At 45.2% G+C, this 57671-nt stretch carries 59 protein-coding genes, 2 tRNA genes and 1 other RNA gene (1 of these 62 running past the window's edge); 29 read left to right on the forward strand and 33 right to left on the reverse strand.

All coding sequences use genetic code 11. The annotated features are described in order from the left end of the window. From R7E38_RS04045 to mutY, 5 genes are all read right to left on the reverse strand, one after another. Positions 1–76 (reverse strand) — tRNA-Thr (locus R7E38_RS04045). A gap of 66 nt (positions 77–142) precedes the next feature. Beyond that, a tRNA-Phe gene (locus R7E38_RS04050) sits at positions 143–218 on the reverse strand. Between the two features lie 100 nt (positions 219–318). Further along, a complete protein-coding gene (gene mltC, locus R7E38_RS04055) occupies positions 319–1458 on the reverse strand; it encodes a membrane-bound lytic murein transglycosylase MltC (RefSeq protein ID WP_226083697.1) in 1140 nt (379 codons plus the stop codon). A gap of 77 nt (positions 1459–1535) precedes the next feature. Then, on the reverse strand, positions 1536–1808 hold the full coding sequence (locus tag R7E38_RS04060) for an oxidative damage protection protein (protein WP_005381002.1): 273 nt from the start codon (positions 1806–1808) through the stop codon (positions 1536–1538). Positions 1809–1827: 19 nt separating this feature from the next. Continuing rightward, positions 1828–2904 (reverse strand): A/G-specific adenine glycosylase, encoded by a 1077-nt coding sequence (gene mutY, locus R7E38_RS04065; RefSeq protein WP_017635575.1) that lies wholly within the window; start codon positions 2902–2904, stop codon positions 1828–1830. A gap of 203 nt (positions 2905–3107) precedes the next feature. Between mutY and trmB the strand changes: the two genes are divergently transcribed. The 3 genes from trmB to glsB all read left to right on the forward strand — a co-directional run bounded on the left by trmB (position 3108) and on the right by glsB (position 5892). Beyond that, positions 3108–3827, forward strand: coding sequence for a tRNA (guanosine(46)-N7)-methyltransferase TrmB (gene trmB, locus R7E38_RS04070; RefSeq protein ID WP_005384506.1), 720 nt, complete (start codon positions 3108–3110; stop codon positions 3825–3827). A gap of 17 nt (positions 3828–3844) precedes the next feature. Then, positions 3845–4873 carry a TRM11 family SAM-dependent methyltransferase gene (locus R7E38_RS04075; RefSeq protein ID WP_226083695.1) on the forward strand — a complete coding sequence of 343 codons (1029 nt, stop codon included), beginning with the start codon at positions 3845–3847 and terminating at the stop codon, positions 4871–4873. Positions 4874–4971: 98 nt separating this feature from the next. Beyond that, positions 4972–5892 carry a glutaminase B gene (glsB, locus tag R7E38_RS04080; protein ID WP_005381007.1) on the forward strand — a complete coding sequence of 307 codons (921 nt, stop codon included), beginning with the start codon at positions 4972–4974 and terminating at the stop codon, positions 5890–5892. Between the two features lie 90 nt (positions 5893–5982). Here the strand turns inward: glsB and hemW are convergent, their stop codons facing one another. The 7 genes from hemW to R7E38_RS04115 form a co-directional block, all read right to left on the reverse strand. Next, on the reverse strand, positions 5983–7161 hold the full coding sequence (hemW, locus tag R7E38_RS04085) for a radical SAM family heme chaperone HemW (protein ID WP_226083691.1): 1179 nt from the start codon (positions 7159–7161) through the stop codon (positions 5983–5985). 18 nt (positions 7162–7179) lie between these two features. Next, complete coding sequence (locus tag R7E38_RS04090; protein WP_226083689.1) at positions 7180–7782, reverse strand: XTP/dITP diphosphatase; 603 nt, start codon at positions 7780–7782, stop codon at positions 7180–7182. A gap of 118 nt (positions 7783–7900) precedes the next feature. After that, the gene (locus R7E38_RS04095; protein WP_005381010.1) at positions 7901–8332 is read right to left on the reverse strand and encodes a DUF4426 domain-containing protein; all 432 of its coding nucleotides are present in this window, start codon (positions 8330–8332) and stop codon (positions 7901–7903) included. Between the two features lie 128 nt (positions 8333–8460). Then, entirely contained in the window at positions 8461–8751 is a 291-nt protein-coding gene (gene yggU, locus R7E38_RS04100; protein ID WP_226083686.1) for a DUF167 family protein YggU, read from the reverse strand. Continuing rightward, positions 8751–9308 carry a YggT family protein gene (locus tag R7E38_RS04105; protein ID WP_005381012.1) on the reverse strand — a complete coding sequence of 186 codons (558 nt, stop codon included), beginning with the start codon at positions 9306–9308 and terminating at the stop codon, positions 8751–8753. The genes yggU and R7E38_RS04105 overlap by 1 nt, the downstream gene beginning before the upstream one ends. Positions 9309–9360: 52 nt before the next feature. Continuing rightward, complete coding sequence (proC, locus tag R7E38_RS04110) at positions 9361–10179, reverse strand: pyrroline-5-carboxylate reductase (protein ID WP_042521294.1); 819 nt, start codon at positions 10177–10179, stop codon at positions 9361–9363. Between the two features lie 159 nt (positions 10180–10338). Then, on the reverse strand, positions 10339–11040 hold the full coding sequence (locus R7E38_RS04115; protein WP_064354309.1) for a YggS family pyridoxal phosphate-dependent enzyme: 702 nt from the start codon (positions 11038–11040) through the stop codon (positions 10339–10341). Between the two features lie 28 nt (positions 11041–11068). On the opposite strand from R7E38_RS04115, the gene R7E38_RS04120 reads away from it, so the two are divergent. After that, positions 11069–12109 (forward strand): type IV pilus twitching motility protein PilT, encoded by a 1041-nt coding sequence (locus tag R7E38_RS04120; RefSeq protein ID WP_171346188.1) that lies wholly within the window; start codon positions 11069–11071, stop codon positions 12107–12109. Positions 12110–12139: 30 nt separating this feature from the next. Next, a complete protein-coding gene (locus R7E38_RS04125; protein WP_149191715.1) occupies positions 12140–13246 on the forward strand; it encodes a PilT/PilU family type 4a pilus ATPase in 1107 nt (368 codons plus the stop codon). A 61-nt stretch (positions 13247–13307) separates the two neighbouring features. Here R7E38_RS04125 and ruvX read toward each other — a convergent pair whose 3' ends face one another. The 8 genes from ruvX to metK all read right to left on the reverse strand — a co-directional run bounded on the left by ruvX (position 13308) and on the right by metK (position 20033). After that, positions 13308–13733 (reverse strand): Holliday junction resolvase RuvX, encoded by a 426-nt coding sequence (gene ruvX, locus R7E38_RS04130; RefSeq protein ID WP_053304143.1) that lies wholly within the window; start codon positions 13731–13733, stop codon positions 13308–13310. A 35-nt stretch (positions 13734–13768) separates the two neighbouring features. Beyond that, a complete protein-coding gene (locus tag R7E38_RS04135) occupies positions 13769–14332 on the reverse strand; it encodes a YqgE/AlgH family protein (RefSeq protein ID WP_005381020.1) in 564 nt (187 codons plus the stop codon). A 128-nt stretch (positions 14333–14460) separates the two neighbouring features. Beyond that, positions 14461–15411 (reverse strand): glutathione synthase, encoded by a 951-nt coding sequence (gshB, locus tag R7E38_RS04140; protein ID WP_005381021.1) that lies wholly within the window; start codon positions 15409–15411, stop codon positions 14461–14463. A gap of 13 nt (positions 15412–15424) precedes the next feature. Continuing rightward, positions 15425–16156, reverse strand: coding sequence for a 16S rRNA (uracil(1498)-N(3))-methyltransferase (gene rsmE, locus R7E38_RS04145; RefSeq protein WP_005381022.1), 732 nt, complete (start codon positions 16154–16156; stop codon positions 15425–15427). Between the two features lie 113 nt (positions 16157–16269). Then, on the reverse strand, positions 16270–16965 hold the full coding sequence (endA, locus tag R7E38_RS04150) for a deoxyribonuclease I (RefSeq protein WP_054577165.1): 696 nt from the start codon (positions 16963–16965) through the stop codon (positions 16270–16272). Positions 16966–17115: 150 nt separating this feature from the next. Continuing rightward, the gene (locus R7E38_RS04155; RefSeq protein WP_226083684.1) at positions 17116–17613 is read right to left on the reverse strand and encodes a SprT family zinc-dependent metalloprotease; all 498 of its coding nucleotides are present in this window, start codon (positions 17611–17613) and stop codon (positions 17116–17118) included. 67 nt (positions 17614–17680) lie between these two features. Further along, the gene (locus R7E38_RS04160; RefSeq protein WP_005381026.1) at positions 17681–18478 is read right to left on the reverse strand and encodes a DUF2189 domain-containing protein; all 798 of its coding nucleotides are present in this window, start codon (positions 18476–18478) and stop codon (positions 17681–17683) included. A gap of 400 nt (positions 18479–18878) precedes the next feature. After that, entirely contained in the window at positions 18879–20033 is a 1155-nt protein-coding gene (metK, locus tag R7E38_RS04165; protein ID WP_005381027.1) for a methionine adenosyltransferase, read from the reverse strand. A gap of 315 nt (positions 20034–20348) precedes the next feature. On the opposite strand from metK, the gene tkt reads away from it, so the two are divergent. Continuing rightward, on the forward strand, positions 20349–22343 hold the full coding sequence (gene tkt, locus R7E38_RS04170) for a transketolase (protein ID WP_226083681.1): 1995 nt from the start codon (positions 20349–20351) through the stop codon (positions 22341–22343). A 91-nt stretch (positions 22344–22434) separates the two neighbouring features. On the opposite strand, the gene R7E38_RS04175 is transcribed toward tkt, so the two are convergent. Beyond that, entirely contained in the window at positions 22435–23328 is an 894-nt protein-coding gene (locus tag R7E38_RS04175) for a LysR family transcriptional regulator (RefSeq protein WP_054866487.1), read from the reverse strand. A 140-nt stretch (positions 23329–23468) separates the two neighbouring features. Here R7E38_RS04175 and R7E38_RS04180 point away from each other — a divergent pair, with 140 nt between their 5' ends. From R7E38_RS04180 to mscS, 5 genes are all read left to right on the forward strand, one after another. Further along, positions 23469–25427 (forward strand): ligand-gated channel protein, encoded by a 1959-nt coding sequence (locus R7E38_RS04180; protein WP_104975596.1) that lies wholly within the window; start codon positions 23469–23471, stop codon positions 25425–25427. A 136-nt stretch (positions 25428–25563) separates the two neighbouring features. Further along, the gene (gene epd / locus R7E38_RS04185; protein ID WP_005384545.1) at positions 25564–26601 is read left to right on the forward strand and encodes an erythrose-4-phosphate dehydrogenase; all 1038 of its coding nucleotides are present in this window, start codon (positions 25564–25566) and stop codon (positions 26599–26601) included. Between the two features lie 151 nt (positions 26602–26752). After that, on the forward strand, positions 26753–27913 hold the full coding sequence (locus tag R7E38_RS04190) for a phosphoglycerate kinase (RefSeq protein WP_005384547.1): 1161 nt from the start codon (positions 26753–26755) through the stop codon (positions 27911–27913). A gap of 154 nt (positions 27914–28067) precedes the next feature. Beyond that, positions 28068–29144: a class II fructose-bisphosphate aldolase gene (gene fbaA, locus R7E38_RS04195; RefSeq protein ID WP_005380996.1), complete on the forward strand. Its 1077-nt coding sequence runs from the start codon at positions 28068–28070 to the stop codon at positions 29142–29144. A gap of 425 nt (positions 29145–29569) precedes the next feature. Beyond that, positions 29570–30436, forward strand: a complete 867-nt coding sequence (gene mscS, locus R7E38_RS04200; protein ID WP_005384548.1) for a small-conductance mechanosensitive channel MscS — start codon at positions 29570–29572, stop codon at positions 30434–30436. A gap of 47 nt (positions 30437–30483) precedes the next feature. Here the strand turns inward: mscS and R7E38_RS04205 are convergent, their stop codons facing one another. Beyond that, positions 30484–30966 carry a YbaK/EbsC family protein gene (locus R7E38_RS04205; protein ID WP_042521288.1) on the reverse strand — a complete coding sequence of 161 codons (483 nt, stop codon included), beginning with the start codon at positions 30964–30966 and terminating at the stop codon, positions 30484–30486. A 26-nt stretch (positions 30967–30992) separates the two neighbouring features. Further along, positions 30993–31622 carry a LysE/ArgO family amino acid transporter gene (locus tag R7E38_RS04210; protein WP_213899242.1) on the reverse strand — a complete coding sequence of 210 codons (630 nt, stop codon included), beginning with the start codon at positions 31620–31622 and terminating at the stop codon, positions 30993–30995. A 147-nt stretch (positions 31623–31769) separates the two neighbouring features. Between R7E38_RS04210 and R7E38_RS04215 the strand changes: the two genes are divergently transcribed. Next, positions 31770–32666 (forward strand): LysR family transcriptional regulator ArgP, encoded by an 897-nt coding sequence (locus R7E38_RS04215; RefSeq protein WP_005380990.1) that lies wholly within the window; start codon positions 31770–31772, stop codon positions 32664–32666. Positions 32667–32873: 207 nt separating this feature from the next. Beyond that, the gene (locus R7E38_RS04220; protein ID WP_042521284.1) at positions 32874–33566 is read left to right on the forward strand and encodes an oxidative stress defense protein; all 693 of its coding nucleotides are present in this window, start codon (positions 32874–32876) and stop codon (positions 33564–33566) included. Between the two features lie 71 nt (positions 33567–33637). Here the strand turns inward: R7E38_RS04220 and serA are convergent, their stop codons facing one another. The 5 genes from serA to R7E38_RS04245 form a co-directional block, all read right to left on the reverse strand. Further along, positions 33638–34870, reverse strand: a complete 1233-nt coding sequence (serA, locus tag R7E38_RS04225; RefSeq protein ID WP_017821632.1) for a phosphoglycerate dehydrogenase — start codon at positions 34868–34870, stop codon at positions 33638–33640. Positions 34871–35144: 274 nt separating this feature from the next. Beyond that, positions 35145–35801, reverse strand: coding sequence for a ribose-5-phosphate isomerase RpiA (gene rpiA, locus R7E38_RS04230; RefSeq protein WP_005380982.1), 657 nt, complete (start codon positions 35799–35801; stop codon positions 35145–35147). 53 nt (positions 35802–35854) lie between these two features. After that, positions 35855–36454, reverse strand: coding sequence for a 5-formyltetrahydrofolate cyclo-ligase (locus R7E38_RS04235; RefSeq protein ID WP_025768838.1), 600 nt, complete (start codon positions 36452–36454; stop codon positions 35855–35857). A 5-nt stretch (positions 36455–36459) separates the two neighbouring features. After that, a non-coding RNA gene (gene ssrS / locus R7E38_RS04240) (6S RNA) lies at positions 36460–36644 on the reverse strand. Between the two features lie 8 nt (positions 36645–36652). After that, positions 36653–36961: a cell division protein ZapA gene (locus tag R7E38_RS04245; protein ID WP_005384553.1), complete on the reverse strand. Its 309-nt coding sequence runs from the start codon at positions 36959–36961 to the stop codon at positions 36653–36655. A gap of 249 nt (positions 36962–37210) precedes the next feature. On the opposite strand from R7E38_RS04245, the gene R7E38_RS04250 reads away from it, so the two are divergent. The 3 genes from R7E38_RS04250 to R7E38_RS04260 are packed head-to-tail and all read left to right on the forward strand — an operon-like array spanning position 37211 to position 40231. Beyond that, positions 37211–37789, forward strand: coding sequence for a YecA family protein (locus R7E38_RS04250; RefSeq protein WP_025768839.1), 579 nt, complete (start codon positions 37211–37213; stop codon positions 37787–37789). A 23-nt stretch (positions 37790–37812) separates the two neighbouring features. Further along, on the forward strand, positions 37813–38991 hold the full coding sequence (ubiH, locus tag R7E38_RS04255; RefSeq protein WP_025768840.1) for a 2-octaprenyl-6-methoxyphenyl hydroxylase: 1179 nt from the start codon (positions 37813–37815) through the stop codon (positions 38989–38991). Between the two features lie 31 nt (positions 38992–39022). Continuing rightward, entirely contained in the window at positions 39023–40231 is a 1209-nt protein-coding gene (locus R7E38_RS04260; RefSeq protein ID WP_025768841.1) for an FAD-dependent 2-octaprenylphenol hydroxylase, read from the forward strand. Positions 40232–40296: 65 nt separating this feature from the next. Here R7E38_RS04260 and R7E38_RS04265 read toward each other — a convergent pair whose 3' ends face one another. The 3 genes from R7E38_RS04265 to ygfZ form a co-directional block, all read right to left on the reverse strand. Then, positions 40297–40503 carry a DUF1107 domain-containing protein gene (locus tag R7E38_RS04265; protein ID WP_005380970.1) on the reverse strand — a complete coding sequence of 69 codons (207 nt, stop codon included), beginning with the start codon at positions 40501–40503 and terminating at the stop codon, positions 40297–40299. A 638-nt stretch (positions 40504–41141) separates the two neighbouring features. Beyond that, the gene (locus R7E38_RS04270) at positions 41142–41615 is read right to left on the reverse strand and encodes an aminoacyl-tRNA deacylase (RefSeq protein WP_005384562.1); all 474 of its coding nucleotides are present in this window, start codon (positions 41613–41615) and stop codon (positions 41142–41144) included. Then, positions 41608–42576, reverse strand: coding sequence for a tRNA-modifying protein YgfZ (gene ygfZ, locus R7E38_RS04275; protein ID WP_318081681.1), 969 nt, complete (start codon positions 42574–42576; stop codon positions 41608–41610). The genes R7E38_RS04270 and ygfZ overlap by 8 nt, the downstream gene beginning before the upstream one ends. A 189-nt stretch (positions 42577–42765) precedes the next feature. Between ygfZ and R7E38_RS04280 the strand changes: the two genes are divergently transcribed. Both R7E38_RS04280 and R7E38_RS04285 read left to right on the forward strand, forming a co-directional pair. Beyond that, positions 42766–43026, forward strand: coding sequence for a succinate dehydrogenase assembly factor 2 (locus R7E38_RS04280; RefSeq protein ID WP_005380951.1), 261 nt, complete (start codon positions 42766–42768; stop codon positions 43024–43026). Continuing rightward, a complete protein-coding gene (locus tag R7E38_RS04285) occupies positions 42995–43456 on the forward strand; it encodes a protein YgfX (protein WP_230623489.1) in 462 nt (153 codons plus the stop codon). The genes R7E38_RS04280 and R7E38_RS04285 overlap by 32 nt, the downstream gene beginning before the upstream one ends. Before the next feature lie 22 nt (positions 43457–43478). Here R7E38_RS04285 and nadB read toward each other — a convergent pair whose 3' ends face one another. Next, entirely contained in the window at positions 43479–45092 is a 1614-nt protein-coding gene (gene nadB / locus R7E38_RS04290; RefSeq protein WP_005380947.1) for an L-aspartate oxidase, read from the reverse strand. A 554-nt stretch (positions 45093–45646) separates the two neighbouring features. On the opposite strand from nadB, the gene rpoE reads away from it, so the two are divergent. From rpoE to acpS, 11 genes are all read left to right on the forward strand, one after another. Then, complete coding sequence (gene rpoE, locus R7E38_RS04295) at positions 45647–46225, forward strand: RNA polymerase sigma factor RpoE (protein ID WP_005380946.1); 579 nt, start codon at positions 45647–45649, stop codon at positions 46223–46225. Positions 46226–46251: 26 nt separating this feature from the next. Beyond that, positions 46252–46878, forward strand: a complete 627-nt coding sequence (locus R7E38_RS04300) for a sigma-E factor negative regulatory protein (protein WP_213899244.1) — start codon at positions 46252–46254, stop codon at positions 46876–46878. After that, the gene (gene rseB, locus R7E38_RS04305) at positions 46875–47834 is read left to right on the forward strand and encodes a sigma-E factor regulatory protein RseB (RefSeq protein ID WP_005380941.1); all 960 of its coding nucleotides are present in this window, start codon (positions 46875–46877) and stop codon (positions 47832–47834) included. The genes R7E38_RS04300 and rseB overlap by 4 nt, the downstream gene beginning before the upstream one ends. A gap of 2 nt (positions 47835–47836) precedes the next feature. Then, positions 47837–48307, forward strand: a complete 471-nt coding sequence (locus tag R7E38_RS04310; protein WP_149191724.1) for a SoxR reducing system RseC family protein — start codon at positions 47837–47839, stop codon at positions 48305–48307. Between the two features lie 158 nt (positions 48308–48465). Further along, entirely contained in the window at positions 48466–50259 is a 1794-nt protein-coding gene (gene lepA, locus R7E38_RS04315) for a translation elongation factor 4 (RefSeq protein ID WP_005380934.1), read from the forward strand. Between the two features lie 104 nt (positions 50260–50363). Further along, positions 50364–51263, forward strand: coding sequence for a signal peptidase I (gene lepB, locus R7E38_RS04320; RefSeq protein ID WP_005380933.1), 900 nt, complete (start codon positions 50364–50366; stop codon positions 51261–51263). Between the two features lie 21 nt (positions 51264–51284). Further along, positions 51285–51962 (forward strand): ribonuclease III, encoded by a 678-nt coding sequence (rnc, locus tag R7E38_RS04325; RefSeq protein ID WP_005380932.1) that lies wholly within the window; start codon positions 51285–51287, stop codon positions 51960–51962. Continuing rightward, positions 51955–52917, forward strand: a complete 963-nt coding sequence (era, locus tag R7E38_RS04330) for a GTPase Era (RefSeq protein WP_005380931.1) — start codon at positions 51955–51957, stop codon at positions 52915–52917. The genes rnc and era overlap by 8 nt, the downstream gene beginning before the upstream one ends. Positions 52918–53032: 115 nt before the next feature. Next, on the forward strand, positions 53033–53764 hold the full coding sequence (recO, locus tag R7E38_RS04335; protein ID WP_005384578.1) for a DNA repair protein RecO: 732 nt from the start codon (positions 53033–53035) through the stop codon (positions 53762–53764). Continuing rightward, positions 53761–54495 (forward strand): pyridoxine 5'-phosphate synthase, encoded by a 735-nt coding sequence (pdxJ, locus tag R7E38_RS04340; protein WP_005384579.1) that lies wholly within the window; start codon positions 53761–53763, stop codon positions 54493–54495. Before recO ends, pdxJ begins: the two co-directional genes overlap by 4 nt. 10 nt (positions 54496–54505) lie before the next feature. After that, positions 54506–54886 carry a holo-ACP synthase gene (gene acpS / locus R7E38_RS04345; protein WP_005380927.1) on the forward strand — a complete coding sequence of 127 codons (381 nt, stop codon included), beginning with the start codon at positions 54506–54508 and terminating at the stop codon, positions 54884–54886. Positions 54887–54955: 69 nt separating this feature from the next. Here the strand turns inward: acpS and barA are convergent, their stop codons facing one another. Then, positions 54956–57671, reverse strand: the 3' portion of a protein-coding gene (barA, locus tag R7E38_RS04350; protein WP_033907441.1) for a two-component sensor histidine kinase BarA. The gene runs 83 nt beyond the window's last position; 2716 of the gene's 2799 nt are visible here — the last part of the coding sequence; its start codon lies off the right edge, out of view — the gene reads right to left on this strand; it ends in the stop codon at positions 54956–54958.

Raw genomic sequence — 57671 nt, forward strand, 5'->3', positions numbered from 1 at the left:
TGGTGCCGACTACCGGAATCGAACTGGTGACCTACTGATTACAAGTCAGTTGCTCTACCTACTGAGCTAAGTCGGCACACTTTATTCTTCGTACTTTTGTCCGTGTTATAACATTTCGTTAAGACACCGACAAATCAAATTGTGGTGCCCGGAGGCGGAATCGAACCACCGACACGAGGATTTTCAATCCTCTGCTCTACCGACTGAGCTATCCGGGCAACGGAGCGCTATTAAACGGATTTTCCCGCGTTGCGTCAACCACTTTTTTTAAATAATTTCAAAAAAGTGGTTGTTCGAACGCTTTTTATTCAACTGTCACTACAAAGTTTGCTTCGAGTTAAATTCCTTTTTGAAATTTGTAACTTTTTCTAGGTAGCGACGCGCTTCTGCGTTCGGGTGTTTCTTGGTTAACGCCCAATAAACTTGGTTGGGTTGCAATGAATTAAGATCTTGCATTGCGCGTTTGCGATCACTGCGATGAAATGTGTTTAAAACTCCTCCAGTACCGCCATTGTAAGCTGAAATCATGCTGTACTCGAGAGAGGTAGGGTGGCGGACTTCTCTTAAATAACGATTTTTTAAGATATAGAAATACGCAGTACCGGTATCTATGTTGTTTTCTGGATTAAACAAATATTCAGGGCTTGGTTGGCCCGAGCGCTTTTTCACGAGTTTGAACACATCTCGTCCCGCTGTTTTAGGTACAACTTGCATTAGGCCATACGCATTTGCCCAACTTACCGCGTATGGGTTGAAACTGCTCTCGGTTTTAATAATGGCGTATATCAAGTCTTCTGGAATGTCGTATTTCTTGGAAGCTCGACGCACGATATCGGCGTATTGGTAGCTGCGAGTTGAAAAGTGGTCTTCAACCATGGGAATTTCGACGTAATACGCTTTCTTGAAATCTACATTTTTGGTTTTTATTTTATTTGCGATGAGGTATTCCGCAAATCGGTTTGCCCGCCAAGACCATTGAATTGGCTTATTGTCTTGGTCGACAACTTGTTTATACAGGAATGGTTGCCCCTCTAACGTGATACCTTTAGAGGAGAATAAGTCGACGTGCGCGGGATCGTCTGGTGTTAATAAGGTGGTGACAATCGCGTCTTTTAGGTGTTTTTGGGGATCGGTCGGTGATACGGTCTCTATCGTGATCACGCCTTTGCGAAAGTCGACCTCGGCGCGGCTAAGGTAGTTATCGATGTACTTAACGTAATTACTCTTGCCAGCGTACTTGATCTCTTTTTTACCCCAGCGCTTTTGAATATTGCCTGAAAAGCTATTGATTAAGGCATCTAGCGCCGCAGTATCTTTTTCAAATTGTCCTGGTAGCTCAGCTAAGTTATTGGCAAAACGGTTTGTTGGCTCGTAGTTGACGTCATAAATCTTTTCGACGAATTCACGGCTACAGCCTGCCATTAAAAGTGCGGCAGCAATAAAGACAATTTTTTTCATAAGTATCAGAGTTATTGAAGGTAATAGAAAAATGACACCACAAATGGTTGTGATGTCATTGTTTAACTCAAGCGACTTTATTCGCTCGGAGGTGTGTAACCTTCGATATGAACGTCTTTTCCTTCAAAGAGGAAATTTACCATTTCTGTTTCGATCAGTTTGCGGTGTTCTGGATCCATCATGTTGAGTTTCTTCTCGTTGATCAACATGGTTTGTTTGTGTTGCCACTGAGCCCACGCTTCTTTCGAGATGTTGTCGAAAATGCGTTTACCTAGTTCACCAGGGTAAAGTTGAAAGTCTAGACCTTCGCCTTCTTTCTTTAGTCGAGCACAAAATACAGTGCGGCTCATAATGACTCCTTGTATTCAATTAACGAAGTTCGTGGGGTAGCGTTTCCAGCAATAGTTTTACTGGCGCGGCTAAACCGACTTCTTCAGGTTTAGATAAGTTATACCAAAGACCTTTGTTGCCTTCCATTATCACGTCCGGTTGCTTTGATAAATCAATCAAAATTGGCGTGATATCTAGGTGGTAATGGCTGAATGTATGACGAAAGGTAATCAGTGTTTGCTTCTGTTTGATATTGCTGGCTTGAATGCCGCGTTGATCCAGTAGCAATTCAATGTCGCTTTCTGCATCCACATGTTCGGTTTGTGGGAAGCAGAATAAGCCACCCCAAATGCCTGTTTGTGGTCTTTGCTCCAACCACACCTCATGACCATTTTCGGTGTTGTGGTGAAGCATCACGAAACGAGTTTGCTTGATTGGCTTATCTTTCTTCGGTTTTTTGCCCGGGTAGTCGAGCACATTACCTTGTTGTTTTGCCACACACAGGTCAGCAACAGGGCAGAGGCTACATTTGGGTTTGCTGCGAGTGCAAACCATTGCGCCCATGTCCATCATTGCCTGGTTATACTTATCTACATCCGTTTGTGGGGTATGCGTTTCGGCAATTTCCCACAGCTGGTTTTCAACCTTTTTTTGTCCTGGCCATCCTGCAACTGCGAAACAGCGGGATAGGGTGCGCTTCACGTTACCATCAAGAATCGCGTGTGGTTGTTTATACACAGACGATAAAATGGCGGCAGCAGTAGAGCGACCAATCCCCGGTAGGGCGTTCATTTTCTCTATATCAAGAGGAAACTCACCATTGTATGTAGAGGCGACCTCTTGTGCTGCTTTGTGAAGGTTACGGGCTCGGGCGTAATACCCTAAGCCAGTCCAAAGGTGTAGGACTTCATCTTGCTCAGCATTGGCAAGATCGATCACGGTTGGAAAGCGCTCCAAGAAACGTTGGTAATACGGAATAACCGTAGTGACCTGAGTTTGCTGAAGCATAATTTCAGACAACCAGACACTGTATGCGGTCTTATTTTGTTGCCACGGAAGATCTTTTCTTCCATATGCGTCATACCATTCTAGGATGGCACTGGCGAAAGGTGTCACGACTTGCTCTGTATTCTATTATTGGTTAGGTGCAAAATTGCACCACATAATGGGCAAGAAGTACAACGGATAAACAGTAGGGATATAAAGAGGTGTTTCGTTGCTTTTGGGTTGCCATAGACCAAGAGCTCAACAAATACTTGCACCTAAGTAAATTCTTTGGATAATCCCCGCTTTGATTAATCAATGTGCAGGCAAAATCAATGAGTGAAGTAACCACTAACGAATACAACGAAGACGGAAAGCTGATCCGCAAAATCCGCAGCTTTGTACGCCGTGAAGGGCGTTTGACTAAAGGTCAAGAGAGCGCGATGAATGAATGCTGGCCTACGATGGGTATTGACTTCAAAGCTGAACTTCTCGATTGGAAAGAGGTGTTTGGCAACGATAACCCAGTAGTGCTTGAGATCGGTTTTGGTATGGGTGCTTCATTGGTTGAAATGGCAAAGAACGCGCCAGAGAAAAACTTCATCGGTATCGAAGTTCATAGCCCAGGCGTTGGTGCTTGTCTTGCCGATGCTCGCGAAGCGGGAATTACTAACCTGCGTGTAATGTGTCACGATGCGGTAGAAGTATTCGAACACATGATCCCAAATGGCAGCTTATCGACACTGCAATTGTTCTTCCCAGACCCTTGGCATAAGAAGCGTCACCACAAGCGTCGTATTGTTCAATTAGGTTTTGCGGAAATGGTGCGTGAGAAGCTTATCCCTAATGAAGGTATTTTCCACATGGCGACCGACTGGGAAAACTACGCAGAGCACATGATTGAAGTGATGAACCAAGCGCCAGGTTTCGAAAACATTGCTAAAGATGGTGATTTCGTTCCTCGTCCAGACGATCGCCCGCTAACGAAGTTTGAAGCTCGTGGTCACCGTCTTGGTCACGGTGTTTGGGATATCAAATATAAGCGTATTGCGTAACCAGAGGAGTTCATGGGATGTACCATTACGCGATATTAGCGAATCCGGGTCATAACCGAATTTACTTTGATAGCGCAATAACCATTGCCTGTTCTGAGCTAAAAGCAATTTTAGCTTCACAAGGCGTGGATGTGACAGAAATTGGTAGTAAAGACGTTGGCTTACCTGCTGCGTTGGTGTTTTCTTGTCAGGAAGCGCTAACCGATGAGCAGGCGCGAAGAATCGCAGCCTCTTCGATTTACTATGCGCTATTTGAAGTGCGCGAAGATGGTTTACTTCGACCAGTTCAATCGCCCGTATTTAACACTTTCCCGGAAAGTATGAGCCAGATTTTGCGCTACACCGGGAAAACAAACGAGCAGTTTACCCGTTTGATGGTGAATATCGGCATTAGTGCGTCCAATACGGGAAGTGAACAGCTGACCTTAATGGATCCAATGTGTGGTAAAGGTACAACCTTATTTGAAGGCTTGATCCACGGTTTGAACGTGGTAGGGGTTGAGATCAACGCCAAGTGGGTGCAAGAGATCCAGACCTTTATTGTTAAGTTCATGAAGAATGGCCGCTTTAAGCACAAAGTGAGCAAAGAAAAGCGCACTGCGGGTGGCAAGAAAGTGGCGGATGGTTTCGTGGTTGAAGCTGCAGCAAATAAAGAAGATTACAACCAAGGCAATCTTCAGTTTATGAAGCTGTATTCGGCTGATACTCGTATCGCTGATCAAGTCGTGAAAAAGAACTCAGTTGATGTGATGGTGTCTGATCTGCCTTATGGCGTGCAGCACGGCAGCAAAAATGCCAAGGACAGCAAACTGAACCGTAGTCCACTAGAGCTTTTAAAAGAGGCTCTGCCTGCATGGAAAGTGGTATTGAAAAAGCAAGGTTCAGTGGTGTTGTCTTTCAATGAATTCACATTGAAATGGAAAGATGTCGCGGCATTATTTGAAGAGCAAGGTTGGAAGGTACTTTCAGAAGAGCCTTACATCGGTTATCTTCACCGTGTTGATCAATCTATCAACCGCAATATTATTGTGGCAGTAAAACCATAATCGACTTGAGTCGAACGAACCCTATGGAAAAGCCAACGACACGTTGGCTTTTTTTACCTCTGAGCTCAACGAGTTCTCTTGTAAATAGAAGGTAGAGAATGAAACCGACAGTGGAAATTTTGACAGATATTTTGGCGGAAGTACGCCCTTTAATCGGCCAAGGTAAAGTGGCTGATTACATTCCTGCTCTGGCAAAAGTACCCAGCAACAAGTTAGGTATTGCGGTATACACCAACGAAGGTGAGGTTATTAAGGCGGGTGATGCCGATGAACCTTTCTCTATCCAATCTATTTCAAAAGCATTGAGCTTGACGTTAGCGATGTGCTTGTACAAGCAAGAAGAAATTTGGTCTCGAGTGGGAAAAGAGCCTTCGGGACAGGCATTTAATTCGCTAATCCAGCTAGAAATGGAGCAAGGTATTCCTCGTAATCCATTTATAAATGCTGGAGCGATAGTAGTGGCAGATTTGTTACAAACTCGCTTATCTGCACCTCGTCAGCGCCTGTTGGAATTTGTGCGTCAGCTTTCTGGTGATACCCATATTGTGTATGACAAAGTCGTTGCGGCATCCGAAATGATGCATGGTGATCGTAATGCGGCGATTGCATATCTCATGCGTTCGTTTGGCAACTTCGAAAATGAAGTGATTCCAGTACTACAAAACTACTTCCACGCTTGTGCGCTGAAGATGAGTTGCGTCGATTTGGCTAAAACGTTTAGCTATTTAGCAAACAAGGGCACATCGGTACAAACGGGTAAGCCTGTAGTTTCTCCTGTGCAAACCAAACAACTTAATGCACTGTTAGCAACGTGTGGCTTGTATGATGGCGCGGGCGAGTTTGCTTATCGCGTTGGTATGCCTGGTAAGTCTGGTGTTGGTGGTGGCATTATTGCGGTAGTACCTGGTGAAATGACCATTTCAGTATGGTCTCCAGAGCTTGATCCTTCAGGTAACTCGCTTGCTGGTACTAAGGCGCTTGAGCTGCTCTCAGAGCGAATTGGCCGTTCAATTTTCTAATGTTGGAAATGTGTCAACCTTATTTAGGGTGGTACTGTTTCTAAATAAAAAGCCTCTCAATTGAGAGGCTTTTTTTGTTTTGGGGTTGCGTTACTCTTCGCTTTCTTCGGCCATAAAGGCTTCGAGCAAATCATTAAGGAAGAGCTTCCCTTTTTCAGTAATTTGCCAGTGGGTAGGCGTTTCACTCAGGTAGCCCATTTCTATCGCCCTGTCGATGGTTTCTTGAATCGTACTGAGCGGTAAGCCCGTGGTGTCCACATAATCTTGCTTCGGACAGGCTTCGATTAAGCGGAATCGGTTCATAAAGAACTCGAATGGACGATCTTCATCCGCGACGACATGTTCTGTATGCAGATAAGGTTTGACCATATTTTGATAAGCCGCTAAATAGCCTCGCGGGTGTTTTACCTTTGTCGTTCGAATAATACGTCCGTCGGTAAAACTGATTTTGCCATGAGAGCCACAACCGATACCAAGGTAATCACCAAAGCGCCAGTAGTTGAGGTTGTGCTGACACTGATAGCCCGGCTTGCTGTAACCGGAGATTTCATATTGCACATAACCCGCGGCTGCAAGTTTTTGGTGTCCGAGCTCGAAAATATCCCACAAGTCATCATCGTCAGGTAGCGTTGGTGGCTTGTAGTAGAACATGGTGTTTGGTTCGATGGTCAGCTGATACCAAGACAAGTGCGGCGGTGCCAACTCAATCGCTTTGTCCAAATCTGCCAAGGCTTGTTCGATGCTTTGATCAGGTAGGCCGTGCATGAGATCGAGGTTAAAACTGTTCAAACCGATTTGGTGCGCCAGCTTAGCAGCATTGACGGCTTCGTCTTGGCCGTGAATACGCCCCAAACGCTCAAGCTTTTGTTGCTCAAAGCTTTGCACGCCGATAGAGATACGCGTTACCCCAGCTTTACGGTAGCCAACAAAACGCTCTGCTTCGATGGTGCCTGGGTTCGCTTCCATGGTTATTTCGATTTCAGGCTTGAACGGAATACGAGCTTCAATGCCCTTAAGTAGACGCTCGATGCCTTCTGCCGAAATCAAACTCGGCGTACCACCACCAATGAAGATTGAATGCAGTGGGCGTGGCGCTTCGTTAAGGCGGTATTTCTCAATGTCGGTATCCAAATCTTCTAAAAGGGCACTGATGTACTCTTCTTCTGGAATCTCGGTTTTGAGCGCGTGAGAGTTAAAGTCGCAATACGGGCACTTTTGCACACACCACGGGATGTGTACATACAAGCTGAGTGCTGGGGGCGTTAACATGGTCTAATTCGCTCGTGATTACTGAGACACTTGCTCAGACAGTTGAGCAAACAACGACTTGAGCGCTTTACCGCGGTGAGACAGTTGTTTTTTACGTGCAGGTTCAAGTTCGGCTGACGCACAGTTGTCTTCAGGAACAAAGAAGATTGGGTCGTAGCCAAAACCATTTCCACCGTGAGCTTCAGTTAGAATGCGACCTTCCCATTTACCGTGGCAGACGATAGGCGTTGGGTCGTTCTCGTGACGCATGAGGACTAATACACAGTGGAAACGTGCTGTACGCTCTGCTTCTGGTACGCCTTCCATTGCCGCTAGCAATTTTTCTAGATTCTCTTGATCAGATGCGCTCTCGCCTGCGTAACGTGCAGAGTAAATGCCCGGAGCGCCTTTTAAGAAATCGACTTCTAATCCAGAGTCGTCTGCAATGGCAGGAAGCCCTGTTTCTTGTGCGGCATGGCGAGCTTTAATGATTGCGTTTTCAATGAAAGTTGTACCCGTTTCAGCTACTTCCGATACATTGAATTCACTTTGCGCTAATACTTCAAAGCCGAAGTCAGACAATAAATCTGCCATTTCACGAACTTTGCCTTGGTTACCAGTTGCTAGCACAATTTTTTTCATGGGAATCTCTTTTAATAGTGATAGAGGAGAACAAATCGTTCTCCTCTAGATATTCTTTAACTAATAAGTGGTTTTTAGCCTGCTTAGATCCAAAAGCTTTTGGAACATCACAACCCAATTACTCTTCAACATAAAACTTCTGGGTGAATTTAAGCTTACCTGAGCCTTTGTTTCCAGCTTTTACGTCAATATCGAAAGTAAAAGTTTCTTCGTGGGTAATTGGTAGTTCGGCTAAATAGTATATCGCATTGCCTTCTTTGACTTCACGAAAGGTCAAGGTCTGAGTTTGGCCGATAAGGTTCTTCGCGCGTCCAGCAATTTTTGCTTCTAATGCTGGTTTACCCAATGAAGCTCTATCTAACACGCTAATATTAACCACAGCGAGGTATCCATTACGTTTGATATCGTAGCTACGTGCGACTTTGGGTGTTAGGAATGTTGAGTTAAACGCGACATAGTGTACTTCGATATCTTTCATATTTTTAAACTGATCGGCGAAGCTTGGTAACGACAACAGGCTAATCAGTAATGCGGTAATCCATTTGCTCATTGTTACTTCCTCAAAGCACTTGTTATAAAACAACCATAGCTGCAATTTTACCTTGGTCAGGGGGTAAAAAATGCGTACTCAGTCGTTGGTATTAGTAAGTGTGGTACAAAATCGTAAATAAAAAGCCATCATATGATGGCTTTAATTTCTGTCGGTATCTGGGTAGGCGATTCTATCCGAATTTGTTTGTGCCGTCCTAATTCACCTTTTTCTATGTGAACCAAACCCTTAGCGATTTTAAACTGCTTGGCTAAGAACTTAGTTAGGTGTGCATTAGCTTTGCCATCGACAGGTGGAGCAGTAATGGCGATTTTTAGCTCTTCACCATGCAAGCCAACGATTTTATCGCGGCTAGCTTTAGGTTGAATATAGAGCTTCAGGATGATGTCCTCACCATCTTGCCAAATTGCAGCTGACATTATAGCTGGAACCAAATTGGACCAATGATATCGCCCATTAAGAAGTTCGCGAACTGCAAGCCGATAAATAACACCAGTACGCTTAAATCAAGACCACCAATAGCCGGAAGAATACGACGGATTGGAGCGCACATTGGCTCGGTCAGTTGATGGAATACGTACTCGATAGGGCTGCGGCCTTGGCTTACCCAGCTCAAAATTGCACGGATCAATAGTACCCAGAACAATAGGCCACCTGCGGCTTTGATTAATGATAATAAGCCCAAGAATAAGAAGTCAGCGCTGAAAGAGACGGAACCGTTCGAAGCTATTAGGATAAGCACGACAAATTTAAGCACACACAACACGTAGGCAAACAACACGGTTGCTAGGTCAATATTCCCCACGGAAGGGATAACGCGGCGCAATGGACCAATGACCGGCTGAGTCGCTTTTACTATGAATTGCGAGAATGGGTTGTAGAAGTCTGCGCGCGCAGCTTGCAACCAAATTCGCAAAATTACGACCATGATGTACAGGTCAAATAGGGTTGAGATGAGAAAACTCATTGAATTCATAAGGTACCCTTAACAAGTGATGGATGATACTAAACGGAGTTCATCCAAATAATTAAAACAGTTTTTCCATTTCTTCCGCGCGAGCCACAGCAGCTTGCATGGCTTTAGCGACAATATCTGAAAGTTGATGTTCGTTGAATGTACGCAGTGCTTCTGCCGTTGTCCCACCTTTCGAAGTTACGTTCTCACGCAGGGTCGATAGCTCAGTTTCTGGGTTGCTAACCACCATACTGGCCGCGCCCAGTGCAGCTTGCTGAACCAATAGTCGAGCGGTCTCTTTATCAAAGCCTTGCTCAATCGCTTCTGCTTGCATCGCTTCCATAAACAGGAAGAAGTATGCTGGAGCACTGCCCGCTGCGGCAATCACATTATTGATGCCAGACTCTTGCTCAACCCAGCATACTTTACCGACCGATTCCATTAACTCTGCGGCAAAAGCTTTGTCGTGCTCGGTTACATGAGTTGGTGCGAATAAACCACTCATACCCAACCCAAGTTGTGATGGCGTATTTGGCATAACACGAACCAAGTTCAATTTGGTGGCTAGCATATCATCCAATCGTGAACAGTTGATGCCTGCGGCAATAGAAATCACCAGTTTATTAGTGAAATCGATCGATTGCAGTGGTTTACAGACATCCGCCATCATTTGCGGTTTTACAGACAATACCACCACATCCGCCTCGGTCGCAGCTTGGATGTTATCGCTGGTGGTTCGGATGCCAAAATCTTGTTCTAGCAGAAGGCGGCGAGCCTCTGAAGGAGCCGTCGCGGTAATGTTTTGCGCTGGGTATCCGTTAGCAACCAAGCCGGAAACAATGGCTCTCACCATGTTGCCAGCACCAATGAAGGCGATTTTTTTATGTTCCATTTGTCTGATTTCCATCATGATATTTAGAATTTGTTGTGCGCTCAGGTGTATAATGGCGCCGCTGTTACTTACTGCTCCTATTGGCGAGTAAGATGATTGCGCATTTACGCTCTAACGATTGGCGACATAACTTATGTCGCGAGTGAGCGTTTTGTTGATTTAGCTGTAGTCTCGTGCGCCGAAAATAGCGGTTCCAATACGAACCATTGTACTACCAGCTTCGATTGCAGCGGTCATATCACCACTCATTCCCATTGATAATGTATCGATTTCTGGGAACTGTGCTTCGAGTGTTTGCTTCAACGTAGCCAACTTCTGAAATTCATGGAGTTGTGATTCGTAGTCAGACACGTTGGCAGGAATCGACATCAACCCTCTTAAAGTGAGGTTGGGTAGGCGAGAAATCAACTCCGCCAGCTCGAATACTTCCGCTTCAGTGACACCAGACTTAGATGCCTCACCACTGGTGTTAACCTGAATCAGAACTTGTAGCGGTTTAAGTTCGCTTGGACGCTGATCATTCAGGCGTTGAGCAATCTTGGTTCGATCGATGGTGTGAACCCAATCGAAATGTTCGGCAACAAGTCGCGATTTATTCGACTGAATCGGGCCAATGAAGTGCCATTCGATTCGATTATCTGGATAATGCTCGGCAAAGTGCTGAACTTTACTGACGCCCTCTTGGACGTAGTTTTCACCAAAGGCGGTTTGTCCCGCTCGGTAGGCTTCGAGAATTGCCTCGACAGGTTTAGTTTTGCTTACCGCTAGAAGTTGCACTGACTCTGGAGTTCGACCACATTTTTGCTCGTCATATCGAATTTGAGAGGTGATATGTTCAATATTTTGTTGAATACTACTCATAGCTGTACTTTAGACTTAAGGATTTTAAATGGATATCACTGAGTTACTGGATTTTAGTGTAAAACATAATGCCTCGGATCTACATCTTTCTGCAGGTGTCCCACCAATGGTTCGTATTGATGGGGATGTGAGAAAACTAGGCATTCCAGCGTTTACACACCAAGAAGTACATCGTTTGGTTTTCGAAATCATGAACGATGCCCAACGCAGTGAGTTCGAAGAAAAACTCGAAGTCGATTTCTCTTTTGAGTTGCATAACGTTGGCCGTTTCCGTGTCAACGCTTTCAACCAATCTCGCGGTTGTGCGGCAGTATTCCGTACCATTCCAAGTAGCATTCCAACTCTGGAAGAGCTAGAAGCGCCAGAGATCTTCAAAAAAATTGCGAACGCTGAAAAAGGCTTAGTTCTGGTCACTGGCCCAACAGGTTCAGGTAAATCGACGACCTTAGCAGCCATTGTTGACTACATTAACCGTAATCACAACAAGCACGTACTCACAATTGAAGATCCGATTGAATTTGTTCACAGCAACAATAAATGTTTGATCAACCAGCGTGAAGTTCACCGTGACACCCATAGTTTCCAAAATGCTTTGCGTAGTGCATTGCGCGAAGACCCAGACGTTATTCTGGTTGGTGAGATGCGTGACAAAGAAACCATCAGCCTTGCCTTAACGGCGGCAGAAACGGGTCACTTAGTTTTCGGGACGTTGCACACCAGCTCGGCGGCAAAAACCATTGACCGTATTATCGATGTGTTTCCTGGTAGTGATAAAGATATGGTTCGCTCGATGCTATCTGAGTCCCTTCGTTCGGTTATCGCGCAAAAGCTTCTGAAGCGTAACGGTGGTGGCCGTATTGCATGCCATGAAATTATGATGGCAACGCCTGCGATTCGTAACTTGATCCGCGAAGACAAAGTCGCGCAGATGTATTCGATTATTCAAACAGGTGCGGCTCACGGCATGCAAACCATGGAGCAAAATGCTCGTCAGTTAATGGCGCAAGGCATGGTTGCTCGTGAAGAGGTCGATAGTAAGATCGGATTAGAAGTGCAGCAATTCTCGTAACGTTCATACAGATAATGGTGAATACGGAAGATGGATCTAGATAAATTTCTCGAAGGCATGCTGGCGCTGAAAGCGTCGGATCTTTACATCACGGTTGGAGCGCCAATTCTATTTCGTGTGGATGGCGAATTGCGTCCGCAAGGGGAAAAACTCACCGAGAGTGATGTGGCTGCATTACTCGATAGCGCTATGGAACCAGATCGGCGTCAGGACTTTCGTAAAAGTCGCGAGTCGAATTTTGCCATTGTGAGAGATTGTGGTCGCTTCCGTGTGAGTGCCTTTTTTCAACGCGAGTTACCAGGCGCAGTGATTCGTCGTATTGAAACCAATATTCCTACTTTTGAGCAGTTAAAGTTACCGTTAGTGTTGCAAGATTTGGCGATAGCTAAGCGTGGTTTGGTGCTGGTGGTCGGTGCTACTGGATCGGGTAAATCGACCACCATGGCGGCGATGACAGGCTATCGAAACAGCAATAAAACCGGGCACATTTTGACGGTCGAAGATCCGATCGAATTCGTGCATGAACACAAGCGCTGTATCGTGACTCAACGCGAAGTTGGGTTAGATACGGAAAGCTATGAAGTTGCGCTTAAAAACTCGCTGCGCCAAGCACCAGATATGATTTTGATTGGTGAGATCCGTAGCCGTGAAACAATGGAATACGCGATGACCTTCGCCGAAACGGGTCACCTGTGTATGGCAACGTTGCACGCCAATAATGCCAACCAAGCTTTAGAGCGCATTCTTCACTTGGTACCGAAAGATCAAAAAGAACAATTCTTGTTCGATTTGTCGATGAACCTAAAAGGCGTGGTTGGTCAGCAGTTGATCCGAGATAAAAATGGGCAGGGACGTCATGGTGTATTTGAGATCTTGCTAAATAGCCCACGTGTGTCGGATTTGATTCGTCGCGGAGATTTACATGAGTTGAAGTCAACCATGGCTCGCTCAAATGAGTTTGGTATGCTGACGTTCGATCAATCTCTCTATAAGTTAGTGATGCAAGGTAAGATCAGCGAAGAGGATGCACTACATAGTGCCGACTCGGCAAATGATCTGCGCTTGATGTTGAAAACGCAGCGTGGTGAAGCATTCTCTACGGGCAGTTTGGCGAACGTTAAGATCGATATGGATTAATCCAATCCAGAAACAAAAAAGGTTGGCAGGAGCCAACCTTTTTTCATTGTGCTTGAAGTGTTTACTCATCCCAAAGGGCTTCAAACCAGCTTTCTAGAATCACCACTGCTGACTGGCAGTCAACATTACCTTTCGATAGGGCTTTATAGCCGCCCATGCTGAACAACTCCGCACGAGCTTCTGCAGTAGATAAACGCTCATCATGCAGTTCAACAGGCAATCCGTATCGGCCTTGCAGACGCTTAGCAAATTTTCGTGCACGAGGGGTTATGGTCTCAAGGTCTTTACCATGCAGATCGGTCGGTAAACCGACCACTAGCAAATCTGGTTGCCACTCTTTGATTTGCTTTTCTATATCGTCCCAGTTTGGAATACCGTCATTGGCTTTAAAGGCTTTTAATGGGGAAGCTGTACCAGTAATTTCTTGGCCAATAGCGCTACCAATGCTTTTGGTTCCAAAGTCAAAAGCCATAATTGTGCGTGACATAAGGTGTCTCTATCTAATGTAACTGTATATTTGGACTAAGCATGTCCAGAGTCTGCTGAAAGGTGACTTGGGTCGATGCCCAGCTTTTCGACCGCTTTCTTCCAACGCTCGTTGATTGGTGTATTAAAGATAATTTCAGGCGTCGCTTCAATGGTGAGCCAAGAGTTTTCGACCAGCTCACTTTCTAATTGGCCTGCACTCCAACCGGAGTAGCCAAGTGCCACTAGGTAATCACTTGGTTCTGCTTCTGTTCCTAACACCGAAAGAATATCTCGCGAAGTGGTTACCGCGAGGTCGTCGGTCATTTGGACGCTGGACTCGTAGTAATCTTTGGGTTTATGCAAAATAAAACCACGATCTTCCGAGATTGGGCCGCCATTGTAGACTGGTCTATCTAGACTGGCTTCAAATAGGCGCGGGTGTACTGGCTGAACTTCCACCTGCTTGAGCATGTTGCCGACGGTGATATCAACAGGAGCATTGATCATCAGCCCCATAGCGCCGTCTTCGTTGTGCTCACAAACGTAGATCACGCTGTTTTGAAAGTACGGATCTTTCATCCCAGGCATGGCAACCAAAAAGTGATTTGTGAGATTCATACTCATACTGACCCTTAACTCTCGTAAATGCCCTTAAGCAAACATCATACAGTTTATCATCTAGGTATGTGCATGAGTTTGCTTAAGTTAATGTACTACGCTCTCTATTAACTGTAATACAGTTTGAGTTATTCGCCTTTTACTCGACGCTCAATCGCATCCATCAGCTTGCCTGTGATTGAGATATCAAAAGCTGCTTCAATTTCGCGAATACAGGTTGGGCTGGTGACGTTGATTTCTGTTAGCTTGTCGCCAATTACGTCAAGGCCAACAAAGATAAGGCCTTTTTCTTTCAGTGTCGGGGCAACGGTTTGCGCAATTTTGAGGTCGGTTTCGCTTAGCGGACGAGCTTCACCAGTACCACCAGCGGCTAGGTTGCCGCGCGTTTCGCCTTTAGCAGGAATGCGTGCTAGACAGTAAGGCATAGGTTCGCCATCTACCACTAGGATACGTTTGTCACCGTTGCTGATGTCTGGCACGAAGGTTTGTGCCATTGCGTAGTTTTGACCGTGGTTAGTCAATGTCTCGATGATTACAGAGACGTTTGGATCGTTTTCTTTTACACGGAAGATGGACGCGCCACCCATACCATCAAGCGGTTTCAGGATGACATCACCATGTTTTTCACGAAATTCTTTAATTTTCTCTGCTTTTCGCGTCACGATCGTTGTAGGTGTCAGCTCTGGGAACCATGCTGTAAACAGCTTTTCGTTACAATCACGTAAGCTTTGAGGCTTGTTAACGATCAGTGCACCTTGTTCTTCTGCACGCTCAAGGATGTAAGTCGCGTAGATGTATTCAGTATCAAACGGAGGATCTTTACGCATTAGCACCGCGTCTAGCTCAGACAGTTCGATAGTTTGCTCTGATTTGAACTCGTACCAACCGTTTGGATCTTCTTTTAGTTCTACCACTTTAGTATCTGCAATGGCAACGCCTTGATCGAGATGCAGATCATTCATTTCCATGTAGTGGATTTCATAGCCGCGTCGTTGCGCTTCAAGCATCATGGCAAAGCTAGAGTCTTTTTTGATGTTAATGGACGAGATTGGGTCCATTACGATACCGAGTTTGATCATTATTTTTCTCCGTTTAACCAAGATCGCCGAAACGAACTTGTAAGGCTGTAATTGCTGTCAGAGCCGCTGTTTCGGTACGCAGAACGCGAGGGCCGAGTAGCGTTTCTTCAAATTGGTATTCTCGAGTCATCTCGATTTCTTCAGACGATAAACCGCCTTCAGGACCGATCAGTAGGCGCACTTTTTCAACCGGGGTTGGCAAAGTGTTGATTGAGTATTTAGCACGAGGGTGAAGGTTAAGCTTTAAACCATCGTACTCTTCTTTACACCACTCTTCCAAGCTCATAATTGGACGAATTTCGGGCACGACATTACGCCCACATTGCTCACAGGCACTGATGGCGATTTTCTGCCATTGCGCGAGTTTTTTCTCAAAACGCTTTTGGTCAAGCTTGACGCCACAACGTTCAGAAATCAGAGGAGTGATGGTATTGACGCCAAGTTCAACAGACTTTTGGATGGTGAACTCCATCTTATCGCCACGTGAAATGACTTGACCAAGGTGCAGATCTAGAGGGGATTCAATATTGTTTTCTAAGCGCTCGGTGATGTTAACCAAAACTGATTTCTTGCTGACGTCACTGATAACCGCTGGGAACTCTGCGCCACTGCCGTCAAAAAGGAGAACGTCTTGGCCTTCTTTCATGCGCAAAACACGACCGATATGGCCTGCTGCGTCGTCACTTAAAGCAAGTGAGCCAAGTTGATGAATGGTTTCTGGATGATAAATTCGAGGGGTACGCATGAGATTTCCAGCAAGAGAATAAACTTAAACCCTAACATGGATGCTTTGCACCGAAAAAACAAGGGGCAAGAAGCGTTTCAATATCAGTAATTGAAACGCTTCGAGGTCGGAGGTTACAGTGCGCGGCAGGCTTCTTGAACAAATGGGTTGTGATTGCCCTGTACTTTTGCAATGCGCTCGTCACGCTCACATTCCCATTTATCGACAGGATAGGTTTTGTTCCAAGCACTCATTAATTGCGTTTGCTGCTTCGACAGTTTGAAACCGTACTCTTTGCTCATGTATAGATAGGTGCGAGCAATTGAGCCACGCGCACGGTCTGGTGGCATGACTTTACGCTGCTTAAAGTTCACTTGCATCTCACAGCGACCATAACTTACGCCATCCATACCGTTCCATTGGCTGAAGTTGTAGTTCGAACGGTCACCGTTTACTTCACCAATAGCAGGAGTTAGGTTGTGCAAGTCTGCTTCCATCAAACGAAAAGTTTCGTCTTTTTTCTTACAGTTTTTACGTCCGCCATCTTGCCAGCATTGACGCTGGTGGCCAAATTGCCACGCAGGAACAACGTGCTCCCATTCGATTCGTGCAGCCCGTTTTTCTTGTTTACGGACTTGGTAGCCGCAAGAGGCTAAATCGGGTAAGCCTTTCTTGCCTTGCCATTGAATGTTACAGCCACAGTAGAAGCTTGTTGGATGGTCTTGATAAATTTTGACCGCCTCACGTTTGGCTGCAGAGAATGAGCTCGGTGGCGCGGCAATCGCAGTGCTAGAAAGCGCGATAAGCAACAGAGAGAATAAGTATTTCATGATAAAAGTCTTTATAAAGTATGGCTTTATTCATGATAACACGCATAAAATAGCTTTAGTGATGAGTAAGTTAACAATAAGTGGCGAAGGGAAGGTTTTGATCAACTCGATCTTTGTTTTGGGAACGCAAGTAACACTATGAGGTAAGGGCTACGATAATTGAATGCCGGTGAAGTTAAGTGGTTGGCGGCATTTTTGACAAGAGTACGTCGCCTCTTTGCGCAGCACTTTATTATGACGGCGAATCGATAGAGGGTAGGTCATACAACCACAACGATACTCAAAGGTTTTACCTTGAACGGATTTTACTTCAAAGCTGTGAGTGGTTTTGGCTGGTACGTTAAATACGGCTTCCATGACGCCTTTCCATTCTTTACCGTGAGGCCTAACTCGCCCGTAAACCTGATAAGTAATCAGGTGTGCTATTTCATGAGGAATGACTTCATCTAAGAATGCTTGGGTGTTTTCGCGAAATAAAACAGGGTTTAGGCGTACTTGATTTAATTGAAGGTAGGCTTTTCCTGCCGCTTTCCCACGGACGTCGAAGGTGATTGTTGGAATCGGGAAAGAACGTTTGAAAGCTTGTTCCGCCATCGCGATACATCCCGCCATCACTTGCTTGGCTTTATAGCTGAGTTCTATATCCACAATTCACCTCGATAAATCAAATAAAAAAGCCCCCGCATTGCGAGGGCCAGATCATAGCATCAGTTAATTATGGTGTGTGTTTTTTCTTGATGGTGGCATGGTAAGCGTGCCATGTACCGTAGCCTAGAATTGGCATGGTAAACAACATTCCGATCCCGTAGGTCGCAAAGCCGATAAGAATACCGCCACAGATGATCGCTGCCCAAACAATCATTGCTGGAATGTTGGATTTCACGGCATTAAAGCTGGTAAACACAGCGGTCATCATGTCTACGCGACGCTCCATCATGAGCGGAATAGAAAAGGCTGAAATGCTAAACACCACACAAGCCAAAACAAAGCCAACTAAAGAGCCGATGACAAGGAAGGGTAGGAACTCACTTAAAGGTGCCCCTTGAACAGAAGGGTAGAGTGCATGAAGTAGAGCGGCAATGCGCATCCAAAATATCATACACACTGCGAGTAACACGGCGAACGCCCATTGAGATGTTGAGTTACGACCGATCGCTTTCATTGAATGGAACAAGCTTGCTTTGTGTCCGCGCTCTCTCTCCCAACTGGCATCATACAAGCCGAGCGCGAGAAACGGACCGATTAACATGTAAACAATCAAACTGGGCATGACGACCAAGTGTGTGCCTTGCCACTGTACGAGCAAAACAATGCCTATTGCAGCTGCCATAAAACAGATGCCATAGAAAGCACTAATAAGCGGCATTCGCACGAAATCATGCAGACCTAATGCGAGCCAATGAAAAGGTGCAGAAAGATTAACCGTATTGCACGGTATGGTTCTGGCGTATTCGTTGTCTGGCACTTCCTTTCGCTTGTTGTGGAAGTCCGATGGATTAACAGTTCGAGGCATAACTCCTCCTTGATTTATTCCCACATTATCCGCTTATACCAACTGACAGCGGTTTTTGTTCAGTCAAACTTGAAGCGACTTTTTCAAGTTTACATCTGAGCATTGGCTTAGTTTGGTATCGGCCATAAAGATGCCGACTCATGTCTTTACTTAAGTGTTGCTTCCACAGTCGCCAGCATCCGACGTCTCTATTTAAATTGGAGTTAACAATATTTTAACTATTGGCGGAGATGGGATAATTTACAAATAATTGCTTAAAATTTATTCGGTATAAAAATGAGGGAGAAATAGGACTGCTTTGTGGGGCAGGGCGGTATGAGCCGAAATGGCTGGATAAAAGTTGCTGAAAATAAAAAGCCCCACCATAGGCGAGGGCTTGATTGATTCTTGCTTGGCTTGATTATTTGATGCCAGCGAAATCGCGTAGAAGTGCAGCTTTGTCTGTTGCTTCCCACGGGAATTCTTCACGACCGAAGTGACCGTAAGCCGCTGTCTTCTTGTAGATAGGTTGAAGAAGGTTAAGCATTTCTTGTAGACCGTATGGACGTAGGTCGAAGAATTGACGAACCGCTTCAATGATGATGTCGTGAGATACTTTCTCAGTACCGAACGTTTCCACCATGATAGACGTTGGATCAGCAACACCGATTGCGTAAGAAAGTTGGATCTCACAACGGTCAGCCATGCCTGCCGCTACGATGTTTTTCGCTACGTAGCGTGCTGCGTATGCTGCACTACGGTCAACTTTTGATGGATCTTTACCAGAAAACGCACCGCCACCGTGACGAGCTGCGCCGCCGTAGGTATCTACGATGATCTTACGACCAGTTAGACCACAGTCACCCATAGGACCACCGATTACGAAGCGACCGGTTGGATTAATGAAGAAGTTTGTTTCTTTGTTGATCCACTCAGAAGGTAGCACTGGCTTAATGATCTCTTCCATTACCGCTTCACGCAGGTCTGAAGTTGAGATTGAATCACAGTGTTGAGTTGAAAGAACAACCGCGTCGATACCAACGATGTTACCTTGATCGTATTGGAATGTTACCTGAGATTTTGCATCAGGACGCAACCAAGGTAGTGTGCCGTTTTTACGAACTTCTGCTTGCTTTTGAACAAGACGGTGAGAGTAAGTAATTGGCGCTGGCATTAGTACTTCAGTTTCGTTACAAGCGTAACCAAACATGATGCCTTGGTCGCCTGCACCTTGTTCTTTAGGGTCAGCTTTATCAACACCTTGGTTGATATCTGGCGACTGTTTACCGATTGTGTTTAGTACCGCACAAGAATCTGCGTCAAAGCCCATATCTGAATGTACGTAGCCGATTTCACGAACGGTTTCACGAGTTAACTCTTCGATGTCTACCCATGCTGAAGTCGTGATTTCACCACCCACCATTACCATACCGGTTTTAACGTAAGTCTCACATGCAACACGAGCCTTTGGATCTTGCTCTAGAATCGCGTCAAGAACCGCATCAGAAATCTGGTCTGCAATTTTATCTGGATGACCTTCTGATACTGACTCAGAAGTAAACAGGTGCTTAGCCATGTTAGCTCCACTATATCTGGTTTAAAACTGGGGAATGATAAACTCTCCAGCGCAAATTAATACTAATTTTTGTAGGTGTATCTACATCTAGACGTCTATTCTAAATTTGATTGCTCGAATTACAAGCTCTTTTTTGGTTTTTGTTATAACCAAACGTTTGCCTGATTTATTGATAATTTTAAGAACTTCGAACGATTTGGCGCGAAAGGTGCAATATTTGTGAGGTTTTGGACTGGAAAACGTTTGCACACCCAACAGGGCTTTGAGAGAATTATGACCTACTTTTCGTTTCGCTTAATGTACTCAGGAGCAGACATGTCGTCTCGTAAACATCTTGCCAATGCAATTCGTGCTCTAAGCATGGATGGTGTTCAACAAGCTAACTCAGGCCACCCAGGCGCACCAATGGGTATGGCTGATATCGCTGAAGTTCTTTGGCGCTCTCACCTAAACCATAACCCTTCAAACCCAGAGTGGGCCGACCGCGATCGCTTTGTGCTGTCAAACGGTCATGGGTCAATGCTTATTTACTCTCTACTGCACTTAAGCGGTTACGAGCTATCTATTGACGATCTGAAAAACTTCCGTCAATTGCACTCAAAAACCCCAGGTCACCCAGAGTACGGCTACGCGCCTGGTATCGAGACAACAACGGGTCCTCTAGGTCAAGGCATCACTAACGCTGTTGGTATGGCGATCGCAGAGAAAGCACTAGCGGCACAGTTCAACAAAGAAGGTCACGATATCGTTGACCACTTTACGTATGTGTTCATGGGTGACGGCTGTCTAATGGAAGGCATCTCGCATGAAGCATGCTCTCTTGCTGGGACGTTAGGTCTAGGCAAACTGATCGCGTTCTGGGATGACAACGGCATTTCTATCGACGGTCACGTTGAAGGCTGGTTCTCTGACGATACACCTAAGCGTTTTGAAGCGTACGGCTGGCATGTAATCCCAGCAGTCGATGGTCACGACTCAGACGCGATCAACGCAGCAATTGAAGCAGCAAAAGCGGACCCACGTCCTACGCTTATCTGTACCAAAACAATTATCGGTTTCGGTTCTCCTAACAAGTCTGGTTCGCACGACTGTCACGGTGCACCACTAGGTCACGATGAAATCCAAGCGGCTCGCGAATACCTAGGTTGGGAGTACGGCCCATTTGAGATCCCGGCAGATGTTTACGCTGAGTGGGATGCAAAAGAAGCGGGCGCCGCGAAAGAAGCAGCTTGGAATGAAAAATTCGAAGCATACGCTGCAGCTTACCCTGCAGAAGCGGCAGAGCTTAAACGTCGTCTAAACGGCGAACTTCCTGCACAGTGGGAAGAAAAAGCGAACCAAATCATTGCCGATCTTCAAGCAAATCCAGCGAACATTGCATCACGTAAAGCGTCGCAAAATGCACTAGAAGCGTTTGGTCAAATGCTTCCTGAGTTTATGGGTGGTTCTGCTGACCTAGCGCCTTCTAACCTGACCATGTGGTCTGGTTCTAAGTCTCTAGAAATGGAGGACTTCTCTGGCAACTACATCCACTACGGTGTGCGTGAATTCGGTATGACCGCTATCATCAACGGTATCGCATTGCACGGTGGTTTCGTTCCTTACGGCGCAACATTCCTAATGTTCATGGAATATGCTCGTAACGCAATGCGTATGGCTGCGCTGATGAAAATTCAGAACATCCAAGTTTACACGCATGATTCGATCGGTCTTGGCGAAGATGGCCCAACTCACCAACCTGTTGAGCAAATGGCGTCTCTACGTGTAACTCCAAACATGAGCACATGGCGCCCATGTGACCAAGTTGAGTCTGCAGTTGCATGGAAACTAGCGATTGAACGTAAAGATGCACCAACTGCACTTATCTTCTCTCGTCAAAACCTAGCGCAACAAGAGCGTACTGCTGAACAAGTCGCAGACATCGCGAAAGGTGCCTACATCCTGAAAGATAGCGAAGGTAAGCCTGATCTAATCCTTATCGCAACAGGTTCTGAGGTTGAGCTTGCAGTGAAAGCCGCTGAGCAACTAACTTCAGAAGGCAAGAAAGTACGCGTTGTTTCAATGCCATCAACAGACGCATTCGACAAACAAGACGCTGCTTACCGTGAATCTGTACTGCCATCAGACGTAACGGCACGTATCGCTATTGAAGCGGGCATTGCGGATTTCTGGTACAAGTACGTTGGCTTTGACGGTCGCATCATCGGTATGACAACATTCGGTGAATCTGCACCTGCTGGTCAGCTATTCGAGATGTTTGGCTTCACGACTGAAAACGTAGTGAACACAGCAAAAGAATTGCTAGCGTAATTGCAGGACCATCTAAACAGTCGAACGTAAACGACAACTGTTAGATGCTAAAGTTAGAAAGGCCATCATTATGATGGCCTTTTTATTTTTGTCAGGTTTTCCAACCTTGTGGAATGCTTTGGTGAATGCAGTCTAAAAGTACGGATAAGCGCAGTGGTGGTCGTCCTGCTGGTGTATAGCAGTTAATGGAAATAGGCTCAGAAAGCCAACCTTCTAAGCAAGGTGTGATTCGCCCTGGGTGATGTTTCTCATAGCCGCATGCTGTCCAAGTCGGCAGCAGTCCAATACCATGACCATTCGCGATACTGTCTATTTGCATTGCTATGTTGTCGCTGTATAAGCGACTAACAAAGGGCTCTAAAAAGAACTCACCGTGTTGAGGGTGTGCTAGCATCAATCCATTTTCTTGCACTGAACCAAAATCGATCCATGGATGTGCTTCAAGTTCTTTGGGGTGCGGTATAGGCCCATGTTGTTTTAGATAATTTGGAGAGGCAAAAGGCGTATAGCGAAATACCCCCAGCACTTCTTTTCGCCAGTCTAGCTCTTTACGTTCACCGAGCCAGATGAACAAATCTGGGTCATGATGCGCCTCAGAAAAGTCACTGGTAAGTTGAACTCTAACATCGGGATTAGCAGCAAGAAAACGATTGAGTACGCCGCCGAGCCAGCTTCTAACTAAGGCAGTGTGACAAACAATATGCAGTGGCCCTGAAACTTGGTTCGTTAAACCTTGCAGTGCATCATAACTCTCTTCACTTAACTCAAGAATCTGGCGGCTGTAGTGGGCAAAGATTTCTCCAGCTCTTGTCAGAACTAATCGATTACCTTGTCTGGCGGTTAGAGCCTGACCGAAGTCTTCTTCTAATTGTGCCAAGCGACGACTTAGCGTTGATTTTGGCTGATTAAGGGCTTTAGCAGCGGCTGTCAAACTTTTATGCTGATTGAGCGCATCAAAGGCTCTAATTGATGCTAAGTCGTGCATATTTCTTTTACTCCTTACTGCGTTATGTACGAGTTCCATAAATGGAAAGAACCGTTCCATAACTCTCACTATGCATCTCATTCTATTTGTGAATAATTCACTTTCGAAAATAATAATCATTATCAATTATGGAGATGTAGATGTCTACTCTTAGACTGCCAGTTATTACCGCAACTGGTATTTTAGCCTTCGTCAGTGTCCCTCATGTTTTTGCCAATGATGCAGTTTCTAAAATGGAAACAGTGGTTGTAACTGCATCAAGTTATGAGCAATCTCAAGCGGACGCGCCTGCAAGTATTAGTGTGATTTCACGTGAGGAGTTGGACTCTCGTTATTACCGCGATGTGACTGATGCACTAAAAAGTGTGCCAGGTGTCGTCGTGACAGGTGGTGGTGATACCACCGACATTAGTATCCGTGGTATGGGTTCTAAATACACTTTGATACTGGTCGACGGTAAACGTCAAAGCACGCGTGAAACTCGTCCAAATAGTGACGGTCCTGGTATCGAACAAGGTTGGTTACCTCCTCTTCAAGCGATTGAGCGAATCGAAGTTATTCGTGGCCCAATGTCGACGCTTTACGGTTCTGATGCGATTGGTGGTGTGATTAACGTCATCACACGAAAAGATGCGCTAGAGTGGACGGGTAATGTTCAACTGGGCACGGTAATACAAGAGAATAGCCGCTCAGGGGGAGAGCAGAGCGCGAACTTTTTCGTTAATGGTCCGTTGGCTGAAAATTTATCTCTCCAAGTATATGGTCAGTACACAACCAGAGAAGAAGATGACATCGAATACGGTTATGAAGATAAAGATATGCAGAGTATCTCTTCAAAACTGACTTACCAGATTAATGAGCGCCATTCGGTGCAATTAGAAGGTGGCACGTCGGCACAAAGTCGTCGTGGTAATGTGGGCCTTTCAGTGCCGACCACTGGGTGTCGTGGTGGGTGTGAAGACTCACTGAATGAATATCGTCGTAATTACGTAACGGTAAGCCACAACGGTGATTGGGATTCGATTGGCATTTCAGATACTTACTTACAGCGAGAAGAGAGCGAGAACAAATCTCGTGAGATGACGATCACCAACACCACGTTCAAATCGAGCTTGGTGACTGGTATCGGAAACCATACGTTGACGACGGGTGTGGACGCCACTCATGCAGAGCTTGAGGATTTCACCTCCAACAAAGCGTCATCGAAGACTGAAACATCGAATACGCAGTGGGCTGTTTTCATTGAAGATGAATGGAGAATCGCCGATCCGTTTAGCGTTACGCTTGGCGGCCGTCTAGATCATGACGAAAACTATGGCGCTCATTTTAGTCCGCGTGTTTACGGTGTATGGCGAGTTGATCCGTCTTGGACGGTGAAAGGCGGTGTGGCAACAGGTTTCCGTTCTCCACAATTACGTGAAATTACTCCTGGCTGGGCGCAAGTCAGTGGTGGCGGTAATATCTACGGTAACCCAGATCTTGACCCTGAAACGTCGCTAAACAAAGAAATCAGCGTCTTGTATCAAGGTGATTCTGGCTTAGATGTCTCTTTGACTGCGTTCCATAATGAGTTCAAAGACAAGATCACACGTGTTGTTTGTCCAGATACCATCTGTACAGATGGACCAAACCAATGGGGTGCAGATCCAACGTACCGCATTAACGTGGACGAAGCGGTCACACAAGGTATTGAAGCGACCTTAGCATCGCCATTAACGGAAACCATTTACCTCAGCTCGAGCTACACATTTACCGACTCAGAGCAAAAAACAGGTGAATACAAAGGCATGCCGCTGCAGCAGTTACCAAAGCATCTGTTTAATGTGGATGTGACTTGGCAAACGACAACAGATCTAGAGAGCTGGGCGAAAGTCACGTACCGAGGTAAAGAAATGGATCCGGTTACTGGCCCATCAAGAAACAGTATCGTAGAGCCAGCTTATACCTTTGTGGACGCCGGTGTGACATACCAGTTAACCGACAATACTCGTATTAAAGGCGCTATCTATAACTTGCTGGACGAGGAAATCAGTTACGAAGAATACGGATATATTGAAGATGGTCGTCGCTACTGGTTAGGTTTAGACGTCGCATTTTAATTATCTATCGTTGTAATAAGGTCGAGCATAGTCTCGACCTTTTTTTAATCCTGCTTTACTTTGATTCAACAGGTGCGTTTGTCAGCCTGATCAGGTAGTATCTGTGACACGAAATTTTTGGTAGGGCGAAGGATAAATGCTAAAGGTTGCGATCAATGGATTTGGACGTATAGGTCGTAATGTTCTGCGAGCGGTGTATGAAAGCGGAAAACACCAGCAGATCAAGGTTGTGGCGGTAAACGAACTAGCACAGCCAGAGGCGATGGCACACCTACTGCAATATGACACCAGTCATGGTCGCTTTGGTAAAAAAATTTCCCATGACCAAGAACATTTGCATGTTCATCATGACAGCGGTGAATATGATTCCATTCGCATTCTCCATCTCTCCGAAATCGAATTACTTCCTTGGCGTGATTTAGAAGTTGATATCGTCTTGGATTGCACTGGCGTATTTGGTTCGCAAGCGGATGGGCAAGCGCATATAGAAGCAGGCGCGAAGAAAGTACTGTTTTCGCACCCGGGCGCAAACGACCTAGATAATACGATTATCTATGGCGTGAACCACGAAACTCTGAAAGACGAGCACCGTGTTGTCTCCAATGGCTCTTGCACCACCAACTGTATCGTTCCCATCATTAAAGTACTAGACGAAGCCTTCGGCATAGAGTCTGGCACCATTACCACAATTCATTCGTCCATGAACGATCAACAAGTAATTGATGCGTATCATAACGACTTACGCCGTACCCGTGCTGCAAGCCAATCTATTATTCCGGTGGACACTAAGTTGCATAAGGGGATTGAAAGGATCTTCCCGAAATTTTCCAACAAATTCGAAGCAATTTCTGTTCGTGTTCCAACGGTTAACGTCACTGCAATGGATTTAAGTGTCACAATTAGTACAAATGTGAAAGTTAATGACGTAAATCAAACCATTGTTAACGCATCTCAGTGTACATTACGTAACATTGTTGACTATACTGAATCGCCACTCGTTTCCATCGACTTTAACCACGACCCCCATAGTGCGATTGTGGATGGAAGCCAGACTAGAGTGAGTAACGGGCAACTCGTAAAAATGCTCGTTTGGTGCGACAACGAATGGGGCTTTGCTAACCGGATGCTGGATACTGCCTTAGCAATGCAAGCTTCTTCGCAAGTGGAACAGTAATGACGAAGAAGTGATGGAGAATTTTTATTTCTAGCCTTGAAATAAATCCATAATATCTCCATATCTATAACCAGTTTGAAGAATTAACAGGCTTGGCAGGGTTGCCGAGTTTTCAAAAACTTTAATTATTAAATATTTGAGAGGACACATCATGTCTGTAATCAAGATGACTGACCTGGATCTTGCAGGTAAACGTGTATTTATCCGTGCTGACCTAAACGTGCCAGTAAAAGACGGTAAAGTAACTTCGGATGCACGTATCATCGCATCTCTTCCAACTATTAAGCACTGCCTAGAAGCAGGCGCTAAAGTAATGGTTACGTCTCACCTAGGTCGCCCAACTGAAGGTGAATACGCTGAAGAGTTCTCTCTACAACCAGTTGTTAACTACCTAAACGACGCACTAGATTGCGAAGTGAAGCTAGCAAAAGACTACCTAGATGGCCTAGAGCTAAATGCGGGTGAACTTGTTGTTCTTGAAAACGTTCGCTTCAACAAAGGCGAAAAGAAAAACGACGAAGAGCTATCTAAGAAATACGCAGCACTATGTGACGTATTCGTAATGGACGCATTCGGTACGGCTCACCGTGCTCAAGCATCTACTCACGGCGTTGGTATGCACGCAGACGTAGCATGTGCTGGTCCTCTACTAGCGAACGAACTAGAAGCGCTAGGCAAAGCAATGGACAAGCCAGCTCGTCCAATGGTTGCTATCGTAGGTGGTTCAAAAGTTTCTACTAAGCTAACGGTTCTTGAGTCTCTATCTAAAATCGCTGACCAACTCGTTGTTGGTGGTGGTATTGCTAACACATTCATCGCAGCTGCTGGCCACAACGTTGGTAAGTCTCTATACGAAGCAGACCTAGTTGAAACAGCTAAGAAGCTAATGGACGAGTGTGCAATTCCAGTAGCAACTGACGTTGCATGTGCGAAAGCATTCGACGAGAACGCAGAAGCTGAAATTAAGCACGTTTCTGAAGTACAAGACGACGACATGATCTTCGACCTTGGTCCAGATTCAACAGCTGAACTAGCTGAAATCCTTAAAAACGCTAAGACTATCCTATGGAATGGTCCAGTAGGCGTATTCGAATTCAAGAACTTCGAAGCAGGTACTAAAGGTATCTCTGAAGCTATCGCAGCTTCTGAAGGCTTCTCTGTTGCAGGCGGTGGTGACACGCTAGCAGCTATCGACAAGTTCGGTATCAAAGCGGATGTATCTTACATCTCTACTGGCGGCGGCGCTTTCCTTGAGTTCGTAGAAGGTAAAGTTCTTCCAGCAGTAGAAATGCTAGAAGCACGCGCTAAGTAATTAAAGCAAAGCGGGGGAGTGATTCTCCCGCTTTCTTGTTTGCTGCAACGTGTGAGGAACTCTGCTAGAATAGCCTCAGTTGTGAGCAAACGTTTGCAAGATTTTCAACTTAACAAGTTTTGTTTAAAAACGACAGATAAATAGGATTACATCCATGTCTAAGATCTTCGACTTCGTAAAACCAGGTGTTATCTCTGGCGATGACGTTCAGAAAGTATTTGAAGTTGCAAAAGAAAACAGCTTTGCACTTCCAGCAGTAAACTGTGTGGGTACTGACTCTGTAAACGCAGTACTTGAAGCAGCTGCAAAAGTTAAAGCTCCAGTTATCGTTCAGTTCTCTAACGGTGGCGCTGCTTTCTTTGCTGGTAAAGGTCTAAAACTTGAAGGTCAAGAAGCTCAAATCCTAGGTGCTGTTGCTGGTGCGAAATACGTTCACGCTGTAGCTGAAGCTTACGGTGTTCCAGTAATCCTACACACTGACCACGCAGCTAAGAAACTACTTCCTTGGATCGACGGTCTACTAGACGCTGGTGAAGAGTACTTCGCGCAAACTGGTAAGCCACTATTCTCTTCTCACATGATCGACCTTTCTGAAGAGTCTCTAGAAGAGAACATCGAAATTTCTGCTAAGTACCTAGAGCGCATGGCTAAAATGAACATGACTCTAGAAATCGAACTAGGTTGTACTGGTGGTGAAGAAGACGGCGTTGACAACTCTGATATGGATGCGTCTGAGCTATACACTTCTCCAGAAGACGTTGCATACGCATACGAGAAACTAAGCGCAATCAGCCACCGTTTCACTATCGCAGCATCTTTCGGTAACGTACACGGCGTATACAAGCCAGGTAACGTTGTACTAACTCCAACTATCCTACGTGATTCTCAAGCGCACGTTTCTGAGAAATTCGGTCTTCCAGCGAACTCTCTAAACTTCGTATTCCACGGCGGTTCAGGTTCTTCTCTAGAAGAAATTCGTGAATCTATCGGCTACGGTGTAATCAAAATGAACATCGATACTGATACACAGTGGGCTACTTGGGATGGTATCCGTAAGTTCGAAGCTGAAAACCACGATTACCTACAAGGCCAGATCGGTAACCCAACTGGTGAAGATGCACCAAACAAGAAGTACTACGATCCACGCGTATGGCTACGTGCAGGCCAAGCTTCAATGGTTACTCGTCTAGAGCAAGCATTTGCTGACCTTAACGCAGTTGACGTACTATAATCGTTACTGATTAAGTTACTTAAAAACCCGCTCTTTGAGCGGGTTTTTTTATGTCTATCATTTTCTTCCCCTCTGCTTTCTCCCGATATTTTTATGCGTTAGGTTGTATTTGCTAGTGAGATATCTCACCTTTAACGTTTTTTTTAAAGAAAACATGGGAATATCAGTCTTAAGAGTGGCGAAATCAGAGTGCATTGCGTAACCTGTAACAAGTCAGTGTCAGAAAGCTCTGATAAAGTCTTGTTTTGCATATCTTTGCGAAACTCTGACTTTGAAAAAAGTCAGAGTTGGGATATTGTGCCAAAAATCTGACACTGTTCAGTGGAGCAATAGGGATGTTGTTTTAGAAAAGAGCCTTTAAAAAACAAGGTTCATAAATTAACGGCAATTGGATTTATATCTCTTTATTTTTGAGGATAAGAATTATGGCAGGTGAATCGGTGGGTATCGATACCACTTTAACGGATGGTCTAACTCAGGCTGAAACTTGGCTGACAAACAATTCAGATCTACTGGTTCAGTACGGTGTGAACATTATCTCTGCGGTGCTTATTCTGTTTATCGGTAATCTTATCGTTAAGGCAGTCGCTGGTAGTGTTTCTAAAGTACTAGAAAAGAAAAACATGGATAAGGCCGTCGTTGAATTTATTCACGGTCTTGTTCGTTACTTGCTATTTGTAATCGTGCTAATCGCGGCTCTTGGTCGATTAGGAGTTCAAACCGCTTCTGTTGTTGCTGTGATTGGTGCGGCAGGTCTTGCTGTTGGTCTTGCACTACAAGGTTCACTATCAAACTTTGCAGCAGGCGTACTTATTGTTGCGTTCCGTCCATTCAAATCAGGCGACTACGTAGAAATCGGTGGTGTAGCGGGTAGTGTTGAAGCAATTCAAATCTTCCAAACCGTTCTAAAAACACCAGACAACAAAATGGTTGTTGTGCCTAACTCTTCAGTTATCGGCGGTGCCATTACTAACTACTCTCGCCATGCGACACGACGTGTCGACCTAGTGATTGGTGTTTCATACAAAGCAGACCTTAAACTAACGAAGAAAGTGATTCGTGAGACGCTAGAGAAAGATCCACGTATCTTGAAAGACCCAGATATCACAATTGGTGTACTTACGTTAGCAGACTCTTCAGTTAACTTTGTGGTTCGTCCATGGGTGAAAACTGCAGATTACTGGGGCGTATACTTTGATGCAATGCAAGGTATTAAAGAAGCATTGGATGAAAATGGTATCGAGATTCCATTCCCACAAATGGATGTTCACCTGAACAAAGTCGACGCTTAATCAAAAGCAGTCGATATTCAAAAGCGAGGCCAATAGGCCTCGCTTTTTTATATTTCGTAAAGGGTGTGATGACCAGCAAGTAAGAGGCGTTTTAGATGTTTACCTGCAAATCCAAATGTGAACTCAGGTAAGCCAGGCGTATAGAGCAACTCTTGATGTTGATAGAGATTGGTATCAACAATGATAGTGATGTATTCCGGTAAGCCTATTGGGCAAACCGCGCCGGGTACGCAACCTAACACTTCGACCATTTCATCATCATTACAAATAGAGGGACGTTTACCTGTAATCGCTTTAATCTGCTTGGCATCGAGGCGCGAGTCCTTATCTGTCAGATAAACCGCGTAACCTTGTCCTTTGAGTGTTAAAAAGAGGCTTTTGGTATGCGTACCCGTCCAACCAAGCTCTCTCGCAATGCGTATATCTGTCTCAAAGTCTAAGATGGCTTCGTGCTGCCATTCCCGAAAAGGAATAGAGAGCGCGTTGAATCGCTCTCTATTGTTGTTATAAATATGTTTTAGTGACTCCATGTCTTTGCTGCCTTACTACCTGGTGATTACCAATACTTATCAATAAGCTCACTCGCTAAGATATACGCTATTGTGAACATCATCATTGCGATTGCAATGTCGATGTTTTTTTTCACTTTTGGTTGAGAGAGTGTTGGACCTAGTTTGGCTGCTCCTATCGATAAAGTGTAGAACCAAACAAAGGAAGCCATAATCGTACCTAGTGCAAAAGCAATGCGATCATGGCCTTCAAATTGTCCACCGATCGAACCTAGAATAACGACTGTATCTAAATATAAGTGCGGATTAAGCACAGTGACAGCTAACGCACCTAGAATAACCGTTCGACGACCTCGAGCTACGATCTCCCCTTTTGATTCCGATTCACTCTCTGGCTTAAAAGCACTTTTTAGCGAGAGCAGTCCATAGAAGCTCAAGAAAGCAATACCACCAAGTGTCACCGACGTCAGTAAGATTTCATTTTGAGACAGAATTGCACCACCACCAAAGATACCTAGAGAGATGAAAATCATATCTAGCACGCTACAAATAGTGGCGGTTGTTAGGTGGTGGTTACGCTTTATGCCTTGATTCAAAACATACGCATTTTGCGCCCCGATCGGAATGATCATTGATGCTCCTAAACCAAAACCTTGCAATAGAACCCACAAGCTCACACTTCACCTCACTTCAAAATAACAAATACATTTACAGAAAGGGGAAAGATAAAGTGTTTATCTAAATAAGTGTAATTAATGATTTTAATCTTACATTAGATAGACTAATTTAACGGGAGGCGTTTGATCTGGAGTGAGAGGGAAGGTATGCGAGGGTTAGATTACAAATGGATTGAGGCATTAGACGCTATAGTTTATCAGGGTAGCTTTGAGCGTGCTGCTGAGCATTTATTTGTTTCTCAATCCGCCATTTCTCAACGTATCAAGCAGTTAGAGAAGTTTCTCGCGCAGCCTGTTTTAATTCGAAGCCAGCCACCTAAGCCAACGCCAATTGGTAAAAAATTGTTGGGTCTTTATCGGCGAGTACGCTTGCTAGAGCATGAAATTCTCCCCGAACTAAAGAATGATACCAGTACGCGACCTGTGCAACTCTCTTTAGCGACTAATGCAGATAGCCTTGCAACATGGCTACTGCCAGCGCTGCAAAATGTTATGAAGCAGCGTCAAGTTGAACTAAAACTGACTATCTATGGTGAATACCGCTCTATTGAAAAACTCAAAAGTGGCGAAGTGACAGGAGCGATCAGCTTGGAGTCCCAGCCAATCCCCGGATGCAGAGCAGACTATTTAGGTCGCATCGATTATGTTTGTGTCGCGAGCCCAGAGTTCTATCAGCGTTATTTTTCTAAAGGCGTAAATAATCAGACATTGGCAAAAGCACCGGCCGTTTCATATGACCAATATGATGATCTACATAAAACATTTCTTACCGAGCATTTTAACGTCAATCCTGACAGCGTTATTCATCACAACATCAGTAGTTCTGAAGCGTTTCTAAAAGTGGCGTTAGCTGGTGTTGCTTATTGCTTGATCCCCCGCTTGCAAATTACCGACGAATTAGACAGAGGTGTGTTGGTTGATGTGACTCCAGGTTTTTTAATGTCCCATCGGATTTATTGGCACCACTGGCAGTTAGAAACTGGGGTATTACAAGAAATCTCACACGCAATAGTGGGGTATGCGCAGCAGCATCTACCTCAATAAGTTTGTCAGAGCTGCATATCGTTAACTTAGTGTGTTTTGTTTAAAAATTACGCCAATGTTACATAGTCAAAGTTGTGTTAGAAGTCACTATGGGTGCTTGGATAATCGGCGGAAGTTTCTATTATGAAACCACACGCTTTCTCAGCCATGATAGTGATGTTGGAATCTGAGATTAAGTACTTAATTTTGTATGGATGGATTTATTGAATGAAATTGTATTCATTTTTGCTGGCTTCAGCACTCAGCCTTACCAGTGCTTCAGTTTTGGCGAATACGCCAGAGTTTGCTCATGTTACGACAACGGGGTATGGCGAAGTGACGGCCACACCTGATATGGCTACGTTTTCTGTAAAAGTAGTCGATACGACAATGACGGCCGAACAAGCGAAATTGTCCGTAGATAAAACCGTTGAAGAGTTTCTAAAAAGCTTGTCGGATGCCGGCTTGTCAAAAGACAATATTACTAGCTCGAATTTATACCTTGCTCCTCAGTACCATTACCCTAAATCAGGAAAAGCAGAACTTGTTGGGTATCGAGCATCTCGCAGTATTGATGTCACGGTGACGGATCTGAAAAACCTTAACCAATACCTAGATATGGCGTTAGAAGCGGGAATTAATCAGGTTGATAATATTCAACTTAAGGTAAGCAACCAAGTCGAGTATCAGCAAAAGGCACGAATGGCTGCGATTAAGGACGCAAGAGAAAAAGCAGGGTCATTAGCGACTGGTTTTGAGAAAAAGTTGGGCGATGTATGGCAGATCAATTACAGACAGATGCACGTTCAGCCTGTGTTAATGCGTTCAATGGCGATGGATAGTAAAGAAGGAGCGAATAGCTACCAAGATTCAACTATGATCATTCGCGATCAAGTCGATGTCATTTATAAGCTAAAGTAAGGCTTAGCAAACAGTAAAAAGCAAAAGGCAGGGAGTCATAACCCCTGCCTTTGTCGTTTCTGTTTCACTGTTTAGTGAAGGATACGAGCACGGATTGTGCCTTCAATGTTTTTGAGCTTTGTTAGAGCTTCTTCTGCTCGTTCAGTTTCAACGTCGATCACTACGTAGCCTATTTCAGCGGCTGTTTGTAGGTACTGCGCGGCAATGTTAATGCCTTCTTCAGCAAAGATGGTGTTGATCTGAGTTAGGATACCAGGACGGTTCTTGTGGATATGAAGCAGACGAGAGCACTCACCACTGTGTTCTGGCAATGACACTTCAGGGAAGTTTACGCTTGAAAGTGTCGATCCGTTATCAGAGTACTTAGCCAGTTTGCCCGCCACTTCTAAGCCGATATTCTCTTGTGCTTCTTGCGTTGAACCACCAACGTGTGGAGTGAGAATGACGTTATCGAATTTTTGTAAAGGAGACTCGAACGGGTCAGCATTTGTTTTTGGTTCAGTTGGGAATACATCAATTGCAGCGCCGGCAAGGTGACCAGCTTCTAAGCTATGGCAAAGTGCAGGAATATCCACAACGGTGCCACGTGCCGCGTTGATAAAGATGGAACCTGGTTTCATTCGAGCAAATTCAGCTTCACCCATCATGTTTTTCGTTTCCGGTGTTTCGGGAACGTGCAAAGAAATCACATCACATTTGTTCAATAGTTCACTCATGGTATGTACTTGCGTCGCATTACCAAGGGACAGTTTGTTCTCAATATCGTAGTAGTAAACGCGCATACCTAAGTTTTCGGCAATAATACCAAGCTGCGTACCAATGTGACCGTATCCGATAATGCCAAGGCACTTACCACGAGCTTCGTAAGAGTTGTCTGCACTTTTCTTCCAAATACCGCGATGTGCAAGTGCATTCTTTTCAGGAATACCACGCACTAGTAAAAGGATTTGCCCAAGTACAAGCTCTGCCACGCTTCGAGTGTTAGAGAATGGTGCATTAAAGACAGGAATACCGCGTTTTGCTGCTGCATCTAGGTTTACTTGGTTAGTACCAATACAAAAACAGCCAATTGCAACCAGCTTGTTCGCCGCATTGATTACCTCTTCGGATAGGTTCGTACGGGAGCGGATACCAATGAAGTGCACGTCTTTTACCGCTTCAATTAGTTCTTCTTCCGGAAGGGAACCTTTATGGTATTCAATGTTGGTATAACCAGCTGCTTGAAGAACTTCAACTGAAGAAGGGTGGAGTCCCTCTAACAAGAGGATCTTAATCTTTTCTTTTTCCAGTGAAACTTTGGCCATTTTTTCTCGTCCTTAAAATGGAAAGGTGGGCTAATGTGGCGCACATTGGACAAAACTATTAAAAAGGGGATAATTAACAGTTTTGTAGGAAGACAAACGTTTCCCTGTGCGTCTTCTGTTCAATAAAGTAACAAAAAAAAATTGCTTTGGGTAAGAAAATTACGGAATAAGAGATAATTTTCTTATAGAAAGGAATAAAAAACGGTGCCTTTCAGCACCGTATGTAATGAAATAACAGAAAAGTGAACCAGATAGGTTCATTTTGGGCTGTTATTTATTCTTCAATTTTTGCACCTTCTGGTGTGCCAGTGATCACTACGTCTGCACCACGATGAGCGAAAAGACCCACAGTCACCACACCAGCGATGCCGTTTATTTTGTCTTCCATTTCTTTCGGGTTGGTAATTTGCATATTGTGCACATCCAGAATCACGTTGCCGTTGTCAGTCACAACGCCTTCACGGTAAGCTGGATCACCACCTAGTTTTACCAATTCACGAGCCACGTAAGAGCGTGCCATTGGGATTACTTCAACAGGCAATGGGAACTGGCCAAGTACGTCAACTGCTTTAGTGCCGTCAACGATACATACGAACTTATCAGAGATTGCTGCGACAATTTTCTCACGAGTCAGAGCCGCGCCGCCGCCTTTGATCATTTCACGTGCTGGGTTGATCTCATCTGCGCCATCAACATACACATCCAGCTTCATTACATCGTTACACTCGTATACTTCAATACCAAGCTCTTTAAGGCGCTCAGTTGAAGCGACAGAGCTAGACACTGCACCTTTAATATCATCTTTGATAGTGCCTAGTGCATCGATGAAGTGATTCACGGTAGAGCCAGTACCAACACCGACAATGCTGCCTTTCTCAACATATTTTAGTGCTGCCCAACCAGCCGCTTTTTTCATTTCATCTTGAGTCATGCCAATCTCCTGAATAGATGTTCGTTAACGTTTGCGGGCGTGATTATAGCGGCTTACTTGTCACTTTCCCATTGCCATATTTGGCTTGGGGTCACGATCTTAGGCAATGGAATGTCCCAGCTTTCAATTGGTAAGCGTTCTACATGTTGGCAGTCATGAGCGATACCGACAGGTTTAGCACCCTCTCCAGTTATAAACCAACGTGACAGAGTACGATCGTAGTACCCTCCGCCCATGCCTAAGCGGTGTCCGATGCTGTCGAACCCAACTAAAGGCGTGCAGATTAAATCAAGCTGGCGAACGGGTTTGAGGTGTCTGATATCGAGCTTGGGCTCTAAGATGCCGTACTTGTTGTAGACGAGCTGTTCATCACTTATATACTGAAGAAACAGTAACTGACCTTTAGAAAAGGGATGGATGACGGGCAGATAAACCGATTTTCCCTGTTGCCATAACCATTCAATGAGCGGTTTAGTATCAAGCTCACCGTCTGCAGAAAGGTAGATGGCAATATGTTGCGCCTGCTCGATTTCAGGAAGTTGGGAAAATTGAGTAATAAGGTCGATTCCCGCTTGGTATTGTGTATCACTGCACAGAGCGTTGCGCTTTTCACGAATCAGTTTGCGGAAGTCTTGTCGAGAGAGGTCTGACATAGAGAGAATACCCCAGGGTGCCGTTGAGGATTGTGGCCCTTGAACCAGCTGGTTCAAGGCGGATCAGCAATGACAACCGTAGGCTTCTCGGTGCATGCCGAGCTTGCTCAATAGTTACCAAATACTAACCCTTAGGTATTGCTTATCGGCTCAGGGACTTAAATCCTGCTGACGCACACCCCAGGGTAAATTTTGTATTTACTGCTGTCCTTGCGTAACTTTGCTTAGTGCGTTCTCTAAAGACGCGGTGAGCTTTTCCATTCGCTCAGTAATTTCTTGCTGTTGACCATTGGATTCGTATGACTTGGTGTGCAACTCATAGCAAATATTCAATGCAGCAAAGGTCAGCAGTTGGATTTCATTGGTTACCTTAGTACGTTCGCTCATTTCTTTCAATCGGCGATCCAGATCTTTTGCCGCTGCAACAAGAGACTCTTCTTGTCCTGTCGGACAATTCACTCGTGTAAGTTTGCCTAATATTTCAACGTCGATCGCTTGATTGCTCATGATGAATAAACTCTATATTCGCGCTATCTAAGGTGTTGCTTCATACAACTACCGAGGAGCAAACTATAGGAAAACCGCTATTAAGATTCAAGCATTTCCCATCACAGAAAGAGAAATGATGACGAGATCACACAGGAATTGGGCAAATTGAACAAATGCTGTCCAAAATTGAATTTGATAGCCGTTTCAGACCACTAACCTTGATGGTAGGATATACCAATACATTATTACGCAAGAATGAGCCAAGTTATGAGTGAAATCACCCTTCCTGAATACCAATCTATTGCTGCTGAACTGCAATCTGCAAGCCTAGCAGTAACACCTGCGGAATTACATGGCTTATTTGTCGGCATGTTAAGTGGTGGATTGGCGATCAATGATCAAACTTGGCAGCCTATTCTGTTTGACTACACCAATGATGGTATGGGTTGGCCTTCTACCGCGCTAGCTTTTGCTCAAAGCGTATTCACTGTTACTGTCAATGAACTAACTGGCACGTCGATGGAGCTGTCTTTATTATTGCCAGATGAGCCGGGCGAAGAAGGCTTATTCGTATTAGCCGACAGTGTGTCCGACTTTGTAAACCACTTTATTTCTGGGCTAGGTCTAGCAGGCGTTGCTCTTAATAAAGCATCTGATGACGCTAAAGAAGCACTGGCTGACTTAGAAGAGATTGCCAAATTAGGCATCGATGAAGATGACGATCTTGGTGAACAAGCGCAATTGCTAGAGCAAGTGATTGAGCACATCAAAGCTTGCGTACTAACGATTCATGCTGAATTTGGTGTTCGTCCTGAAAGCAGCGACAAAAAACCTACTATTCACTAATCGTAGACTGTCCAGAGGTTAGTATGAAGCAATATGATGTAGTCATTGCTGGTGGTGCCATGGCTGGTGCAACGTTAGCATTGGCGATTGACCATTTGTCTCAGGGAAAGCTCCGCATTGCAGTCGTTGAGCCTTTTAAAGCACAATCAGATATGCATCCTGGTTTTGACTCTCGCTCAATCGCATTGTCTTACGGTACTGTCAATCTGTTGCGTCAACTACAGCTCTGGACGTCAGTAGAACCGTTTGTCACCCCCATTGAACATATCCACGTTTCTGACCGTTCTCATGCTGGGATGACGGAGATTACCAAGCAAGAGGTTGGGGTTGAAGCTCTAGGGTATGTTGTAGAATTAGCCGATGTTGGGCGTGTATATCAAGAATTATTAGACAGCAGCGAATCAATTACGCTGTTTTGTCCTGACTCCGTTACCGATATCGAGCGCGAGCAAAACTGTACCCATGTGACGTTGAAAAGTGGTGAGCAACTTGAAGCAAAACTGTTGGTAGCTGCAGATGGTGCTGTTTCGACCTGTTGTCAGAAAATTGGTCTAGAAATTTCTGAGCAAGATTTTGAACAAGTGGCTGTCATTGCCAATATTGTGACTCAAGAACCTCATCAAGGTAGAGCCTTTGAACGTTTTACTGAAAATGGCCCTGTTGCTTTATTGCCAATGAGTGACAATCGAATGTCCTTAGTTTGGTGTTTGCACCCTGAAGAAGCCCAAGCCGTTCTTGAGTTATCTGATCAAGCATTTCTCCAGCATTTACAGAACGATTTTGGTTGGCGTTTAGGCGCGATGAAAAAAGTGGGGCGTCGTGCAAGTTACCCATTACTTCTTCGTCATCGAAAGCAAAATATTTCACATCGCTTTGCGATTGTTGGAAATGCGGCGCAAACGCTGCACCCGATAGCTGGACAAGGCTTTAATCTCGGTATTCGCGATGTAGTCTCACTAGCAGAAGAAATTGTGCAGCAAAGTGAGGATGTGGGTCTTTATCAAGGCCTGATGCGCTTTAGTCAACGTAGAGAAGCAGATCGAAGCGAAACTATTTGGCTAACCAGTGCCTTGGTGCATGTTTTTTCAAATGATTTACCCGCGATGCGAATTGGCCGAAATACTGCCTTAGCAGCGATGGATAACCTTTCTATTTTTAAGCAGCCGCTACTACGCCATACTCTTGGCTTGGTAAAACGATGAACGGCCGCACTGAATTAGGTAATAAAAAGCAATGATGCAAAGTGTAGATATCGCCATCATCGGCGGAGGGATGGTTGGGTTGGCACTTGCTGCCGCGTTCAAAGACAGTGATCTGCGTGTCGCCATTATTGAAGGTAAAGTGCCAGATGATTCGTTGAAAGAATTACCCGATGTTCGTGTGTCTGCGTTGAGCCGCTCTAGTGAGACGATTTTGCGTAAACTTGGTGCTTGGCAGGGCATAGAACAGCGCCGAGCTTCGCCTTACCATGGCATGGAAGTATGGGAACAAGATAGCTTTGCCAGCATTGAATTTAATGCACAAAGTATGGCACAACCTGATTTAGGGCATATTGTTGAGAATCGTGTGATTCAACTTGCACTGCTTGAACAAGTCCAAAAGCTCGATAACGTCACTATGTTTATGCCTGCACGTTGCGCGACTCTCGCGGTCGGTGAGCAAGAAAGCTGGCTGACGCTCGATAATGGCCAAGCCATGACCGCTAAATTAGTGGTCGGAGCCGATGGGGCGAATTCGTGGCTTCGCCATCAAATGGATATTCCATTAACGCATTGGGACTATGGTCATCATGCTTTGGTCGCGAATGTCAAAACTGCCATGCCACACAACAGCATTGCGCGCCAGATATTTACTCCTCACGGACCGTTGGCATTTTTGCCAATGTCGCAACCAGATATGTGCTCTATTGTTTGGTCCACGGAGCCAAATCGAGCAGAGCAGTTAGTGGCAATGAGTGAACATGATTTCAATAAAGCGTTGACGAGTGAGTTTGATGCTCGACTTGGTCTATGTGAAGTAGTGGGAGAGCGTGCTGCGTTTCCTTTGAAAATGCGCTATGCGCGAGATTTTGTTGTCGAGCGAGTCGCGCTGGTTGGTGATGCAGCTCATACCATTCATCCATTAGCGGGGCAGGGTGTGAATTTAGGTTTATTAGATGCGGCCAGTCTTGCTCAAGAGGTGTTAGCACTTTGGAAGCAGGGACAAGATATCGGTAGTAAACGCAACCTAAGAAGCTACGAGCGTTGGCGAAAAGCGGAAGCGGCAAAGATGATCGCTACTATGCAAGGGTTTCGAGATTTGTTCTCTGGCGAGAACCCAGCTAAGAAGCTCGTTCGTGGCATTGGCTTAAGTTTAGCGGGGCAACTGCCGGGAGCGAAAGATGAGATCATGAAGCGCGCGCTTGGTTTAAAGGGACACTTGCCGGATCTAGCGCGTCAGTAAGTGCAAAGCGAACTTCAAATACACAAAAGGCTGGTTAATCCAGCCTTTGTTTTATCAACATCTTGCTAAGCATATGCGCATCGGAGTTTCATTATTTCTTGATTGATCTCTTTGACCGCTCGGAAATGGCGTTGCTCTGCTTTCTCCGGCAGTATTAACTTACCGTTATCAAACTCGAATCTACCGACCCCGTAAATATAAATTCTTCCTTTAAAAAGACGACTTATATGTTTAGCAATCATACTTGGTGTATAGCGCTTAAACAGTCTCATATTTACTTTCCTTTTATCTAACCTAGCCTAGGTATTCTACGTTCTGGACGCGAAAATTATTGTGACAGCAATAGTATTAAATACAGATGTAGGGTGTTGCGTCAGAGAATTGTGTTGTCTTAGACAATTTGACAGTGTCATCTCTTAAATAGCGTGAGGATTACCCCGAAAATAACCTCTCTAAAGGAACCCTTACCCAATACACTCCTTTTTACGTGACGCATTAAGCAATAGTTTTGTTACAGAATTAAGAATAGAACGAAAACGGTTGTTTGCTAGTTGTTTCTATTAAGGTCGTGCTTCGCGTAACACACTTTACGTTCTAACGATTAGAGGAAATGAAAGAGAAAAAGTTCCACGTAAAAAAAAGCCCGCTTCAGCGGGCGAATAGTCACAGATGCATTACACAAAAGTGGATAACTAACTGCATGAATGCTGTCACTCAGCTAGCTGACTCACTTTATATTGGTTAAGTGCTTGTTTGAAACTTAACCAACAAATTCAGCATATACGAGTTTTATCTTTGTGACTATTTATGTTTTATATGTGATTAAAAATTCTCATGTCTATTTTTGTAGATATGAGCGAGATCACGCAGTGATAGAAACACTACGTGTCATTACATTGTTTTTAGACGATTAACGACAGATCTCAGCTACGGTCGGCTGACACAATTGGATAAGATCTTGGATAGAAAGCGCCAGTCCAGCCATGCGATCGCCACTGCTGATCGTGACTTCCTGTTCTTCTAGTAAGCTAGGGTCGAACACGATTGGCATATGACGTTTTAGTAGCAGAGGAGTGACAGTACCAATTTTGTAACCAGTGATGGACTCAACATCGGCTTGATCAACACAAGTCATCCGGCGACATTTCAGTAACGAGCGCACTTTTTTGGGATCAACGCTACGATCACCTGGCGCACAGGCGAGTGCATATTGATTACCCATGTCTCGTAGCAAGATTGCTTTCACCATTTGAGAGGGGCGAATGCCGCGTTGGTGCGCGGCATCCTCAATGGTGGTTGCTGGTCTTTGATGCGGTAACAGACGAAACGGAATGTGTTGGTCTGTGAGAAATTGCATCAAAGGAGTATTGATTGTATTACTCATCATCAAGACTGTAAGGCAGTGATTCGATTGTCCATTCACATTCTGGTTGCGCAACCAAACGAAGACGAGTGTCCTCATCGAGATTATTAGGCAGCACGATCAGGCCAATCGCGTGATTGTCACTGAACTGGTAGTGATTTAATAAAGCACCTACTGAACGCCAGTTTTCACCTACGCTGCGTTCGAGCTCAATTGGTTCGTTACTGAATGGAGCAGAAGTTGCACCTTTTACGATATACATCGCACGTTTATTGGTACCGCGATACTTCGCTCGTGCTACCGTTTCTTGTCCCGTGTAGCAGCCCTTTGTGAAGCTTATGCCTCCTAAAGCTTGCACGTTAAGTGCTTGTGGAATGTGAGCATTCTGCGCGGATGCAGAGACAAATGGTAAACCTGCCTCAATATCGAAACGATTCCAAAGCTCATTTGTCGTAAAGACAGCGTCGGTAGTTTCAACGATTTGCTGTGCTTCTGGCGCACTTAATATCAGTAACCAGCGATCTTGTGCAACTTGCACTGCTGTGCCACCGTCAACTGGGCGAACGCTGCCAGTTGTCTTGCTCATTGTTGAAATGAATTCGTCGGCTTTGACGCCAGCAACACCTAAGATAACGTCATCAGAAGCTTCAATCGTTACTTTAGAGAAAATAGCGTATTTCTTTATTTCATTAAGTTCTACGTCAATCGCCGATTTTGGTTGGATCATGCCGTAGCCATCATGATGATGGAAAAGGCGGAACACGCTCCACACTTTTCCTTTCGCATCACAATGTGCGCCCAGTGTTGATTGGTCTTGTTCTAAAGAAACAACATCGCAGGTAACCTGACCTTGTAAGTATGATTTTTTATCATCACCGATCATGGTGATCATGCCGAAGTTATCCAGCAGTGAGATAGATAACTCTGGAAGTGCGTCTTGAGTTGAGAGAGGTAATGCTGAAAAACGAGTTTGCCATTCCATAATTACAATGCCTTTTGAAGATATTTTTCCGCTATGTTATACCCAAATAACCTTGAGATACTAGGGGAGCGATTTACGAATCAACATTTGTCTGCTTTCACTATCGTATTGTGACCCGCACACTAGTGACGTAGCACATCCCTTGTTACACTCCGCACTAACAACAAGACATCTATGAAGGAATAGTGAATGTACACTCCGGAAGAAAAAGCGCGTATTAAATGGGCTTGTCGTCGAGGCATGCTTGAGCTTGACGTAGTAATTATGCCGTTTTTTGAAGAGTGCTTTGATACTCTGAGTGAACAAGAGCAGCGTGACTTTGTTTCTTTACTTGAATGCGATGATCCTGATCTGTTTACTTGGGTAATGGGGCATGGCCGTAGCGAAAATTTAGGTCATGCAGCAATGGTTGATAAAATTGTCGCCCATAACCTCAGCAAAGTTCGTTAATTTTACTGCTTCTCCCTCTCTGACTGCCCGAGTCCTCAATGTTGTACTTTTCTTATTGATGACTTGGGCTGTTATCTTCTCTAGCATTCCGCTCGTATTATCGACTTATTTGTTATTACTGATTGTTAAGGCTCTCTCAAGCCAAGGCCTTGTTCAACCTACAAGTCATGGGCATTGGTATGTGCACTGCGATGGCTCGGTTAGGTTTGATGCCCTTGAGTATGGCGAATACTCGGAAGATATTGAGTCCGAAAAGGGTCATTTACAGCGAGTCGATACATCGGCATCACCATTCAAGATAACATTCCAATTGCAATCTGGCCGTAGTGTTACGATTTGGCGTGATAGCTGTGACGATGAGCAGTATCGTCAACTATCTTTGGTATTACGCCAATGGGAAATGAAACAGGGAGCTAATGCTCCCTGCTGATGTAATAGTTTACTTGGTAGAGTTAAAGCTGTTTAGCTGGAACCAAAATCGTTGGTCCGCTGTTTTCCAGTTGGTTCGGATAATCAAGCGTGTAGTGCAAACCTCGACTCTCTTTACGCTGCATCGCACAACGAACCATCAACTCTGCTACTTGTAAAAGGTTACGCAGTTCTAATAAGTTGTTCGACACTCGAAAATTGCTGTAGTACTCGTGTGTTTCTTGTTGCAACAGTTGGATACGGCGTAAGGCGCGCTCTAAACGCTTGTCAGTTCGCACAATGCCCATGTAGTCCCACATAAACAGACGAAGCTCGTGCCAGTTGTGCTGAATGATCACTTCTTCATCACTATTGGTTACTTTGCTTTCATCCCAACATGGCACCTGTGAAGGTAGCTCAACGTTAGTGTGATGTTTTAGAATATCTTTTGCCGCAGACCAAGCATAAACCACGCATTCGAGAAGTGAGTTTGATGCCATGCGGTTAGCACCATGCAGCCCGGTGTAGCTAACTTCACCAATCGCATACAAATTTTTCAGATCGGTGCAGCCATTTCTATCCACCATGACACCGCCACAAGTGTAGTGTGCAGCAGGTACGATTGGGATTGGCTCTTTAGTCATGTCAATGCCCAAGTCCATCAAACGTGAATAAATGGTTGGGAAGTGTTTCGTAATAAAGTCAGCAGGCTTATGGCTGATGTCGAGATACATACAGTCGGCACCTAAACGCTTCATTTCGAAGTCGATAGCACGAGCCACGACGTCACGCGGAGCAAGCTCTTTACGTTCATCGAAATCCGGCATAAAGCGAGAGCCATCTGGACGACGCAGGTAAGCACCTTCGCCACGCAACGCTTCAGTCAGCAAGAAGTTACGTGCTTCTGGGTGATATAAACACGTAGGGTGGAACTGGTTAAATTCCATATTCGCCACACGACACCCTGCACGCCAAGCAATCGCAATACCATCACCAGACGACACATCTGGGTTAGAGGTGTATTGATAAACCTTTGAAGCACCACCTGTAGCGAGAACCACAAATTTGGCTCGCACGGTTTCGACATGCTCTTCGTTGCGGTTCCAAATATAAGCACCGATAACTTTGTTTTTATCACCGCCAATTTTGTCTTCGGTGATTAAGTCCAGAGCATTGTGACGTTCGAGAACATGAATGTTTGGATGGTTATGAGCGTTATCTTGCAGGGAGGTTTGCATCGCCATACCTGTCGCATCTGCCGCGTGAAGAATACGACGACGGCTATGACCACCTTCACGAGTTAAGTGGTAGCGAGGTTCATCGTCAGAGTCATCTTCTTCACGATCAAATGGGACACCACCGTCAATCAACCACTGTACACACTCTTTTGAATGCTCAGCAATGAACCTTACGGTCTCCTCATCGCAAATACCATCCCCGGCGATTTGCGTGTCTTCAACGTGTGAATCAATGGTGTCTGACTCATCAAATACGGCAGCGATACCGCCTTGAGCATAGTAGGTTGCCCCTTCGCTGCGTGGTCCTTTACTCAGCACCATCACCTTACAGTGGTTAGCAACGCGCAAAGCCAACGACAAACCTGCCGCGCCACTCCCTACCACTAATACATCACACTCATGTTCACGATTTGTGTTCATATAACTTTTATAATCCCAAGCTAAGGTAACAAAGTTACCTTGTGTATTATTTGCACACCATGTGCATTCCATTATCGCGACATCTGTCGCTAAGGGCTAAGTTGGGAGACCTATCGACGTCCGTGTTACGGCGGTGACTGAGCCACTCTTCTTTTTCATGCAGAGCATGAGCATGCTTCCTAAGTTATAATTTGTAACGCGGTGTTCAGATAGCCATTAGCCATGCAAATGAAAAGTAATAGTTTGTCAATGCCATTGCTTTTCCATGCCCGACCCAGCACAATCTGGGACAGAGATCATTCATTATACCCATTTCCCTCCAAGATGCTCGCTTGTCAAACTTAGACTAAAGTCAGGCAGCGGTGGTCATTTGGGTACAGACATCACATTGTGAAAAAACAATGACAAAAAACTTGAGAAACCATGGAACTTTCTCATTCACGTTAGGGTCACAATAGTGCTCAAGTAAGCAGTGGTGTCAATACTACGTTTTGCATAATTAGTACCCATATCTGAGAAGAGTAGGGGCATAACAAATAGGAGTATCCGCTCGAATGAACGAGCAGCTGACCGATCAAGTATTGATTGAGCGAGTTCAGAATGGCGATAAGCAAGCATTCAACCTGTTGGTAACAAAGTACCAGAATAAGGTATGTAATCTTATTTCCAGATACGTTAGTAATCCTGGCGATGTACCAGATGTAGCACAAGAAGCGTTTATTAAAGCTTACCGAGCTATCCCTAGCTTTCGTGGGGAAAGTGCGTTTTATACGTGGCTGTATCGCATTGCAGTGAATACTGCGAAAAATCACATTGTTGCTCAAGGGCGTAGACCTCCAGCGACAGATGTCGATGCTGAAGATGCTGAATTTTACGAAACAGGTAGTGCACTTAAAGAAATATCGAACCCTGAGAACTTAACGTTGTCCAAAGAATTGCAACGGGTGGTGTTCAGTGCAATCGAAGCTTTACCTGAAGATTTAAAAACCGCAATGACATTACGAGAGCTCGATGGCTTGAGTTATGAAGAAATTGCAGAAGTGATGGATTGCCCGGTAGGAACGGTACGATCGCGTATCTTCCGTGCTCGTGAGGCGGTGGAAAAGAAAATCAGACCTCTTTTGCAACGCTAGTACAAGTAATAACTATGGTGAAAATAATGGCTGACAAAGAAAAACTTTCAGCTCTCATGGATGGAGAATTGGTTGATAAGGCTTTAATTCAAGAGTTAGAGCAAAACCAAGAGAGCCGTGATGCTTGGCAGAACTATCACCTGATTGGTGATGTGATGCGAGGCGAAGCGCCAGCAAAACCTGAGTGGAATATTGCTGAAAGCGTGGCGTTAGCGTTAGAAGATGAACCTGCACACCGTGCGTTTGATTCGCACAGTGCAAATGTTATCTCAATTGCGGATACGCCAAAAGAGTCGCAACCAGAACCGCAAAAAGCAAAACGTCACTTGCCAGGTTGGTTGACGCAGTTTGGTCAAGTTGCTGTTGCTGCATGTGTATCGCTTGTTGTTATTTTAGGTGTACAGCAGTACGGTGGTAGCGATTCAATGTCGCCGCAAGCAGATCAATTACCTGTATTGCAGACGGTTCCGTTTGCTGGCAGCGCAGAACCAGTGAGTTTGACTCGTGAGTCTGTAGAACGTTCTGTAGGCGAGGCAAATATGCAAGAGCAGCGCAAGCGTGTTCATGCTATGCTGCGAGACTACGAATTGCAGTTACGAATTAACAGTGATGCATCTCAACAAGATGCAAATCTGAATCCGGATATTGAATGAAAAAATTTCTGATCAGCGCTTGCGCTCTGTTCAGTATGATGTCTTCTCAAGCCTTTGCTGGTGACAAGCCAGCGGAGGCTTTATTGCATCAAATGAGCGAGGCGAGTAAGAATTTAAGTTACGAACTCTCTTATATCCTTATCAAAAAGAACAGCATTGAGCCGTTGCTGTATCGTCATGCCACGCATGGTGACGATCAATATGCTCATCTTGTCTACTTAAGTGGCCCTGTGCGTGAAGTGATTCGTCGCGGAACTGAAGTAAGTTATATCGAAACGGGTTTAGAACCGTTCACCATCGAGTCAGGTAAAATGGTCGCTCCGACTATGCCTATGCTCAACACCAATATCGATGAGCTAAACTTGTATTACGACTACGTAAAAGTGGGTAGAGCTCGTGAAGCTGGTGTGGCAACACAAGTGCTGCGTATTGTTCCTAAAGACGGTCTGCGCTATTCATACGTACTATGGATCGATGAGAAGAGTAAATTGCCGTTACGTGCCGACCTTGTGGACCGCGATGGTGAGATGCTTGAACAATATCGCACTATTTCTTACACGGTAAACCCAAAAATCGCAGAGTTAATGAGTGGCCTGCAAGATGTTCAATTACCTGCTGTTCTCACCATGCCAAAAGGCGATATTGGGACCAGTAATTGGCAGGTTGGTTGGATCCCTGAGGGTTTCGAGCCGAACGAGCTCAACCGCTATCGTATGGCCGTTACTAACCAAATGGTGGAGAGCCAGCTGTATTCTGATGGTCTGTTTAGCTTCTCTGTTTACGTAGCAAACAAGGATGAGCATTCGTTAAAAGGGCAGTTGGTTCGCCAAGGCAGAAGAACGCTACACAGTTTTGTGAGTGGTCAACATGAAATCTCTGTTGTAGGAGACATTCCACCGACCACAGCACAGCGTATCGCCCAATCTGTCACATTTAATGTAACAAAGAGTAAATAACAATGATGACCGCGTTGGCTACCGTGACAGACGTGCATCGTCGCGGCAAGCAATACGAAATTGATTTAAGTTGCGAACAGCAGACCAGTTGCAGTAGTTGCTCTTCACAGAAAAGCTGTGGAACGGGCGTTGTTACTAAAGCCATTGGTAACAAGAGTTTATCTTGGCACCTGCGCACGGATAAATCGGTGAAAATAGGTCAAGTCGTCGAGATTGGTTTTCCTGAGTCGAGCCTAATAAAATCAGCAATGGCGGTTTATTTACTGCCATTGTTTGGTTTGATTATCGGTGCGATGTTTGGTCACTTCCTATTAGCGCCACTGACAGCCGGCGGGGAAGGCATCATCATATTGGCTTCGGTATTGTTTGCAGCTGGTGGAATGTGGGTCGCAAAACGTGTTTCTCGTCCGTTAGAAGATGAATCCAAGCGCCAAGTTACCCTCGTTCGGGTACTTGGAGAGCCAATCCAGTAAGTGCTGTCCCCCTCCACTAAAGGTTATTTGGGTATGTACTTTAAATTACGTGCGCCCGTTAACGAAATTCGGTAGAATCTGCCAACTTGATTGAAATGCCGTCAGTATATGGCGTTTCTTACTGTCCCTATTTGTAAAGAGTTAGTCACCCTAAATCTATGAAGCACATTCGTAACTTTTCGATTATCGCCCACATCGACCATGGTAAGTCGACCCTATCAGACCGTCTAATCCAAGTTTGTGGCGGGTTAACCGATCGTGAAATGGCCGCACAGGTTCTGGATTCTATGGATCTTGAACGTGAGCGTGGCATCACCATCAAATCTCAGAGTGTGACGCTAAACTACACCGCTAAAGACGGTGAGACGTATCAGCTGAACTTCATCGATACTCCGGGGCACGTTGACTTTGCATATGAAGTATCACGTTCTCTAGCGGCTTGTGAAGGTGCGCTATTGGTTGTGGATGCGGGTCAAGGTGTTGAAGCTCAAACACTGGCTAACTGTTACACCGCGATCGAAATGGATCTAGAGGTTGTGCCAATCTTGAACAAGATTGACCTACCAGCAGCCGATCCTGAGCGTGTAGCGGAAGAAATTGAAGAAATCGTTGGTATCGATGCAATGGAAGCAACCCGCTGTTCTGCGAAGACAGGCATCGGTGTTGATGACGTTCTAGAGAACATTGTGTCAGCGATTCCAGCACCGGAAGGTGATCCAGATGCGCCACTACAAGCGCTGATCATAGACTCATGGTTTGATAACTACCTTGGCGTTGTTTCTCTAGTGCGTATTAAAAACGGCGAACTGAAGAAGAACGATAAGATCAAAGTGATGAGTACGGGCCAAGTTTGGGGTGTAGACCGCCTTGGTATCTTTACGCCAAAACAAGTAGATACCGATACCCTTCGTACTGGTGAAGTAGGTTGGGTTGTTTGTGGTATCAAAGACATTCTTGGTGCCCCTGTTGGTGATACGCTGACTCTAGCGAAGAATGGTTGTGATAAACCGCTACCTGGCTTTAAGAAAGTTAAACCTCAGGTTTACGCAGGTCTGTTCCCTGTATCTTCCGACGATTACGAAAACTTCCGTGACGCACTAGGCAAACTAAGCCTTAACGACGCATCGCTATTCTACGAGCCAGAAAACTCTGCGGCACTTGGCTTTGGTTTCCGTTGTGGTTTCCTTGGCATGTTGCACATGGAAATCATCCAAGAGCGTCTAGAGCGTGAATACGACTTGGATCTTATTACCACAGCACCAACGGTAGTTTACGAAGTTGAGAAGACGGATGGCGATCTGCTGTATGTTGATAGCCCAGCAAAACTACCAGCGATCAATGATATTGAAGAAATTCGTGAACCGATTGCGCGTTGTAACATCCTTGTGCCTTCAGAGTACCTAGGTAACGTAATCACACTGTGTGTTGAAAAGCGAGGCAGTCAAGTTGATATGGTTTACCACGGTAACCAAGTCGCTGTGACTTACGATATTCCAATGGCTGAAGTGGTACTGGATTTCTTCGATCGTCTGAAATCAACATCACGCGGTTACGCATCTTTGGATTACAACTTCCAGCGTTTTGAAGCTTCGAACATGGTACGTGTAGACGTTCTTCTTAACGGTGACACTGTTGATGCATTGGCGATGATCACACACAAAGATCAGTCTCAGACTCGCGGTCGTCAGTTGGTAGAGAAGATGAAAGAATTCATCCCTCGCCAAATGTTTGATATCGCAATCCAAGCGGCAATTGGTAACCACATTATCGCTCGTTCAACGGTAAAACAGTTGCGTAAGAACGTTATTGCGAAATGTTACGGCGGTGACGTAAGTCGTAAGAAGAAACTTCTGAAGAAACAGAAAGAAGGTAAGAAACGCATGAAGCAGATCGGTAACGTTGAGCTGCCTCAAGAAGCGTTCCTAGCCATCCTTCACGTAGGTAAAGACTAAAGTTGAACTTTGTCTCACACTTGTCGGTCTTAAGACGTTAGATATTAAAATAAGTGAAAGGGTTTCGGCTCTTTCACTTTCGTATTTTTAGATAAGGGAATTTAATGGCGAATACATTCTCACTGATGTTGGTTATTGCGACTTTGGTAACTGGCGTGGTTTGGCTATTGGAAAAGCTGGTTTTCGCGAAAAAGCGTCAGGAAAAACTGGCTGAGATTCAAGCTCAGACGTCTAATGGTTTGGATGCAGTGACCTTGCAAAAAGTTGAGCGTCAGCCTTGGTGGGTTGAAAATAGCGTCTCTATTTTCCCTGTGATCGCGTTCGTTTTAGTATTACGTTCTTTTATCTACGAACCATTTCAAATCCCATCAGGCTCAATGATGCCTACCTTGCTGGTTGGCGATTTCATTTTAGTTGAGAAGTACGCGTACGGTCTAAAAGACCCAGTATGGCGTACTCAGCTAGTGGAAACTGGTAAGCCTGAGCGTGGTGATATCGTGGTATTCAAATACCCACCACAACCAAGTGTGGACTACATTAAGCGTGTAGTTGGTTTACCTGGTGATATCGTGCGTTATTCAAGTGATAAGCAGCTTTGCGTGCAAAGCCAAGGCGAATCGGCATGTAAGCCAGTTAAACTGAGCAATGTTGAAGAAAGTCAGTTTAGCTCGAACGGTATTCCAATGATCCAACTGGATGAAAAATTGGGTAACGTTGAGCACAATATTTTGGTTAACCCTCTTGTGCGTAACCGCGTGGAGCAATATTTCCCACGCAGCGGAACGACAGAGTGGGTTGTACCACAAGGTCAGTATTTTGTGATGGGTGATAACCGTGACAACAGTGCTGACAGCCGTTACTGGGGCTTTGTTCCAGAAGCAAACTTAGTCGGTAAAGCTGTCGCGATCTGGATCAGCTTCGAGTTTGATCGTGGCGCAGATAGTGTTCTACCTTCATGGATTCCAACTGGTGTGCGTTTTAACCGCATCGGTGGCATTCACTAACCATTCAAATATCGAGAGAGTATGAATTCTCCAATTGATAAACTAGAGAGAAAGCTCGGCTACCAGTTTCAAGATGCCGGGCTTATCAATTTGGCGCTGACGCACCGCAGCGCCAACAGTAAGCACAATGAACGTCTTGAGTTTCTGGGCGATTCAATTTTAAGTTTTGTCATCGCTGATGATCTGTACCATCGTTTCCCAAAAGTGAACGAAGGTGACATGAGCCGCATGCGTGCTACTTTGGTTCGCGGACATACATTGGCGGAACTGGGTCGTGAATTCGATCTAGGAGATTATTTAAAATTAGGTCCAGGTGAATTGAAGAGTGGCGGTTTTCGCCGAGACTCTATTTTAGCCGATGCGGTTGAAGCCATTATTGGCGCAATTTACCTAGACAGTGATCTTGAAGTTGTGCGAGGCATTGTACTGAGTTGGTATCAGTCACGCCTTGAAGCCATTAAACCAGGCGTTTCACAGAAAGATCCGAAAACTCGCCTACAAGAGTTCCTACAAGGCAGAAGAAAACCGCTGCCTGTCTACACAGTGACTAATATTAAAGGTGAAGCGCACAACCAAGAGTTCACGGTTGAGTGCGAAGTAGCAGGTGTGGATAAGCCTGTAATCGGTAAAGGCACCAGCCGCCGCAAGGCAGAACAAGCGGCTGCTGAAACAGCACTTGAGCAATTAACAAATGGCTGATAACGAATTCGATATCGATGCGTTTTTCGCATCACAAGGTGAGCCAAGCTCGCCAGAAAACCAACACTGTGGCTTTATTGCTATTGTTGGTCGTCCAAACGTAGGTAAGTCGACACTTTTGAACAAGATTTTGGGTCAGAAGATTTCGATCACCTCTCGTAAGCCGCAAACGACACGCCACCGTATTATGGGTGTGGATACGGACGGCGATTACCAAGCGATTTACGTCGACACGCCTGGACTTCACATTGAAGAAAAGCGTGCGATCAACCGTTTGATGAACCGTGCAGCTAACTCGTCATTGAGTGATGTAAACCTTGTGTTCTTCTTAGTCGATGGTACGCATTGGACTAAAGACGATGAGATGGTGCTGACCAAACTTCAAAAATCGAACTTCCCAGTTGTGCTTTGTGTAAACAAAGTCGACAACGTACAAGATCGTAACGACGTGATGCTACACATGGCGGAGATGTCGAAGAAGATGGACTTCGTGGATGTTGTGCCAATCTCTGCCAAGCAAGGTAAGAACATTGATGTACTGCGTAAGCACGTGCGTAATCACTTACCTAAAGCAACGCATCACTTCCCAGAAGAATACGTGACTGACCGTTCTCAGCGTTTTATGGCGTCTGAGATTGTGCGTGAAAAGCTGATGCGCTTTACTGGTGAAGAGCTGCCATACTCAGTAACGGTTGAAATTGAACGTTTTGATTACAACCCCGAAACCGACGGTTTCCACATCAATGCCTTGATTCTTGTTGAGCGTAATGGTCAGAAGAAAATGGTGATTGGCAAAGGCGGCGAGAAGATTAAAACCATTGGTCGCGAAGCGCGTTTGGATATGGAAGAATTGTTCGGTCGTAAAGTTTACCTAGAAACCTGGGTAAAAGTGAAATCTGGCTGGGCAGACGACGAACGAGCGTTGCGATCGTTGGGTTATATAGACGATTTATAATCTTGGCTGCGAAGGTGCTTCGCTCCAACATCGATGAAAAATCAGTATCGATTAAAATAAGGAGCCGCTCGGCTCCTTATTTTTTATTTCACACTTTTTAGGCACAATGACTTAGATGAGTAATCTGTCTTCCGAAGGTTTACAGCGCTGTTTTGTATTGCACCGACGCCCTTACAGTGAATCGAGCTTAATCCTTGATGTATTTAGTGAGGAATATGGCCGAATGACTTTAATGGCCAAAGGCGCGCGCAGTAAGCGTTCGAACTTAAAAGGCGCATTGCAACCTTTTACCCCGCTATTACTTAAATGGTCGGGGAAAGGCTCAATGAAAACTTTGCGTCAAGCCGAGCCGATAAGCCTAGGTTTGCCGTTAACGGGCATTAATCTCTACTCAGCCATGTACGTCAATGAACTGATTGGCCGTATTTTGATGGCTGAAGTGCCGATGCCAGCACTATTTCATGATTATTTGCATGCGTTAACCGAGTTGGCGCACAACGAGAACCCTGAGCCTGCACTGCGTCGTTTTGAGTTAGCCTTGTTGTCTGCGATGGGGTATGGCGTGGATTTTTTGCATTGTGCAGGTACCGGCGAGCCCGTCGACCCAGAAATGACCTATCGTTACCGGGAACAGAAAGGGTTTATTGCTTCGGTTAGGCGCGATAACCTAACGTTTTTAGGGAATGAACTGATTGCTATCAGTGAGCGGCGGTTCGTCACTAAAGAGCAGCTAAAAGCGGCAAAACGCTTTACACGTATAGCCTTAAAGCCGTATCTTGGCGGCAAACCTTTAAAAAGTCGTGAATTTTTCATTCAGACCCCCAGAGCACGGAGTAACGGAAAATGAGCTCAATTTATTTAGGCGTCAATATCGACCATATTGCCACTCTACGTAATGCACGTGGTACAAAATACCCGGATCCTGTTCACGCTGCTGAAATTGCAGAGCGTGCAGGCGCGGACGGTATCACTATCCACTTACGTGAAGACCGTCGCCATATTTTGGATCGTGATGTACGTATTCTGCGTGAAACCATTCAAACGCGTATGAATCTAGAGATGGCAGTGACGGACGAAATGGTTGAGATTGCGCTGCAAACTAAACCAGAGTTTGTGTGTCTAGTGCCTGAAAAGCGTGAAGAACTGACGACGGAAGGTGGCTTAGATGTAGTAGGGCAGCTTGAAAAAATTAAAGCTGCGACGAAAAAGTTGACAGATGCCGGCATTAAAGTTTCGCTCTTTATTGATGCTGACCGTCAACAGATTGAAGCTGCGAAAAAGTGTGGCGCTCCGTTTATTGAGCTACATACTGGCCACTATGCAGATGCGACGACAGAAGACGAACAGCAAGCTGAACTGAAGAAGATTGCTGCTGGTGCGAGTTATGCACATGACCTAGGTATTATTGTTAATGCCGGGCATGGCCTGACTTATCACAATGTCGCACCAATTGCTGCATTACCAGAAATTTACGAACTCAACATTGGTCACTCAATCATTGGTCGCGCGGTATTTGATGGTTTAAATAAAGCGGTTGCTGACATGAAAGCACTGATGATTGAGGCTCGCCAGTCATAGGGCTATCTAGATGGCGATTATAGGGTTAGGGACCGACATTGCAGAAATTGAGCGTATTGAAAAAGCGTTAGCTCGTAGTGGTGAACCTTTTGCTCAGCGGATTCTTTCAGAAGAAGAAATGGCCAAATTCTCACAGCTTAAGCTGCAAGGTCGTTATCTTGCTAAGCGCTTTGCAGTTAAAGAAGCGGCCTCAAAAGCATTGGGAACAGGGATCGCAAAAGGGGTCACGTTTCACGACTTTTCCATCTCGAACGATGAGCTTGGAAAACCAGTGCTCGCATTGACGGGCACAGCCAAGCAAATAGCGGATGCGATGGGCGTTAACCACATTCACCTGTCCATTTCCGATGAGCGTCATTACGCTGTGGCGACGGTCATTTTTGAATCCTAGCTTGTAAGTCTTAAACAAAATACTAAAAAGCCAGAGCATTTGCTCTGGCTTTTGTTTCTCTTCAATAGATCACTGTTCAAGGTATAACTTTGCGGTTGTTGTTACTTTAATCATTTCATCTTGCAGCTCGAACATTTCAGGCTCAACCTCCTCAAGACTGATCCCTGAGCGCAGTGCTTGCTCAAGCGTCGCACAGAGTGACTTCAGTCTTGGAACGCCACAATATGAACTACTGCCGTGCAGCTTATGGATGACATGAATTAGGTCATCACGAGAGATATCTTCTTGCTCCAGAGCTTGGTCAACGACTGCTTCTACTTCAGGGATGAACTCAATCAACATGCGTAGCATGTCTTTAGCGAGATCCTCTTTATTCGCGCTCTGTTTCAAGGCTGCTTGCCAATCAATAATCACATCCTGCTGAGGCGAAGAAACGGATTGTGGTGCGCTTCCTTCAGGTTCATCAACGTATGAAGGGGCGACTTTGCCAATGCTCTCTGTACAAGCATTTGGGTTCCAGTGAACCAAAACCTGTTGTAGCACATGCTCTTCAATAGGTTTGGTCAAGTAGTCATCCATTCCTGCCGAGAGCAAGCGGTCTCGTTCCCCTGCCATGGCATGTGCCGTTACCGCAATCACTGGCGTGTCTTTATTTAGCTCCAACTCTTTAATGTGCTTACAAGCGGTCACCCCATCCATTTGTGGCATTTGAATATCCATGAAGATTAAATCGTACTTTTTCTCTGTCGCCAGGTTCACCGCTTGCTGGCCATTGCTACAGGCGGTGACGGTTTCTACTCGTTCGCGGAGCAGTGCAGAGATCAGCTTCAAGTTTGCAGGGTTGTCATCCACTGCTAGTACAGTGAGAGGTAAACGGTCCCCTTCGCTTGGCGTAATTGGAGCGCTTAATACCGGTGGCGATTCTACATGTTCGCTAATCAGGCTTTGTAGCAACTTACGGCGAGACAATGGTTTCGTCAGGCACTGGACGTGATGCTCTGTCATTATTTGGTCCGCAAGCGCCAATTCGGTACTCGGTGTCCCTAGGAGAACACTCGGAGCCATGCGTTTCGCTTGTTCTATCCAAGGTGTAATAACTTCCGCATCGTGAGTCTGGTTGGCCGCTAAATTCAACAGTACATAATCATATTGTTCTTCGTTGTTTGGTAGCGAAGAGCGGTAGGTTACTAAAATACCCTCCTGACTTAGAATCTGTTGGGTTACGGATGCGGCTTGCATGTTTGGTTCAATCAGCAGTAACTGCTTCCCAGTCAGAAGTTCCACTTCAATCAGTTCGCTCATTGGCATCTCGGTTGAGTGCAAGCGCACCGTAAACCAGAAGGTTGAACCTTGGTGTAGACGGCTGGTTAAACTGATTTCGCCGCCCATCTGGCTCACCAGTTTCTGAGTGATAACCAGACCAAGACCAGTACCGCCGTAACGACGTGAAATACTTGCATCTGCTTGGCTAAAGGCTTGGAACAACTGCGCTTGCTGACGCTCAGAGATACCAATACCGGTATCACGCACCATGAATTGTAGTTCGACGGAGTCTCCTGATTGAGAGCGCATTTCTACGCTAACATCAATGTTGCCTCGCTCGGTAAACTTGATTGAGTTACCGACTAAGTTCGTCAAAATTTGCTGGATACGTAGTGGATCCCCAACTAAACCCGGTGGAATTTTAGGGTCCACTTTTAGGGTGATTTCTAACCCTTTCTCATGTGCACTTGTGGCTTGTAGGTTAATTACCTCTTCTAAACTTTCTCGGAAATCAAAAGGAATGTTTTCCAGCGCCAGCTTACCCGCTTCAAGTTTCGAGAAGTCGAGAATGTCATTGATGATATTCAGCAGGTTGTTCGCCGACTTCTCAATCGTCTGTAGGTAATCCGTTTGGCTGTTAGAAAGCTGCGTTTTAAGCATTTGACGAGTAAAGCCGATCACCCCATTGAGCGGAGTACGCAGCTCGTGCGACATGTTCGCCAAGAACTCTGACTTAACCCTGGCCGCTTCTTGCGCGCGTTTCTTCGCGATATCCAGCTCAACGTTCTGAATTTCTAGCTGCTCAAGCGTTTCACGTAAGTCGGACGTGGCTTGGTCTATACTGTGCTGCATCTCTACGTGATATTCTGATAACGATACCGCCATGGCGTTGATGCCATTTTTTAGCTGGTCTAACTCACCGTGCATTTTGCCTTCGATACGCACATCAAGATGACCGCGGCGAATGCGGTCAACGACATTCTTCATGTGGGTGATAGGTTGGGTCACATCGTGCATTAGACGTGAAGCAAACACACTTGCTAAGCCAAGACCGAGAACCAGAACTAAAAACGCAGAAAAGACTTCTTGATACTGTTGCAGCCTCAAGGAGGAGAGATCTAACTCGACGGCGATGTAACCAATCGCTTTTGTGCCTTGGCTTTCGTTCGACAACTCCGCTAAGTAGTGACCTTCTGACAAAATGGGGACACGCAATATCAGTGAGTTTTCGTAGATTTCCGAATTACCCAGTTGCGGGATCGGTTTATCTTTGGGAAACATCAAGGCTTCAAAATTAGGATGAAAGTTAGAGGTCACAAAGAGCTCATGATGTTCATCAAATACCGCGATACTACGAACCAGTTTGGAGTTTTTGCGGTGCGCGTAGCTTATCAAGCGACGTACCGCCTCTCGGCTTTCTGATAGTAGATGAGTTTCACTGGCAATCGCCAGCGGCTCAATAATGCTGTTACCAGTGGTGATAACTTGTTTCTCAAGGTCTTGGTAGCGGTTAAATGAGAAA

The organism is Vibrio sp. Vb2131 (genome assembly GCF_033338535.1).
Taxonomy (GTDB): Bacteria; Pseudomonadota; Gammaproteobacteria; order Enterobacterales; family Vibrionaceae; genus Vibrio; species Vibrio alginolyticus.

Coding starts and splice junctions, on each gene's coding strand:
- R7E38_RS04115 (WP_064354309.1), bottom strand. CDS start 11,040: ATGAGTAGTATTCAACAAAATATTGAACATATCACCTCTCAAATTCGA.
- rpoE (WP_005380946.1), top strand. CDS start 45,647: ATGAACGAGCAGCTGACCGATCAAGTATTGATTGAGCGAGTTCAGAAT.
- hemW (WP_226083691.1), bottom strand. CDS start 7,161: ATGTTAACGCCCCCAGCACTCAGCTTGTATGTACACATCCCGTGGTGT.
- gshB (WP_005381021.1), bottom strand. CDS start 15,411: ATGATCAAACTCGGTATCGTAATGGACCCAATCTCGTCCATTAACATC.
- trmB (WP_005384506.1), top strand. CDS start 3,108: ATGAGTGAAGTAACCACTAACGAATACAACGAAGACGGAAAGCTGATC.
- acpS (WP_005380927.1), top strand. CDS start 54,506: ATGGCGATTATAGGGTTAGGGACCGACATTGCAGAAATTGAGCGTATT.
- ygfZ (WP_318081681.1), bottom strand. CDS start 42,576: ATGGAATGGCAAACTCGTTTTTCAGCATTACCTCTCTCAACTCAAGAC.
- era (WP_005380931.1), top strand. CDS start 51,955: ATGGCTGATAACGAATTCGATATCGATGCGTTTTTCGCATCACAAGGT.
- R7E38_RS04095 (WP_005381010.1), bottom strand. CDS start 8,332: ATGAGCAAATGGATTACCGCATTACTGATTAGCCTGTTGTCGTTACCA.
- glsB (WP_005381007.1), top strand. CDS start 4,972: ATGAAACCGACAGTGGAAATTTTGACAGATATTTTGGCGGAAGTACGC.
- lepB (WP_005380933.1), top strand. CDS start 50,364: ATGGCGAATACATTCTCACTGATGTTGGTTATTGCGACTTTGGTAACT.
- proC (WP_042521294.1), bottom strand. CDS start 10,179: ATGGAACATAAAAAAATCGCCTTCATTGGTGCTGGCAACATGGTGAGA.
- R7E38_RS04190 (WP_005384547.1), top strand. CDS start 26,753: ATGTCTGTAATCAAGATGACTGACCTGGATCTTGCAGGTAAACGTGTA.
- recO (WP_005384578.1), top strand. CDS start 53,033: ATGAGTAATCTGTCTTCCGAAGGTTTACAGCGCTGTTTTGTATTGCAC.
- R7E38_RS04090 (WP_226083689.1), bottom strand. CDS start 7,782: ATGAAAAAAATTGTGCTAGCAACTGGTAACCAAGGCAAAGTTCGTGAA.
- rsmE (WP_005381022.1), bottom strand. CDS start 16,156: ATGCGTACCCCTCGAATTTATCATCCAGAAACCATTCATCAACTTGGC.
- serA (WP_017821632.1), bottom strand. CDS start 34,870: ATGGCCAAAGTTTCACTGGAAAAAGAAAAGATTAAGATCCTCTTGTTA.
- R7E38_RS04160 (WP_005381026.1), bottom strand. CDS start 18,478: ATGCCTCGAACTGTTAATCCATCGGACTTCCACAACAAGCGAAAGGAA.
- R7E38_RS04180 (WP_104975596.1), top strand. CDS start 23,469: ATGTCTACTCTTAGACTGCCAGTTATTACCGCAACTGGTATTTTAGCC.
- lepA (WP_005380934.1), top strand. CDS start 48,466: ATGAAGCACATTCGTAACTTTTCGATTATCGCCCACATCGACCATGGT.
- endA (WP_054577165.1), bottom strand. CDS start 16,965: ATGAAATACTTATTCTCTCTGTTGCTTATCGCGCTTTCTAGCACTGCG.
- R7E38_RS04245 (WP_005384553.1), bottom strand. CDS start 36,961: ATGAGCAATCAAGCGATCGACGTTGAAATATTAGGCAAACTTACACGA.
- epd (WP_005384545.1), top strand. CDS start 25,564: ATGCTAAAGGTTGCGATCAATGGATTTGGACGTATAGGTCGTAATGTT.
- R7E38_RS04205 (WP_042521288.1), bottom strand. CDS start 30,966: ATGGAGTCACTAAAACATATTTATAACAACAATAGAGAGCGATTCAAC.
- R7E38_RS04310 (WP_149191724.1), top strand. CDS start 47,837: ATGATGACCGCGTTGGCTACCGTGACAGACGTGCATCGTCGCGGCAAG.
- R7E38_RS04120 (WP_171346188.1), top strand. CDS start 11,069: ATGGATATCACTGAGTTACTGGATTTTAGTGTAAAACATAATGCCTCG.
- R7E38_RS04260 (WP_025768841.1), top strand. CDS start 39,023: ATGATGCAAAGTGTAGATATCGCCATCATCGGCGGAGGGATGGTTGGG.
- R7E38_RS04105 (WP_005381012.1), bottom strand. CDS start 9,308: ATGAATTCAATGAGTTTTCTCATCTCAACCCTATTTGACCTGTACATC.
- rpiA (WP_005380982.1), bottom strand. CDS start 35,801: ATGACTCAAGATGAAATGAAAAAAGCGGCTGGTTGGGCAGCACTAAAA.
- R7E38_RS04125 (WP_149191715.1), top strand. CDS start 12,140: ATGGATCTAGATAAATTTCTCGAAGGCATGCTGGCGCTGAAAGCGTCG.
- R7E38_RS04265 (WP_005380970.1), bottom strand. CDS start 40,503: ATGAGACTGTTTAAGCGCTATACACCAAGTATGATTGCTAAACATATA.
- R7E38_RS04250 (WP_025768839.1), top strand. CDS start 37,211: ATGAGTGAAATCACCCTTCCTGAATACCAATCTATTGCTGCTGAACTG.
- yggU (WP_226083686.1), bottom strand. CDS start 8,751: ATGTCAGCTGCAATTTGGCAAGATGGTGAGGACATCATCCTGAAGCTC.
- R7E38_RS04270 (WP_005384562.1), bottom strand. CDS start 41,615: ATGAGTAATACAATCAATACTCCTTTGATGCAATTTCTCACAGACCAA.
- nadB (WP_005380947.1), bottom strand. CDS start 45,092: ATGAACACAAATCGTGAACATGAGTGTGATGTATTAGTGGTAGGGAGT.
- rnc (WP_005380932.1), top strand. CDS start 51,285: ATGAATTCTCCAATTGATAAACTAGAGAGAAAGCTCGGCTACCAGTTT.
- R7E38_RS04235 (WP_025768838.1), bottom strand. CDS start 36,454: ATGTCAGACCTCTCTCGACAAGACTTCCGCAAACTGATTCGTGAAAAG.
- fbaA (WP_005380996.1), top strand. CDS start 28,068: ATGTCTAAGATCTTCGACTTCGTAAAACCAGGTGTTATCTCTGGCGAT.
- rseB (WP_005380941.1), top strand. CDS start 46,875: ATGAAAAAATTTCTGATCAGCGCTTGCGCTCTGTTCAGTATGATGTCT.
- ubiH (WP_025768840.1), top strand. CDS start 37,813: ATGAAGCAATATGATGTAGTCATTGCTGGTGGTGCCATGGCTGGTGCA.
- R7E38_RS04075 (WP_226083695.1), top strand. CDS start 3,845: ATGTACCATTACGCGATATTAGCGAATCCGGGTCATAACCGAATTTAC.
- mltC (WP_226083697.1), bottom strand. CDS start 1,458: ATGAAAAAAATTGTCTTTATTGCTGCCGCACTTTTAATGGCAGGCTGT.
- R7E38_RS04175 (WP_054866487.1), bottom strand. CDS start 23,328: ATGCACGACTTAGCATCAATTAGAGCCTTTGATGCGCTCAATCAGCAT.
- ruvX (WP_053304143.1), bottom strand. CDS start 13,733: ATGTCACGCACAATTATGGCTTTTGACTTTGGAACCAAAAGCATTGGT.
- R7E38_RS04280 (WP_005380951.1), top strand. CDS start 42,766: ATGTACACTCCGGAAGAAAAAGCGCGTATTAAATGGGCTTGTCGTCGA.
- pdxJ (WP_005384579.1), top strand. CDS start 53,761: ATGAGCTCAATTTATTTAGGCGTCAATATCGACCATATTGCCACTCTA.
- R7E38_RS04060 (WP_005381002.1), bottom strand. CDS start 1,808: ATGAGCCGCACTGTATTTTGTGCTCGACTAAAGAAAGAAGGCGAAGGT.
- tkt (WP_226083681.1), top strand. CDS start 20,349: ATGTCGTCTCGTAAACATCTTGCCAATGCAATTCGTGCTCTAAGCATG.
- R7E38_RS04215 (WP_005380990.1), top strand. CDS start 31,770: ATGCGAGGGTTAGATTACAAATGGATTGAGGCATTAGACGCTATAGTT.
- R7E38_RS04220 (WP_042521284.1), top strand. CDS start 32,874: ATGAAATTGTATTCATTTTTGCTGGCTTCAGCACTCAGCCTTACCAGT.
- metK (WP_005381027.1), bottom strand. CDS start 20,033: ATGGCTAAGCACCTGTTTACTTCTGAGTCAGTATCAGAAGGTCATCCA.
- R7E38_RS04300 (WP_213899244.1), top strand. CDS start 46,252: ATGGCTGACAAAGAAAAACTTTCAGCTCTCATGGATGGAGAATTGGTT.
- mscS (WP_005384548.1), top strand. CDS start 29,570: ATGGCAGGTGAATCGGTGGGTATCGATACCACTTTAACGGATGGTCTA.
- R7E38_RS04135 (WP_005381020.1), bottom strand. CDS start 14,332: ATGAATCTCACAAATCACTTTTTGGTTGCCATGCCTGGGATGAAAGAT.